Raw genomic sequence first — 55864 nt, 5'->3', positions numbered from 1 at the left:
AGTGTGTGCGATGTTCAAACGGTTGCGAAAACGTGGCGTTCAGCTTTCCCGGCCCGCGCGGTACTGCCCCCACTTGAGGTTCATGTTCACCCCCAGCGACAGGAACGGTTCGGGCGGATTGCCGTTGGGCCCCGGGGCTTCGAGCAGGAAATCGATCAAGGGGTCGCGCGCGCCGGCCAGCCAGTCGGCCAGCAACTGGCCGGTGACGGTGCCGCGGGTGACGCCCAGGCCGTTGCAGCCCAGCGCGCCGTAGACGTTGGGCGCCAGCTCGCCGAAAAAGCCGTTGTGGTTCCGCGACATGGCCAGCGCCCCGCCCCAGGTGTACTCGAACGTGACGTCCGGCAGCATCGGGAAGCGCTGGTCGAACGAGGCCTTGTGGCGGCGCACGAAGCGTTCGTTGTACTTGCGGTTGCTGCGCCCGTCGGGGTTGAAGCTGAAGCTGTTGCGGATCAGCAGGCGGTTGTCCGGGGTGCGCCGCACGGTGGTGCCGAACGGGTCGGCCGGGATCGCGCCCCAGTAGGGTTTGCCGCCCAGCCGCGCCTGCTCGTCGGCGGTCAGGGGCCGGGTGATGCTGGCGTAGGTGTAGATCGGCAGCATGCGGCCCTGCAGAAAACCGAAACGCATGCCGAACGAGTTGTTGGCCAGGATCAGCTTGTCGGCGGTGAGGCTGCCGTAGGCGTGCCGGAGCACGGTCTTGGCGCCGTACTCCACTTCCAGGATCGGCGTGCGCTCGTACAGGGTGACGTTCGCCGGCAGGCTGTCCGCCAGCCCTTTCACCAGCGCCGACGGTTGCAGCAGCACCGCCCCTGGCGTGTACAGCGCCCGGCGGTAGAACCGCGTGCCCAGGTGCTCGGGCAATTCGTCCTCATCGATCATCTGGTAAGGCTGGCCGAGCTTGTCCAGGCCCAGGCGATAGGCATCCAGCACCGCGATGCCGCGGTCCTCCACGGCGGCCTGGTACTTGCCGCAGGCCTTCATCTGGCACTCGATGCCGAACTGGTCCACCAGCTCGCGCAGGATCGACTGCCCGGCCAGGTTGAGCTTGAGGCTGGTGCGGGCCAGGCCGATGTCGCCGATGTAGTCCTCGGCGCCGATGTCGTGGGGCAGGTCGATGGCGAACCCGGCGTTGCGGCCCGACGGCCCCAGCCCCACTTCCTGGGCCTCGACCAGCACCACGCTGTCGTCGGGGAAATTCAGCGCCAGCCGCCGGGCCGCCGCGAGCCCGGTGAAACCGGCGCCCACCACCACCCAACGGGCGCTGGTGTGCCCCCGGTGGCCGGGCTCGGGGCTGCGCGGGCGGCTTAAATGGAACCAGCCGCAGCTGTCATCATCGGCGGGCAACGAACTGACTTTCATAGTGTTGAACCGTTTAGTGTCGAAAGGGCAAACCGCACCCGGCACGCGGCGAACGCGCACAGTGGCGTTTGATGAGAACAACTGTCGAACGGAGCGCCGGTGGAGGCGCTTCAGTCAGAAGCCGGCGGCGACGGCGTAGCGCCCGCCCTGGTGCTCATGCACATGGTGGTAGTCCCTGAAGGTCATCGGCGGCAGCCCGAACAGGTCCTTGAACCGCTTGTAGAAGTGCGGATAGCTGACGAACCCCGTGGCCAGCGCCACGTCCGTCAGTGAGCGGTCGCTCTGCACGATCAGTTGCCGCGCCCGGGTCAGGCGCAGTTCCAGGTAATAGCGGTTGGGCGCCGCCTTCAGGTACTGGGCAAACCGTCGCTCCAATTGCCGGCGGGACACACCGACGTGGCTGGCGATCTCGTCGATCTCCAGCGGCTCCTCGATGTGCCGTTCCATCAGCGAGAGCGCGGCGTCCAGCGGCTTGGGGATCAGCGCCGGGCGAACCTCGGCGCCGCGCGGCGGAACCTGCGACCGGGGTTGGTGAACCCGTTTGATTTCGCCCACCCGCGACGCATCGCTGCCCGCCCCCAGTTCCTCCATGATCGCCAGCACCATGTCCAGGGCCGAGGGCGCCGTGGCGCAGGTGGCCCGACGCTGCCCGAAGGCGACGTCGCAGCCGCTGTCGCTCAAGTGCGGGAAGTACTCGCCGAGCAACGCGCGGCTGTCGCTGTGGCAGGCGAAGTCCTGGCCGTCGAGCAGGCCCGCGTCGGCCAGGAAGAACGCCGCGTTCCAGCACCCCGCCACTACGCCTTTGCCGGCGGCCGTGCGTTTCAGCACCCGGCGCAGCAGCGGCTGGGGCGACAGCCGCACGCGCTGGCCGCCGACCACGATCACCGCGTCATGGCTGAAGCCTTCGGCCACCAACCGGCCAGACGACAGCGGCACGCCCACGTCGCTGTCCACCGGGCCGCCCTGCAACGACCAGGTGGAGACCTTGTAGAACGTGTCGCCGTTGATCAGGTTGGCCGTGGCCAGGGCGTCCATGGCGGTGGACAGGCTGGTCAGCGAGAAATGGTCGAGCAGGATGAACGCCACGCGCACGGTGCGCTCATGCCCCGCCGAATGCGCGGATGGCCGGAACCCGATGTTCTGCAGTTTCAATGTGCTCTGGAAAGTGTCCATCTCGCGCCTCCCCTTGACCTTCGTTGAACCGGCCGTTGCCCGGCCGCCTGTCTGCCGCCCGGGCTCACTTGCCCGCAGCGGCCCGCGCATCGCTGAGCCAGCCGTCGTAGGCGGCCTGGTGGGCCTTGATCCACTCGGCGGCATGGCGTTTGATGTCGGCCAGGGACTTCTCGCCGTTCTGCATCCGCAGGTTCTGCGCGCTCTCGTCGGCGGTGCTGATGCTGACCTCCGACAGGAACTTGCGGGCCACCGGGTTCTTCGCGGCGAAGTCCTTGTTCATCACGGCGTTGATCGTGTCCACCGGGAAGCCCAGGTTCTTGCCTTCGTAGAAGGTGTCCTGGCTTTCCTTGCCCTCGGGCAGGTCGGTGTAAGGCACCGGCAGCCAGACCACGTCGCGGCCCTCGACCAGCACGCTGGAGATCCACTGCGGCACCCAGGTGAAGAACAGCACCGGCTTGCCTTGCTGGTAGCGGGCGATGGTGTCCGCCATCAGGGCGAAGTACGAGCCGCGGTTGTCGACCACCGTCGGCCCCAGGCCGTAGGCCTTCATGTGGTGCTCGACCATGACTTCGCAGCCCCAGCCGGGGTTGCAGCCGGTGAGGTCGGCCTTGCCGTCGCCGTTGCTGTCGAACAGCTTGGCGATCTCCGGCTTCTTCAGGTCCGAGAGGTCCTTGATGTGGTAGGCCTCGGCGGTCTTCTTGTCGATCAGGTAGCCCTGCAGCACGCCCTTCATGATCTGCCCGACCTTGACCATCACGTCGTCGCCGCCGGCCTTCTCGTAGAACGATTCGTGCAGGTGCTCCCACTCGTGCACGGTGAAATCCGCATCGCCGTAGGACAGCGCCAGGAACATCGCCGGGTAGTCGGTCTCCTTCGGCGGCTTGACGTCGTAGCCCAGTTCCTTGAGGCCGGCGATCACCACCTCGCCGCGAAAGCGCTCTTCGGCGATGGTCGGGAAAATCGGGGTGATCGACACGCCGGCGCCGGGCTTGGCGGCGTCGGCCGCGAAAGCCGCCGCGCTCAGAAAGGTGCCCAGGACAGACGCCGCCACGGTCGCCACGACGCTTTGCTTAAGGTTTGCCAATTTCATGTTTCACCACGCTTAGGAGTGTTGTTCGGTGAGCAGAAAGGATCAATTTATGACCGCGCGGGCCACGTTCTTCTTTTTCTTCAGTTTCATGACCAGGCCGACCGGACCGGTCTGATACCAGCGCTGGCCGGTCGCCAAGTCGCTGCTGCGCTCGCCCATGGCCTGGGTCAGGCGGTCGAGGAACACCGCCAGCAGCACCAGTCCGGCGCCGCCGACGCTGGCCAGGCCCATGTCGAGGCGGCCGATGCCGCTGAGCACCATCAGGCCCAGGCCGCCGACCGAGATCATCGACGCGACGACCACCATCGACAGCGACAGCATCAGGGTCTGGTTCAGCCCGGCCATCATCGTCGGCGCGGCCAGCGGCAGTTGCACCTTCATCAGCATCTGCGTCGGCGTGCAGCCGAACGCCCGCGCCGCCTCGACCTTGTCCGCCGGCACCTGGCGGATGCCGAGGTTGGTCAGGCGCACCAGCGGCGCGACGGAGAAGATGATCGTGACGATCACCCCAGGCACGTTGCCGATGCCGAACAGCATCACCACCGGCACCAGGTACACGAACGCGGGCAGCGTCTGCATGGCGTCGAGCACCGGGCGGATGACCATTTCGGTGCGGTCGCTGCGAGCGCAGAGGATGCCCAGCGGGATGCCGATCACCGCGCAGAACAGCAGCGAGGTCAGCACCAGCGCCAGGGTGACCATGGCGTCGTTCCACACGCCGATCAGGCCGAGCCCGGTCAGCGTCGCCACGCTGAAGATCGCGATGCGCTTGCCGCCGATCTGCCAGCTGATCAGGCCGGCGATGAGGATGAACACCGTCGGCGGCACCGACAGCAGGCTCCACTGGACGCCGTCGAGCACTTGGTCGACCGGCCAGCGAATGGAACGGAACACGTCCCGGAAGTTATGAACCAGATATTTAAGGACGGTCTCGACCCAAGTTCCCAAAGGAATGTTCAAACTTTGGAAAGGATCCATAAAGTTAAAGTCCGACATGATGCTACCTCGCCTTCATCTACCGCTTGGCATTTCGAAAGAACAACTGTTCAGTTATTGCAGAGGCAACTAAGCAGATGCCCCTGGGAGATCGAACCTTTATAAAGGCCCACTTCATCCACCACCGGAATGGGCGCGGCCGACGCGGCGACAAGATGGAATATTTCCTTCAATGAGGCCTCGGCGCGGATGGGCGTCTGCTGGCCCGGCGTATAGGTGATGGCCGCGTCCTGCTGCGCGATGTCGCCGGCCTTGAGGATCCGGCTGGTGTCGAAGCCGTTGAAGAAGTCCCGCACGTATTGGTTGACCGGATTGCACAGCAGCTCGCGCGGCGTGCCGATCTGCACCACGCGCCCGCCTTCCATGATCGCGATGCGGTGGCCGATGCGCACGGCTTCTTCGATGTCGTGGGAGATGAAAATGATGGTGCGGTCCTGTTCGGCCTGGAGCTTGATCAGCTCGCCCTGCATTTCGCTGCGGATCATCGGGTCGAGGGCGGAGAACGCCTCGTCCATCAGCAGGATCGCCGGGTCGTTGGCCAGGGCTCGGGCCAGGCCGACACGCTGTTGCATGCCGCCGGACAGTTGATGGGGAAAGCTGAATTCCTGGCCGGCCAGGCCGACCTGTTCCAGGGCGCCCATGGCCCGGCAGTAGCGTTCCTTTTCGCCGACGCCGCTGATCTCAAGGCCAAAGCTGACGTTGTCGATGACGCTCATGTGGGGCATCAGGGCGAACGACTGGAACACCATGCCCATGTCCTTGCGCCGCACCTGCAACAGGTCCTTGTCGCCCAGGCCGGTGATTTCCTTGCCGTTGAGGAAGATGCTGCCGCTGGTGGGCTCGATCAGGCGGTTGAACAGCCTGACCATGGTGGACTTGCCCGAACCGGACAGCCCCATGATGACGAAGATCTCGCCGCGCCGAACCGAGAAGTTGGCGTCGAACACGCCGATGGCCTGGCCGGTCTTCTTGAACACTTCGGCTTTCGAGGCGCCCTCTTCGATCAACTTCATCGCCAGTTCCGGATAAGTGCCGAACACTTTATAGACGTTCTTTACGCAAATGATGTCGTCGCAGCGATTCATACCTTGCCTCCTTCGCATTGTGCATATGGCTTACTTGGCGATATGCATTGGGGCGAACTTGTTGTTGAGCGGCAGCGGTCATGCTTATAGGTCGTCACGACGGGTTTCCTTTTATTGTTTTTGGGGCCCCAGGAAAGAGGGACGATTCAAATCTATTAGCATCCCTGTTTACATTCCAACGACATTTACAGGCACCAGTTGATAACGTCGGGTTATCGATTGCGCAGGCCGTTGCCGGAGCAGGCGAAGAACGTCCGCCAGCGACCGGGGCTATCCTTGCTGCGACACCGGCATATCCCCGCGCGCAGGCATCCGATACCCTCGTCGCGCTTCAATGCACAGCGCAGGCGTACCGTGAGGAGGCTGTACCGATGACCAAGCATGTGGATCCAGACACCGTCCTTTTGAAAATGCCGTCGCTGCGGGCGGTGAAGGCGTTCGTCGCGGCCGCCAAGTACCTGAGCTTCACCCGGGCGGCCGAAGCGCTGTGCGTGTCCCAGGCCGCCATCAGCCGGCAGATCCGCGAGTTGGAAAGCTACCTGGGCGCGCAGCTGTTCACCCGGGTGGGCCGCGCCGTCGAACTGACTTCGGCGGGCGCGCTGTTCTTCGATGCCGCGCAGCTGTCGTTCGTCAACATCGCCCAGGCCGCCGAGCGCATCCGCAGCAGCCAGTCGGGCAAGAAAGTCCTGACCGTCTGCTGTTCGCCGGCGTTCTCCGCCCTGTGGCTGTCGAACCATTTGCCGGAGTTCTTCGCCCAAAGCGAGGGCATCGAGCTGAACCTGATCACCACGCAGAACTTCCTGACCATGGAGCCGGGCGTCCAGCCCGACATCTTCATCACCAAGATCGCGCGCATCCGCGAGGGGTACAGGAATTACCCGCTGTGCCACGACATCATCTACCCGGTGTGCACGCCGCAGTTCCTGGAGAAGCACCCGGAGATCTCGACCATCGAAGGCGTGCGCGACTCGCCCCTGCTGAACCTCAGCCCCTACGGCCGCTCGCAGGTGGCCGAACACGTCGACTGGGGCGTGTGGCTGGCGTTCCAGGCCATCGACATCGACGACCGGCCGGCCACCAGCCCGCAGATCTTCAACGCCAACGACTACAACCTGCTGATCAGCATGGTGCTGACCCACCAGGGCATCGCGCTGGGCTGGAACCACCTGGTGGCGCCGCTGCTGCAGCAAGGCTTGCTGGTGCGCCCCATCGAGCAGGAAGTCCAGTTGCGCAACAGCTGGCACTACCTCAGCTGCCGGGACGGCGCGGACAACGAAGACGCCCTGCGGCGCTTTCGCGAGTGGATCCTCTCCAAGTTCCCCCGCCGCTGAGCCAGGGTGCTGTGCATTCGGTCCGGTTATCGATTGCACGGCGAAAATGTCGTTGGAGCCTCACCGCCTTCCTGACCCATTGTTGAGCCGCGCCGGCCAGGCACTGGTTCGGCTCTCTCACAGGAAGGAATTGCTGAATGTCACTCTACGAATTCTGCCGCGGTTTCGATTTCCTCGACGCGCCGCCCCGCACCCGGGAGATCCTGCAGGACAGCCTGCTGGACATCGTCGGCGTGATGGCGGGCGCCGCGTCCAACGACACGAGTACGATGCTGCGCCGCTTCGCCCGGTCGCACTACCCCGCCGCGGCCTTCACCAGCCGCCTGCCTTTCGACGGCCATCCGGTCAACGTGCTCGGGGCCGGTTGGGCCGGTGGCTTCTGCGCCGACAGCCTCGACGCCCATGAAGGCCATTTCCGTTCCAAGGGCCATGCCGGCGCCACCGTGGTGCCGGCGCTGCTCGCCCTGGCGGATGCGTTGCACCGGCAAGGCAAGGCCATCAGCGGCCATGAACTGCTGACCGCGCTGTGCATCGGCTATGAAACCGCCCTGCGCGCCGGCACCGCGCTGATGGCGACCTCGCCCACCTACCACGCCTCCGGCGGGTTCTCGGCCATCGGCGTGGTCTGCGCCGGTGCCCGCTTGCTGGACTTCGACGCAGCGACCTTCCGCCATGCCTTGGGCATCGCCGAATACTTCAGCGCCCGTTGCCCGATGATGCGCGTGGTGCTGGCGCCGACCATGCTGCGCGACGCCCACGGCGCCGGGGCGTTCACCGGGCTGAATGCGCTGCTGATGGCCATGGAGGGCGTGACCGGCGCGCCGGCGGAAACGGTCGAGGATGCCTCGGTGGCCGAACACTGGAGCGACCTTGGCCAGCGCTGGGAAATCGACAGCCAGTACTTCAAGCCCTGGCCGGTCTGCCGCTGGGCGCAGCCGGCGCTGACGGCGATGCTGGAACTGCAGCGCATCGATCCCGGCCTCACCGCCGACGCCATCGAAACGATCCGCGTGGAGACCTTCTACGAGTCGATGTGCCTGCAAGGCCACACGCCGCATGACGCCGACCAGGCCCAGTACGCCCTCGCCTTCCCGCTGGCGGCGCTGATCGTCAGGGGCCGGCTGGGGCCTGACGAAGTCACCGGCGCGGCCATCCACGCCGCCGACATCCTGGCCCTGAGCCGGCGCATCGAGGTCGTCGAGGCCGCCGATCTCTCGGCGCGGTTCCCCGGCGAAATCCTTTCGCGGCTCACCGTCACCCGCATAGACGGCAGCCAGGTCGTCAGCCCCATCACCGCCGCCCGTGGCGACCCCGCCACGGCACTCACGGCGCTGGAGCTCGAACACAAGTTCGATCTGTTCGCTGCCCGCCTCGGCCAGGAACACGCCCAGGCCGTGAAACAGGCCGTGCGGCAACTGGCCCGGGCGCCGTCCGCCATCGTGGCGCTGGAGCCGCTGTTCCAGGCGTCCGACCGCTCCGTTCCATAACCTCAACGCATCGATTGCCCGCAGCAAATGTCGTTTGTGACGGTTTTCCTCCCGGGGATAGGCTGCTGTCAGTCATCCCCGGCGGGAAACCGGCCCCAACGCTCATGGCGAGGAAAACAATGAACAACAAAGACACCGTGCTTGACCTGATCAAACAGCGCAAACCCTGGCATTCGTTGCCGGGCGCCCTCTACAAGGACGAAGAGGTCTACCGGCAGGACCTGGAGCACCTCTGGCACAAGGACTGGATCTTCGCCGGGCACACCTTCGAGATCCCCAAGCCGGGCCAGTACTTCACTTTGCAGGTCGGCGATTACCCGGTCGCGGTGGTGCGCGGCAAGGACGGCGAAGTGCGCGCCTTCCACAACGCCTGCCGCCACCGCGGCGCGAAGATCTGCGAAGCCGATCACGGCAAGGTGGCGAAGATGGTCTGCCCCTACCACAAGTGGACGTACGAGCTGGACGGCAACCTGCTGTTCGCCGGCAACATGGGCCAGGACTTCGACAAGACGCAATACAACCTCAAGCCCGTGCACTGCGAGATCGTGCACAGCTACATCTATGTCTGCGTCGCGGCCAAGGCGCCGGACTTCGAGGGTTTCCGCAAGGCGGTCAGCCCGTTCCTCGCCCCGCACTTCCTCGACGACTGCAAAGTGGCGTTCGAGTCGAACATCGTCGAAAAGGGCAACTGGAAACTGGTGTTCGAGAACAACCGCGAGTGCTACCACTGCGACGGTTCGCACCCTGAGCTGCTGAAGTCGTTCGTCGATAACCTGTCGGTGGGCGGCACCAGCGGCGAGGACGACCCCGTGCTGTCGGCCTACTGGAACACCTGCGAGAGCGCCGGGCTGCCGAGCCGCCTGGTGATGGACATCAACGGCCAGTTCCGCATGACCCGCATCCCGCTGTCGTCCGGCGCGGTGAGCTACACCCTGGACGGCAAGCCGGCGGTGGCCGGCAGGCTCGACAAGACCGGCGAACCGGACATCGGCGCGCTGCTGTACTTCCACTACCCGTCCACCTGGAACCACTTCCTGGGCGACCATGCGCTGAGTTTCCGGGTGCTGCCGATCAGCGCCACCGAGACGCTGGTGACCACCAAGTGGCTGGTGCACGGTTCGGCGGTGGAAGGCGTGGACTACGACATCGAGCGGCTGACCAAGGTCTGGCTCGCCACCAACGACCAGGACCGCACGCTGGTGGAAGGCACGCAGCGCGGCGTGACGTCGCCGTCCTACGAGCCGGGGCCCTACTCGGAAACGGCGGAGACCGGCGTGTGCCAGTTCGACGACTGGTACTGCGCCACCCTGACGGAGCGGCTCCAGGGGCCGATCCCGCTGAAGTCCGTGGGCTGAGCCTGCGGCCGGCGCGACGCGGAGGCGCGCGCCGGCACCCGGTCAGTGCGGGGCGCGGGGGATGGTCTTGAGCAGGTCTTCGGGGCTGATGTGGCCGACCACGCTGCCCGGCTGCGGCAGGTCGAGGATGTGGCCTTTCATCTTGCCGATCACGTGCATCTCGCACGGCTTGCAGTCGAACTTGAGTGTCAGTACCTCGTCGCCGTGGATCAGCTGCATCGGCGCCACCTTGGTGCGCACGCCGGTCACGCCCTTGGCCTGTTTCGGGCACAGGTTGAAGGAGAACCGCAGGCAGTGCTTGGTGATCATCACCGGCACTTCGCCCGGTTCTTCGTGGGCCTCGTAGGCCGCGTCGATCAGCTTGACCCCGTGACGGTGGTAGAAGTCCCGGGCCTTCTGGTTGTAGACGTTGGCCAGGAACGACAGGTGCGACTCCGGGTACACCGGCGGCGGCGTGGTCTCGGCCTTGCGCCCGCCACGCGGGTGGGCGGCGATCCGCGCCTCGGTCAGCGCGTCGATCACTTCGCGGCGCAGGGCCTTGAGCTGCGAGTTCGGTATGAAGAACGCCTGCGGCGCGTCCAGCTCGACGGCGGTGGCGTGGTACTGGGTGGTGCCCAGTTGGCCGAGCAGGTCGTGCAGTTGCTCCAACGCCTGCTCCGGCTTGTTGGCCAGGCCGAACGGGCCGTCCAGGGCCACGCTGGCGCTGACGCCCTCCTCGCTGGTGACGGTCAGTTCCAGACGCTCTTCGCGCAGGCGCGCCGCCCACGACACGCCGACCCGGCGTTCGGCGGAGGTCTTGAGCAAGGCCTGCTGCCAGTTGTGGTCGAGGTTGCGGTTGAGCGGATGGTTCGGCCGCAGCTTGTACATGCCTTCCGGCATTTCGTTGGGCTCGACGCGGTAGCGGTAGCGCTTTTCGCCGTCTTCGTCGAACTCGCCCTTGGGCTCGGCGATGTTGGCGCGGAAACCCACCACTTCGCGCTTGATCAGCACGTTGAGTCCGTCGCCGTTGGACAGCGGCTCGTGGGTGACCACTTGCAGGTCACGCTTGCCGACTTTCTCCACGGTGCCCACGGCCAGGCCGGTGAAGGTCGGCGAGTCGAACGCGCCGATGTCGATCTTGCGCTCGCTGACGAAGTAGTCGGTGCTGCCGCGGTGGAAGGTCTTTTCCGGATCCGGCACGAAGAAGTGCGCGGTGCGGCCGCTGGAGGCGCGGGCCAGATCCGGGCGGTCTTCGAGCACGGCGTCCAGGCGCTGGCGGTAGTAGGCGGTGATGTTCTTCACGTAGCCCATGTCCTTGTAGCGCCCTTCGATCTTGAACGAACGCACGCCAGCCTCGACCAGGGCGCGGATGTTGGCGCTCTGGTTGTTGTCCTTCATCGACAGCAGGTGCTTTTCGTAGGCGATCACGCCGCCCTTCTCATCCTTGAGGGTGTACGGCAGGCGGCAGGCCTGGGAGCAGTCGCCGCGGTTGGCGCTGCGGCCGGTCTGCGCGTGGGAGATGTTGCACTGCCCGGAGAACGCCACGCACAGCGCGCCGTGGATGAAGAATTCGATGGCCGCGTCGGTCTCGTCGGCGATGGCGCGGATTTCCTTGAGGTTCAGCTCACGGGCCAGCACCAGCTGGGAGAAACCGGCCTGATCGAGGAACTTGGCCCGTGCCAAGGTGCGGATGTCGGTCTGGGTGCTGGCGTGCAGCTCGATCGGCGGGATGTCCAGCTCCATCACCCCCAGGTCCTGGACGATCAGCGCATCGACGCCGGCGTCGTACAACTGATGGATCAGCTTACGCGCCGGCTCCAGTTCGTTGTCGTGCAGGATGGTGTTGATGGTGGTGAAGATCCGCGCGTGGTAGCGGCGGGCGAACTTCACCAGCTCAGCGATCTCGCTCACCTCGTTGCAGGCGTTGTGGCGCGCACCGAAGCTCGGGCCGCCGATGTAGACGGCATCGGCGCCGTGCAGGATGGCCTCGCGGGCGATGGCCACATCGCGGGCAGGGCTGAGCAGTTCCAGGTGATGCTTGGGCAAGGACATAGTTTTTTTAATCAGGCTGACACGGTTGAGGCGCGCATTGTAGCTGCGAAACGGCCGGGCGGCACGCGTGCCCTGCCCGATGGCGGTGGGTCAGGCACCACAGATGTCGGCAGGACTGCCCTCTTCGCTGGCAAGTCGAATCGTCGCACCGCAGCTCCCACAGGGTTTGGTGGTGTACAGCGATTGCGAACACCTGGGATCACTGTGGGAGCTGGCTTGCCAGCGATGAGGCCGGCATTGCCGACATCATCATTGGCTGACCCGCTCGCTCCCGCCAAGGGATCGGGATCAGGCCTTGGCGGCCATGGCGGTGACTTCCACGCGCATGCCGTCCACGGCCAGGGAGGCCACGCCGACGGCGGCGCGCACTGGCCAAGGCTTGGCGAAGAAGCGCTTGTAGACTTCGTTGAACGCCGCGCGGTCGGCCATGTCGGTGAGGTAGATGGTCAGGTGCAGCACCCGGTCCATCGAGCTGCCGGCCTTCTCCAGCGCCACTTTCAGCGCTTGCAGGGTGCATTCGCTTTGCAGGGTGATGTCGCCCAGCTCAAGGCTGCCGTCGGCGCGGGTCGGGATCTGGGTGGAGACCAGCAGGCCGCCGAAGCCGGCGACGTCGGAGGAAATGGAGTCCGCATCGGGATCGGGGATGAAGGTGATGTCCGCGTTGGCCATGGCTATCTCTTGTCGGTGAATGGAAAAACGGCGGCCAGTGTAAGCCAGATGTCCGCCGTTGCCGACCCCGCGAACACCCGGCAGGCCACCTGCTCACCGCCCCCGCCGAAGCGCCTCAACGATACGGCAACACGTCGAACGCCACGCCGCTGTTGCCCCAGCCGGCCGGCGGTGTCGTCGTCAGGCCGTAGCCATAGGCGGTCTGCGGCTTGCCGTGCTTGTCGGTGAACGGCTTGATGTACTGGTACAGCGGTGCACTGTCCGGCTGCCCGGCGACGAGCCCGAAGAACGGCGCCTGCTCGCGGGTGCCGAACGGGAAGTCGCTGTCCAGGGTGTAGCAGTAGCGCTCAGGATCGTGCGCCTGGTACTGGTAGACCGGCACGTTGCCGGCAGCGGCCACCGTCGGCGCGTAGAACAGCGGAACGGGAAACTGCCAGCCCCCCGAGGGCGGGCACATCCCCAGGCAATCGCCGATGCCGCCTGCCGACGCGTAGTTGTAGCGACGGATCAGCACCTGGTCGTTCAGCCCGAGGATCACCCCGCACAGCCAAGGGTCGATGAAGTCGAGGTAAACGATGTTCGGGCGCCGCCCGTACCTGAGCGTCTTGTCGGCAAGCACCTGGGGCAACCACGGGTTGGCCATGCCGGCCAGCACCTCGATATCGCGCACCTGCGTGTCCCCGGTCAACGTCCACGACAGCAAGAACAGATAACTGTCCCCCCAACCGCCGTATTTGCCGAGCTTGGCCGTCTGGTCGCCGGCCATGGTCGGGGAATCGGTCTGGTCGGCGTAATGGTCGTAGACCGTCAGATCTCGCCCGATGACCGACGACGGGTTTTCCGTCGTGTCGAAGTACGGCCAGATCCCCTGCGCCTGGTCCCACTCCCCCTCGAACTCGCTGTCGAACACCATGACGATCTTGCCTTTCATCATGCTCAACGGCGTCTGCGCGAGATTGGTTCCCGAGCCCTGTTTCGGGAGCATCAGCCGCATCGACTGGGTCTTCACCACGTCGATGATGCTGTCGATCGTGTCCGTGTAGGTGTGGGAGAACTTGAGGATGACCACTTCCTCATTGCCGCTGGGGCCGGTAAGAAAGGCCTGCACATCCGTGAGAATGTCGCTCAGCAGCGCCCCGTAGGCGCCGTAGCCGGTGTCCCCGTGATAGGTCGACAGGTGGCCGTCGCGCCAGCAGATCCGCAGATCGAAATAGCGCGAACCGGCCTGAAGCTGCTGCAGGGTGGTCAGGCTCTGGGTCTTGGCCCACTCGCCGCCGCCCCCCAACGGATAGTCGTGGGTCACGTACATGCCCGCGTCGTGGCTGCCGGGCATCGTCACGTCGTTGAGCAGGATGCCGGGCTTGCGCTTCTGCAGCGCCCCCATCCAGCCGGAATGGTCGGGCACCGCCACCGTCCGGATGTAGAGGCCGTTGGTGCCGTGGGAGCTGTCGCCCACATCGCCCCCGGTGCTGCGCCACACCTCCAGGCCCTGCGCCGTGCCGGTGTGGGGGATCACGCCGATGTGCCGGGTCTGCGCGCTTTGCTGGTCGTCCGTGAAGCTCAGGGTGGTGCCGTCGGCGAAGGTCAGCCCGACGGTGAAGTTCGCCGGGGCGGCAATCAGCTCGACGTAACCTGTGACCGAATCCTGGTTGGGCAAAGGGCCGTGGATGAACCCCGACGGGTCATTGCCCTTTTCGAAGCCGCTGGCGCCGCTGACCTGCATGGCCGCGATGGCCTGCCCGCTCACGTTCACGAGACACAAGGTTGTTCGTTGGCTCATGGCATCCGTTCCTGTCGGCTGATTGACGATGAAGGATCAACGCTAGCAGCCCTTGGCGAAAACGCACTGGGCCGGCACCGAAGCAGCATCGGCGCTAGACATTCGGTTGGCCTCCGGCACCGCGATCAGGTAAACAGGCATCTGTTTTTGGGAGGGCGAACCCGATCATGGAGAGGCATGGATGAGCGAAGAGATCTTGAAATCGAAACTGGCCAACTTTCTGGTGGCCGATGCCGAAATGGACGACGAAGTCGCCGAGTTCTATGACGACGTCGGCGAAGGCCATGTCGATGTCCTGGCCAGTGTGCTGGACGCATTCAAGGAGGCGTACGGCGGCCTGTGGGTCGGCGGCAAGGTGGAGGTCACCCAGCACGCCGTGCGCTTGAGCGCCAACGCCATGAACCGCGCGGTGCAGACCGGCACGATGGACATCGAAGTGCCGATGGCCGCGATCCGCAAGGTCACCGTCGAGGGCGGGTTCGTGACCAAGATCGTGCGCCTCGACACCCCGGCCGGCAGCGTCAAGTTCCGCTGCTTCGGCGCCAAGGAAATCGCCGCGCTGATCGGCAAGATGTCCCTCGCCCTGGCGTTGCGACGCGCCCCTTGATCCGCAAGGCGCCCGCCCTCACGGCGCGGTCGCCTGCCGGTACTGACGGGGCGTGAAGCCGGTCGAGGCCTTGAATTGCCGGGTGAATGCGCTGTGGTCGGTGTAGCCGCACTGCAGCGCGACCTCGGTGATCGGCAGGTCGGTGTGCAGCAGCCGGTGCGCATGCTCAAGGCGCACTTTCTGGATCATCTGCCGGGGCGTGAGGTGGAACACCCGCTTGCAGTAGCGCTCCAACTGCGCCACTGAAATGCCGGCGATGCGGGTCAGCTCGCCCAGGGTGACACGCCGGTTGAAATGGGCGCGGATGTGTTCGTCCACCGCCGCCAGCCGCTGGAACGCCGGGTGGGTTTCGCTGGCCGACTGCAGGTCCACGGAAATCCCCGCCAGGCCGATGATCGCACCGTCGCGGTCGTACAGCGGCCGCTTGTGGGTCAGGCACCAGCCCGGCTCGCGGCTGCCGTACAGGTGCAACTCAAGCTGGTCCTCCAGCACCCACCCTTCCTCCAGCACCCGCCGGTCCTGCTCGGTGTAGCCCGGCCCCAGCTGCGCCGGAAACACCTGCGCGCTGGTCTTGCCCAGCAGCGGCTTGAGGTCCTTCAACCCGCAGCGCTGCACCAGCGTGCGGTTGGCCAGGACGTACCGCGCCTCCACGTCCTTGATGAAGATCGCCGCGTTGGGGATCGCATCCAGCATCGGCAACAGCAGCCCCACCCCCGCCAGCAGTTCTTGGAGCGTGCGGGGCCGGTGCGCGTCATCGCCCTGGCACAGGATCGCGAATGCGTCGTGCATGGTGAGTCTCTCCCTCCGGCGGATGGTCCGGCCCGATGCGGTCCAGATGCAATGCGGTTCGGGTGCAATGCGATCCGGGTGCACTGCAGTCCGGGTGCAATGCAGTCCGGGTGCACTGCAGTCCGGGTGCAGAGTGCAGCAACGCCGACGGCGTGTCGAGGGCTGGTGCGCGGAACCGCGACTGTGCCGATTTCGTCATCGGTGCCTGCACAAAACATCAATCGCGCCGCAGCCGATGGGTTCATTGTTTGGCCGTTCCAATGACGTCACGACTGCCTATCCAATAACTCACAAGAAGGCGATGCCATGTCAGGCCAAGGCAAGTTCAAGAAACAACTCTCATTGATCGACCTCACCTTCATCGGGCTCGGCGCGATCTTCGGTTCGGGCTGGCTGTTCGCGGCCAGCCACGTGTCCGCCATCGCCGGGCCGGCGGGGATCTTCTCCTGGCTGCTGGGCGGGTTCGCCGTGTTGCTGCTGGGCATCGTCTACTGCGAACTGGGCGCGGCCCTGCCCCGGGCCGGCGGCGTGGTGCGTTACCCGGTGTATTCCCACGGGCCGCTGCTCGGTTACCTGATGGGCTTCATCACCCTGATCGCCTTCTCCAGCCTGGTGGCGATCGAAGTGGTGGCGTCGCGGCAATACGCGGCGGCGTGGTTCCCCGGCCTGACCAACACCGGCAGCAGCGACCCGACGCTGCTGGGCTGGCTGGTGCAGTTCGGCCTGCTCTGCGTGTTCTTCCTGCTCAACTACCGCAGCGTGAAGACCTTCGCCAAGGCCAACAACCTGGTGAGCGTGTTCAAGTTCATCGTGCCGCTGCTGGTGATCGGCGTGCTGTTCACCTTCTTCAAGCCAGAGAACTTCCAGGTCCAGGGCTTCGCGCCGTTCGGCCTGTCCGGTGTGGAAATGGCGGTCTCCGCCGGCGGGATCATCTTCGCCTACCTCGGCCTGACCCCGATCATTTCGGTGGCCAGCGAGGTGAAGAACCCGCAGCGCACCATTCCGATCGCGCTGATCCTGTCGGTGCTGCTGTCCACCGCCATCTACGTGCTGCTGCAACTGGCGTTCCTGGGCGGCGTGCCCACCGAAATGCTCGCCAACGGCTGGGCCGGCGTGACCAAGGAATTCGCCCTGCCCTACCGCGACATCGCCCTGGCGCTGGGCGTGGGCTGGCTGGCCTATCTGGTGGTGGCCGACGCGGTGATCTCCCCCAGCGGCTGCGGCAACATCTACATGAACGCCACCCCTCGGGTGATCTACGGCTGGGCGCAGACCGGCACCTTCTTCAAGGTCTTCACCCGCATCGACGCCCAGTCCGGGATTCCGCGCCCGGCGCTGTGGCTGACCTTCGGCCTGTCGGTGTTCTGGACGCTGCCGTTCCCGTCGTGGGAAGCGCTGATCAACGTGGTGTCCGCCGCCCTGGTGCTCAGCTATGCCGTGGCGCCGGTGTCCGTGGCGGCGCTGCGCCGCAACGCGCCCGACCTGCCGCGCCCGTTCCGGGTCAAGCGCATGGGCGTGCTGGGGCCGGTGTCGTTCATCATCGCCGCGCTGATCGTCTACTGGTCGGGCTGGAGCACCGTGTCCTGGCTGCTCGGCCTGCAGATCCTGATGTTCGTCGTGTACCTGCTGTGCGGCCGGTTCGTGCCCACCGCCCACCTGAGCCTGGCGCGGCAAGTGCGCTCCTCGGCCTGGCTGATCGCGTTCTACGCCGTGACCCTGGTGCTGTCGAAACTCGGCACCTTCGGCGGCCTGGGCTTGCTCGCCCACCCGTTCGACACCCTCGTCGTAGCCGCCTGCGCCACCGGCATCTACTACTGGGGCGCGGCGACCGGCGTGCCGGCGCACCTGCTGCAGCTGGAATCCGAGGACGACGAAAGCGAAGCCGCCGCCTCCGACCACGCCACCGCCAAGCCGCGCACCGCCGGCGCCTACTGAAACCACTCAACGGGACACGTCCATGAAACGAGTACACGTCATCGATTCGCACACCGGCGGCGAACCCACGCGCCTAGTGATGAAAGGCTTCCCCGACCTGCCCGGCCGCACCATGGCCGAAAAACGCGACGCCCTGCGCCAGCACCACGACCAATGGCGCCGCGCCTGCCTGCTGGAGCCCCGCGGCAACGACGTGCTGGTCGGCGCCCTGTACTGCGAACCGGTGTCGCCGGAGGCCACCTGCGGCGTGATCTTCTTCAACAACGCCGGTTACCTGGGCATGTGCGGCCACGGCACCATCGGCCTGGTCGCGTCGCTTGCGCATCTGGGCCTGATCGCGCCCGGCGTGCACAAGATCGACACGCCGGTGGGCCCGGTCAGTGCGGTCCTGCACGAGGACGGCGCGGTGACCCTGTACAACGTGCCCGCCTACCGCCACCGCAAACAGGTGCCGGTAGACGTGCCGGGCCATGGCCGCTTCCTCGGCGACATCGCCTGGGGCGGCAACTGGTTCTTCCTTGTCTCCGAGCACGGGCAGACGCTGACCCTGGACAACGCCGAAGCCCTCACCGAGTTCACCTGGGCGATGCTCAAGGCCCTCGAAGCCCAAGGCATCCACGGTGAGGACGGCGCACTGATCGACCATGTCGAACTGTTCGCCGCCGACGCCCAGGCCGACAGCCGCAACTTCGTCATGTGCCCCGGCAAGGCCTACGACCGCTCGCCCTGCGGCACCGGCACCAGCGCCAAGCTCGCGTGCCTGGCCGCCGACGGCAAGCTTGCGCCCGGCCAGCGCTGGGTGCAGGCGAGCGTCACCGGCAGCCGCTTCGAGGGCCGCTACGAATGGGAAGGCGAACGCATCCGCCCCGCCATCACCGGCCGCGCCCACATGACCGCCGACAGCACCCTGCTGATCGACGAGACCGATCCGTTCGCGTGGGGCATCTGAGCCGCCGCGCCGCTTTTCAACCCGATCAATCACTGAACCCTGGAGAACGACCATGAGCGACAACATTTTCACCGGCTGCATGCCCGCCCTGATGACCCCGTGCACCCCACAGCGCAAACCGGACTTCGACGCGCTGGTGGCCAAGGGGCGCGAGCTGATCGACATCGGCATGAGCGCAGTCGTGTACTGCGGCTCCATGGGCGACTGGCCGCTGCTGACCGAAGCCGAGCGCCAGGAAGGCGTGGCGCGCCTGGTGGCCGCCGGTATCCCGACCATCGTCGGCACCGGTGCGGTCAACACCCGCGAGGCCGTGTCCCATGCCGCCCATGCGGCCAAGGTCGGCGCCCAGGGCCTGATGGTGATTCCCCGCGTGCTGTCCCGGGGCGCCTCGGCGACCGCGCAGAAGGCCCACTTCGCCGCCATCCTCAACGCCGCGCCGAAGCTGCCGGCGGTGATCTACAACAGCCCCTACTACGGCTTCGCCACCCGCGCCGACCTGTTCTTCGAACTGCGCCGCGAGCACCCGAACCTGATCGGCTTCAAGGAGTTCGGCGGCGCCGCCGACCTGCGCTACGCCGCCGAACACATCACCTCCAAAGATGACGACGTGACCCTCATGGTCGGTGTCGACACCCAGGTGGTGCACGGCTTCGTCAACTGCAACGCCACCGGCGCCATCACCGGCATCGGCAACGCCCTGCCCCGGGAAGTGCTGCGACTGGTGGCCCTGAGCAAGCAGGCGGCCAAGGGCGACGCCAAGGCCCGTCGCCAGGCCCGTGAGCTGGAGTCGGCGCTGGCAGTGCTGTCGTCCTTCGACGAAGGCACCGACCTGGTGCTGTATTACAAGCACCTGATGGTGCTCAACGGCGACAAGGAATACACCCTGCACTTCAACGAGACCGACGCGCTCACCGACGCCCAGCGCCGCTACGCGGAAAACCAGTACGCGCTGTTCCGCCACTGGTACGAAAACTGGTCGGCGGAACAGAACCTCGCCTGACCTGCGCTGCGCGCCCACCCGCCGCAGGCACCTGCGGCGGGCCTCATTCTCTTGACCAGGAACACGCCATGACCCTGACGGGCAAACTGCTGATCGGCCAACACGCCGTCACCGGCCACCGCGAGGCGATCCGAGGGATCGACCCGACCACCGACACCGCGCTGGAGCCGGCCTACCTCGGCGGCGACGCCGAGCAGGTCGCACAGGCCTGCGCCTTGGCCGAGGCCGCTTTCGATCCGTACCGCGAAACGCCCGTTGAACGGCGCGCCGAATTCCTCGACACCATCGCCCTGGAAATCGAAGCGCTCGGCGACGCGCTGATCGACCGCGCCATGGCCGAAACCGGCCTGCCGCGCCCGCGCCTGCTGGGCGAACGCGGCCGCACCTGCCAGCAACTGCGCCTGTTCGCCCGCACGGTGCGGGCCGGCGAATGGCTGGACGTGCGCATCGACCGCGCCCAACCGCAACGCCAGCCCCTGCCCCGCGCCGACCTGCGTCAGCGTCAGGTGCCGGTGGGCCCGGTGGCGGTGTTCGGTGCGAGCAATTTCCCGTTGGCGTTCTCCGTGGCCGGTGGGGACACCGCGTCGGCGCTGGCGGCGGGCTGCCCGGTGGTCGTCAAGGCCCACGGCGCCCATCCCGGCACCAGCGAACTGGTGGGCCGCGCCGTGGCCCGTGCGGTGAAGGCCTGCGGATTGCCGGAGGGGGTGTTTTCGCTGCTCTACGGCTCAGGTCCTGAGGTCGGCATCGCGCTGGTCAGCGACCCGCGCATCAAAGCCGTCGGCTTCACCGGCTCGCGCAGCGGCGGGCTCGCCCTGTGCCAGGCCGCCCAGGCGCGCCCGGAGCCGATCCCGGTGTACGCGGAAATGAGCTCGATCAACCCGGTGCTGCTGTTTCCGGCGGCACTGCGCAACCGGGGCGAGGCCCTGGCCCAAGGCTTCGTGGCGTCGCTGACCCTGGGCGCCGGCCAGTTCTGCACCAACCCCGGCCTGGTGATCGCCCTCAAGGGGCCGGCGCTGGACGCCTTCGTCGCCAGCGCCGCCGAGCACCTTCAACGCAGCGCCGCCCAGACCATGCTCACGCCGGGCATCTTCAGTGCATTCGAGGCCAGCGTGAACGCCTTGGCCGAACACCCGCACGCGCGCATCGCCGCCGTCGGCCAACGCGCCACCGGGCCGAACCAGGGCCAGGCGCACCTGTTCGTGACCGACGCCGCCGATTTCCTCGCCGACCGCCGCTTGCAGGCCGAAGCGTTCGGCGCCGCTTCGCTGGTCGTGCAGTGCGAGGACTTCGACGAGATCCGCCGGGTCACCGAGCACCTGGAAGGTCAACTCACCGCCACCCTACACCTGGACGACGACGATCTGGATCAGGCCCGCGCCCTGCTGCCGACCCTGGAGCGCAAGGCCGGACGCTTGCTGGTCAACGGCTGGCCCACCGGCGTCGAAGTCTGCGACGCGATGGTGCACGGCGGCCCGTTCCCGGCCACCTCCGACCCACGCAGCACTTCCGTCGGCACGGCGGCGATCCAGCGTTTCCTGCGCCCGGTCTGCTACCAGGACTTCCCGGACGCGCTGTTGCCGCAAGCGCTGCGCCAGGCCAATCCGCTGGGCCTGCGCCGGCTGCTCGACGGCCAAAGGGAAGCCTAGGCCATGACCGACGACACGCACGACATCGCCGTGGTCGGCGCCGGCATCATCGGCGTGGCCTGTGCGCTGCGCCTGGCGCGGCAAGGCCTGCGGGTGGTGGTGATCGACCGGCAGGCGCCCGGCCACGGCGCCTCGTTCGGCAACGCCGGGCACCTGGCGACCGAGCAGGTGTTCCCGATCGCCGACCTGTCGATCCTCAAGCGCCTGCCGGCCATGCTCATGGACCCCATGGGCCCGCTGCGCCTGGACTGGAAATACCTGCCCCGGGCCCTGCCCTGGTTCACCCGCCTGCTGCTGAACCTGCGCCCGGCGCCGTTTCGCCACACCGTTGCGGCTTTGCGGGCGCTCAATGAACATTCGCTCGACGCCTGGCACCGGTTGCTCGGTGACATCCAGCGCCCCGACCTGCTGAAGGTGGACGGCTCGCTGTTGGTGTTCGAACGGCCCGAGTCCCGTGCGGCCATCGAAGCGCTTCAGGCACGCCTGCGCCAGCAACAGGTGCCAGTGGACCTTTGGCAGGCCGGTGCGGTGCAAGACGTCGCGCCGCAGCTCAGCCCGCACATTCAGGGCGGGCTGTTCTTTCCCGCCACCGGGCATTTCCTCGACCCTTACCGGGTCGTGCGCGAACTGGTCGACGCCGCGAAATCCAGCGGCGTGCAGTTCCTGACGCGGCAAGTACAGGGCGGCCGGCTGAGCGGCCAAGGCGTCGCGCTGACGACCGACGCCGGCGCGCTGCACGCCCGCCGCGTGCTGATCGCCTGCGGCGCCCACTCGGCAGCGCTCACCACTGCGTTGACCGGCCAACGGGTGCCGCTGGACACCGAACGCGGCTATCACCTGATGCTGCCCCAGGAACACGCACGCCTGCCCTTCCCGGTGACCTCCCTGGAACGCAAGTTCATCATGACGCCGATGGCCGAAGGCTTGCGGCTGGCCGGCACCGTCGAGTTCGCAGGCCTTGAGCGCCCGCCGACCATGGCCCGCGCCTGGCAGCTGCACCGCTTGAGCGACGGCCTGTTCCGCACCCCGCTGAACGCCGACGCCGCCACCCCCTGGATGGGCTTTCGCCCCTCGCTGCCGGACTCCCTGCCGATCATCGACCAGGCCTGCGACGGCAAGGTGCTGCTCGCGTTCGGCCACCAGCACCTGGGGCTCACCCAGGCGGCGGTGACGGCGGAACTGGTGGTGCGAATGGCGTCTGCGCTGACGACCCAGAGCGGGCAACTGCCGGATCTGGCGCCGTATCGGTTGAGCCGGTTCTGAAACGACAAAAGGCCTGCTTTCACAAGCAGGCCTTTTGTTTCAGTGGTCGGGTTCGATCAACCCTGACGCGCCGACAGCGCCGCGTAGCTGTTCATCAGGTTGCGGTAGTTCGGGATGCGTTGGGACAGCAGGTTGCCCAGCCCTTCGATGTCGTTGCGCCAGTCGCGGTGCAGTTCGCAAGCCACCGAGAACCAGTTCATCAGTTGCGCGCCGGCCGCCGACATGCGGGCCCAGGCCGCTTGCTGCACCGTGGTGTTGAAGGTGCCGGAGGCATCGGTCACCACGAACACTTCAAAGCCTTCGGCCAGCGCCGACAGGGTCGGGAACGCCACGCACACATCGGTCACGACGCCGGCGATGATGATCTGCTTGCGGCCGGTGGCCTTGATCGCCTTGACGAAGTCTTCGTTGTCCCAGGCGTTGATCTGGCCCGGACGGGCGATGTACGGCGCGTCGGGGAACATCTCTTTGAGTTCCGGCACCAGCGGGCCGTTGGGGCCTTGCTCGAAGCTGGTGGTGAGCACGGTCGGCAGGTCGAAGAACTTGGCGAGGTCGGCCAGGGCCAGCACGTTGTTCTTGAACTCGTTCGGCGAGAAGTCCTGCACCAGCGAAATCAGGCCGGTCTGGTGATCCACCAGCAGTACGATGGCGTCGTCTTTGTTGAGGCGGTTGTAGGTGTAAGCGGTCATGGGTGGAGCTCCTTTTTCATTGTTGAAGTGCGTTGCGTTCAAGATGTGCACAGATTAATGAGTCACCCTCAGGTGATAAATCGGCTGAAACGCGTTTCACCGTCAACTCAAAAAGGACAATCCAATGACAACCTCAAGACCGGCCCGACCTTGGCGCCGATCCTTGTCATAATGGCCCCCTGCAATACGTCCAGAATGCCCCAAGGAGATGTTGATGCTCGGACGCAACCGGCCAGAGCTGACAACAGACCACGCCGCACCGCCCCCTTCCCGCCACGCCAAAGCCGGATCGACCCTGCGCCTGACCGTCAGCTTCATGTTGGTGGTGGTCATCGCTTTTGTGGCGGTCGAGAGCTGGCGCACCTGGCGCGACTACCGGGCGGCGTTCGCCTCTGCCCGCGATTCGGTCACCAACCTGGCCCGCGCCACCGCGCAGCACGCCGAAGACACCATCCGCCAAGTCGACGTGCTCACCGCCGGGCTGTGCGAGCGGGTCGAGGGCGACGGCCTGCAGAACATGGATGTGAAGCGCATCCACAACCTGTTGGTGCAACAATCGAAAATCATGCCGCAGCTGCATGGCCTGTTCATCTACGGCCCCGACGGGCAATGGATCGTGACCGACAAGGAGGTCACGCCGGAGATGGCCAACAACGCAGACCGCGACTACTTCCAGTACCACCGCACCCACGAGGACCGGCAGGTGCGCATCGGCCTGGTGGTGGAAAGCCGCTCCACCCATGACCTGATCATTCCCATCTCGCGCCGCCTGAACAATCCCGACGGCTCGTTCGCCGGCGTGCTGCTGGGGACGGTGAAGGTCAGCTATTTCGTCGACTACTACGGCGACTTCAGGATCGACGACAAGGGCGCGCTGGTGCTGGCCCTGCGCGACGGCACCATCCTCGTGCGGCGCCCGTTCATCGCCCAGGTGGTGGGCAAGAGCCTGGCCGGCAGCGAGATTTTCAGGACCTACCTGCCCAGCGCCAACACCGGCACCGCGCAGATCAAGGCCGTGGTCGACGACACCGAACGCCTCTACGGCTACCGCGCCCTGACCACCTATCCGCTGGTGGTGGAGGCCGGCCTGTCCCGGGATTCGATCATCGCGCCTTGGCGCCGGGATCTGTTGAAGAACGGCCTGGTGCTGGTGTTCCTGATCGGGGTGCTGTCCACGTTCGGACTCATCGTGCTGAACCAGTTGCGCCAGCGCATGGCCATGGAGCGTGAGATCCGCCAGGCCCACCAGACCATGCGCGACATGGCGCTGACCGACAGCCTCACGGGCCTGGGCAACCGCCGCCGGCTGGACGCGGCGCTGGCCGACGAGATCCGCCTGGCCCGCCGCCAGGGTTCGGCGCTGTCGCTGATCATGCTCGATGTCGATCACTTCAAACGCTACAACGACCGATACGGCCACGCCGCCGGCGACGACTGCCTGCACGCCGTCGGCCAGGCGATCCGGCTGGCGGTCAAACGCCCCGGCGACCTGGCCGTGCGCTACGGCGGCGAAGAGTTCACCGTGCTGCTGCCCAACACCGACGGCGCCGGGGCCATCGAGGTGGCCGGGCAGATCCTGCAGGCCATCCGCGCCTTGCGGCTTGAGCACAGCGGGCATCCGCTGGGTTACGTCACCGCCAGTGCCGGGATCGCCACCGGCCATCCGGTGACCGACGACGTCACGCCGGCCAGCTTGCTCAAGGCGGCGGACACCTGCCTGTATCAGGCCAAGCAACAGGGCCGCAACCGCTGGTGTTGTGCGCCCCCGGCATGATCGGCCGGCAGCCCGAGCGCTGGCTAAGGGAGCCGAATCAGGCCTGACCCACCTGTCAACTCTGACAGTTATGCGCTGTTGGTTTCGTTGCTACGTTACGGACTCACGGATCACCCCGTGAGCCTCTACAGGGAGCCAGCCATGAACAACAGCATGAAAGCTTTGATCAGCTACTACCAAGAGACCTTCGTCGGCCAAGACGATTTCGAGATTCGCCGGGTCGGCAACCGCTATGTCGTGCAGGCAAGTCAGGCCTTGCCGAACGGTGAAAAGCACTCCATTGCCTTCTGGGTTCCCGTGGACATTCCGGGCGACGGTTCGTCTGTGACGCTGTCCTTGGTGCCCGACCCCATGCAGCTTGGTCAAGCCCGTGGCGAGTACATAAGGTATTCATCAGGAAACGGTCTCGTCCTGGCTTCCCGTTCCGGAACGCTGACCTTGAAGCTGGACATGCAAACGCAACGGATGGAGGGCGATTTCCAGTTCGAGGCCCGGCTCGGCGACACCACCGTCCATATCAGTGCAGGCAGCTTCGACATCACAGGCATCACCGGTGGCGTCGTAGACACAACCGGCAGCGGCACGTTCACGGCCTCCAGTGAATGGGGCGATTTCCGTGCCGATCAGCTGAGCGTTCAGCTGACGCCAGAGGGCTCAACGCTCCGTGTATGGGAAGTCATCGGCCGCATGACCGTGGAGGACGGGGTGCCGCCGAAAAAAGCTCAGATCGGCGTTTTCTTCAAGGACGACACGAACCTCGGCACCCACGACCTGAGGAACAACCCAAATGTCTGGATACACTACTCCAGACCGTACGAAGGTGCTTTTTTCGCGGAGGCCGGCACTCTCACCCTTACCGCCCTTCCTGTAACGGGGCACACCAAGGGAACATTCGCAGCGGATTTCCTTGAGAATGGCAAGAGCGTAAAAGTGACCGGCCAATTCGATATCCTGAGTGCGGTCGGGAAGAACCACCGTCATCACCGGTGAGTCTGAAGCGGCCGCTCCAGGCGCGTCCCCCACAACGAAGCACCCCTAGGTGCCTCGTTGTGGTCGCGATCAGCGGGCCACGCCCGCCACCGCCGCCCGCGCCGCATGCAGCTTCTTGTAGCTTTCGATCAGCCGCAGGTGCCGGTCGAGCCCTTCGAGCTTCATGCTGGTCGGCGTCAGGCCGTAGAAGCGCACGCTGCCGTCCACCGAACCGATCACCGCGTCCATCCGCTCGTTGCCGAACATCCGGCGCAGGTTGGTCTCGTAGTCGGCCAGTTCCAGCTCGTCGTCCAGGTGCACTTCCAGCACCGCGTTCAGCGCCTGGTAGAACAGCCCGCGCTCGACCGTGTTGTCGTTGTACTGCAGGAAGGCTTCCACCAGCTCCTTGGCCTGTTCGAAGCGCTGCAGTGCCAGGTGGATCAGCAGCTTGAGCTCCAGGATCGTCAACTGGCCCCACACCGTGTTGTCGTCGAACTCGATGCCGATCAGGGTGGTGATGTCGGTGTAGTCGTCCAGTTCGCTGTTGTCCAGACGCTTGCCCAGCACCCGCAGGCTGCGGTTGTCGAGGCTGTGCAGGTTAAGGATGTCTTCGCGGAACAGCAGGGCCTTGTTGGTGTTGTCCCAGATCAGGTCCTCCACCGGGTAGATCTCCGAGTAGTCCGGCACCAGGATCCGGCAGGCCTGCGCGCCGAGGTGGTCGTACACCGCCATGTACACCTCTTTGCCCAGGTCTTCGAGGATGCCGAACAGGGTCGCGGCCTCCTGGGCGTTGGAGTCCTCGCCGTGGCCGGAGAAGTCCCACTCGACGAATTCGTGATCGGCCTTGGCGCTGAAGAAGCGCCACGACACCACGCCGCTGGAGTCGATGAAGTGCTCGACGAAGTTGTTCGGCTCGGTCAGCGCATGGCTCTCGAAGGTCGGCGCCGGCAGGTCGTTCAGGCCTTCGAAGCTGCGGCCCTGCAACAGCTCGGTGAGGCTGCGCTCAAGCGCCACTTCGAAGCTCGGGTGGGCACCGAACGAGGCGAACACGCCACCGGTGCGCGGGTTCATCAGGGTGACGCACATCACCGGGAACTCGCCGCCCAGCGACGCGTCCTTGACCAGCACCGGGAAGCCCTGGGCCTCCAGGCCTTCGATGCCGGCAACGATGCCGGGGTATTTGGCCAGCACCTCCTGCGGCACGTCCGGCAGCGCCAGTTCGTTTTCCAGGATCTCGCGCTTCACCGCCCGCTCGAAGATCTCCGACAGGCACTGCACCTGCGCCTCGACCAGGGTGTTGCCGGCGCTCATGCCGTTGCTCAGGTACAGGTTCTCGATCAGGTTGGACGGGAAGTACACCGTCTCGCCGTCGGACTGGCGCACGAACGGCAGCGAGCAGATGCCGCGCTGGGTGTTGCCGGAGTTGGTGTCGTACAGGTGCGAGCCGCGCAGCTCGCCGTCCGGGTTGTAGATCTCCAGGCAGTATTCGTCGAGGATCTCGCTCGGCAACTCGTCTTTCGGGCCCGGCTTGAACCAGCGCTCGTCCGGGTAATGCACGAACGGCGCGTTGGCGATCTCTTCGCCCCAGAACTGGTCGTTGTAGAAGAAGTTGCAGTTGAGCCGCTCGATGAACTCGCCCAGCGCCGAGGCCAGCGCGCTTTCCTTGGTCGCGCCCTTGCCGTTGGTGAAGCACATCGGCGACTGCGCGTCGCGGATGTGCAGCGACCACACGTTGGGCACGATGTTGCGCCACGAAGCGATCTCGATCTTCATGCCGAGGTCGGCCAGGATGCCGGACATGTTGGCGATGGTCTGCTCCAGCGGCAGGTCCTTGCCCATGATGTACGTGCCCTCGCCCGAGCCCGCACTCGGCATCAGCAGCGCCTGGGCGTCGGCGTCGAGGTTTTCCACTTCCTCGATCACGAACTCGGGGCCGGTCTGCACCACCTTCTTCACGGTGCAGCGGTCGATGGAGCGCAGGATGCCCTGGCGGTCCTTGGCGCTGATGTCCGCCGGCAGCTCGACCTGGATCTTGAAGATCTGGTTGTAGCGGTTCTCCGGATCAACGATGTTGTTCTGCGACAGACGGATGTTTTCGGTGGGAATATTGCGGGTCTCGCAATACAGCTTCACGAAGTAGGCCGCGCACAACGCCGACGACGCCAGGAAATAGTCGAACGGCCCCGGGGCCGAACCGTCGCCCTTGTAGCGGATGGGCTGATCGGCGATCACCGTGAAGTCGTCGAACTTGGCTTCAAGCCGAAGGTTGTCGAGAAAGTTGACCTTGATTTCCATGCGGGGTTACCAGAATAGCGGGCTGTACGAATTGGCCGCCATTATCCGGCTTTTGCGCCGGAAGTCTTGTGCGAATGTCATTCGGTCGCCGGACGGAACCCCGCGTTGAGCAAACGCGGCTAGGCGCGGGCCTGCCGCCCTCACCGATGCTATGGCCGACCGCAACCCAGGAGCCTTGCCCGTGGCAGACACGCCGACCCGAACCGCCTACGCCAAACGCTTCAACGCCGTGCTCGCCTACATCGACGCCAACCTCGAAGGCGACTTGTCGGTGAAGGCGCTGAGCCGGGTGGCGAACTTCTCCGAGTTCCACTTCCACCGGCAGTTCTCGGCGTTCACCGGTGTGCCCGTCTCGCGCTATGTGCAGCTGATGCGCCTGCGTCGGGCGGCGCACAACCTGACCGCCCGCCCCGGCCACACAGTGCTGGAGGCGGCGTTCGACGCCGGGTTCGAAAGCCCCGAAGCGTTTTCCAGGGCGTTCCGGCGGGCGTTCGGCAACTCGCCCGCCGCCTTCGCCAAGGCGCCGGACTGGAAGCACTGGCACGCGGTCTTTGCCATCCCTCACTTCTCAAGGAACATCGCCATGCAAGTCAACATCGTCGAATGCCCCCCGATCCGCGTCGCCGCCCTCGAACACCGCGGCGCACCGGGCCGGCTCAACGCCAGCGTGCAACGCTTCATCCAGTGGCGCCAGCAGAGCGGCCAGTCGCCTGTCGCATCCAGCCGCACCTTCGGCATCCCCTATGGCAACCCCGACACCATTGCGCCGGAAGATTTCCGCTTCGACATCTGCGGCGAAATCCACGAAGCCGTGGCGCCGAACGACGCCGGCGTGCGCGACCTCGTCATCCCCGCCGGCCGCTGCGCGGTGGTGCGGCACGTGGGCTCGACCGATCACGTGGGCGAAACCATTTACCCGGTCTACCGCGACTGGCTGCCGGGCAGCGGTGAGGAACTGCGTGATGCGCCGTTGTTCTTCGAGTACCTGAGCGTGGGGACGGACGTGCCGCAGGCGCAGTGGCAGACGGATGTGTATGTGCCGCTGAAGTGAAAACGAGGCGCACGCTCGGCCTGCCCCCGACACCTGACCCGACGGAGCCCGCCGGTCAGTGCTCCGCCAGAAAACGTGACATCGACTGCGCCAACGCATCGAACACCAGCGCGATGCGGCGCACCCGCCGCAGGTCGTGGTGCATGGCCATCCAGATGTCCACCCGGAAATCCACTTGCTGCGGCAGCACCCGCACCAGCCCGTGTCGCCGCGCCAACTGGCTGGAGCAGACGCCGATGCCGAGCCCGGCCCTGAGCGCGGCAAACTGGGCCAGGTGATTGTCCGTGCGCAACACCGTGCGGGCCGTGGCGCAGAGAAAACCCTGCTGCTGCAGAAACGCCACTTCCGTCAGGTTGCGGTCGGGGCCGATCAACGGGTACTCGCTCAACTCGTCCACACTGCGAGGCGCGCCCTTCTGCCCGAGCAGATCCGCCGTGGCGTACAGACCGATACGCAAGTCCCCCACATGGCGGGCGACGACGGCCGCCTCCGTCGGGCGCCGGATGCGTACCGCCACATCGGCCTCCTGCAGGGCCAGGTCTTCCAGGCGGTTCGACACGCTGAGCTCGACCGTCAACTGCGGCTGGGCCGTGCGGATTTCGCGCAGCATGGGCGGCAACACTTCCACGCCAAGCAACTGGCTGCTGGTGACACGCACCGTCCCGCCCGGCACGCTGGCCTGCGCGGACGCGGCGCGGGTAAAGGCCTCGGCCGCCATCGCCATGGATTCGGCATGGCCGATCAGTTCCCGGGCGGTGTCGGTGGGCATCAGCCCCGCCGGCGAACGCACGAACAGGCTCATCCCCACGCTCTGCTCAAGCGCATCGATGCGCCGCCGCGCGGTGGCCTGAGCGATGCCCAGCGCACGGGCGGCGGCGGACAGGCTGCCGGTGCGCAGGACGGCCAGGAAGACGCGCTGGGTTTCCCATTGGAGCTGAGGGGCGTTCATACATTTCCTATGAGCGGCTGGGCAAGTTTGATCAATTCTAATCAATCCGAAACGCGCGCATGCTGTACCCAACCCATCAAATCGCACTGACACGAGACCTGATCCATGACACTTGCCGGTGGATGCCGCTGCGGCGCCGTCACTTACCGCTCCACGACCGACCTGCCGCTCGCGGTCTACGCCTGCCATTGCCAGCATTGCCAGGCCTGGAGCGGCAGCAGCTTCGCGCTGCACGCCTTGCTGCCCGCCGACGCCTTCACCGTCGACGGCCCCACCCGCGAATACGCCTACGAAGACCAAGGCGTAATCTCACACCATCACCTGTGCGCGACCTGCCACACGCGGATCTACAACACCACCTCCGCCGCACCGGGCCTTTGGGTGCTGCGCGCCGGCACCCTCCATGAACGCACCGCCCTGAGCCCCGTGGCGCACATCTGGGTCAAGCACAAACAGCCGTGGCTGAACCTGCCCGCCGGCATCCCGACCTGGCCCGAAAGCCCCACTCCCGAAGCGTTCGCCGCCGCGTTGAGCGCTTCCGGCCAACCGTCCTCCAACCCCTGAAAGGAGCATTGCCCATGACCGATCCCACCCCCTGCGCCACCGGCAGCTGCCGTTGCGGGCAAGTGACCTTCCAGGCGTCAGGCCGGCCGGTCATGACCAGCGCCTGCCACTGCACCGGCTGCCAGAAAATGTCCGCCAGCGCGTTCTCCCTCACCGCCCTGTTCCCCGCCGAACGCTTTGCCGTCACCCAAGGCACCCCGGTCATCGGCGGCCTCCACGGCCCGACCCGCCACTACTTCTGCCCGCACTGCCTGACCTGGCTGTTCACCCGCCCTGCGCAGAACGAGGCCTTTGTCGGCGTGCGCAGCAGCCTGCTGAACCGGCCGCAGGACTATGCGCCGTTCATGGAGACCTGGGTGTCGGAGAAGCTGCCGTGGGCGGGTACGGGGGCGTCCGTCAGCTTTGAGGGGTTTCCGGAGGTGGGGGAATATGCGGGGTTGATGGAGCGGTTTTTGCGGGGGTGATGTTGGGTTCGGGGAGGTGTCGGCCTGCGATTGATTGCGTGCAGCACCCCGAGGGCATCAGTTCCCCCTTCGCCGTGCTCTGTCATGGTCCTCTCTGGGCAGACAACAAAGCTTCATCGTTGAAATAGAATAGAGATGCCGGCAGGACAATCGAGAAGGCAGCATGACGAGCAACACTTACAACCCTAGCATTGAGGATCAAATCGCTTACCTAAGAGAAGCGTTAGAACTCGGTGTCCTTGAGGTATCCGACATCGTGCAATGGGCGGATAACCAGATCATGGCACAGGAAGATCCTGCCTATGAGCTGATAGAGCTAGCACTGATGAGCAGCTCGAATCGGTACGATGTTGCAAGTCAGTTACTTCGAGTCGCGACACCCTCCTTGAGCAGCGCAGAGGTGTTGCCCTATGTGCTAGCCAAGGCACATGAACAACTCCTCATGAATCCCGATTTTGGAATGGTCTTGGCGCAAGGACTGTACCGATCTTGGTCTCGATCTAACTACGACTTTCCTGACGCTCTTGGCCTGTGCGGCTATTTCGAAGATGCCTATTCATTGGCTGAGGGCGGGACAGTTGGAACAGTTGACCAGATCAACCGGGAGTTGCTTGAGTTCACCGCCCGGTTTCGGGATCGCAATGGATTCGAGAGCGTGCTTAGCCGACAGCGTTCCAGTCTGGAGGCTGGCTCTGTGATGGCGCATGGGCTCAGGGAGTACCCGTCTTGAAAAAGGGGACAGATCTATAGTTACCGATGGATCTGTCCACTTTCTGTTATCCCCCACTTGGAGTCTGTGCCGAGCCAAGCCCAAAGAGGAGCCCGCCATGACCGCCGTCGATTGCCTCAAGTACTTACGCATCGTGCTGGTGTTGGCAGGCCTCGCGTGCCTTGCCCTCTACCCGCTCATGGTGTTCTGGCCGTCCGGTTGGGCCTGGCACACCGGTCACTCGGACTACCCGATGATGATCGTCGGCCTCTACGCCACGCTTGGCGTGTTCCTGATCCTGGCCGCGCGTGACCCGTTGGCCCACTTGAGCCTGATCGGGTTCACCGTGTGGTCCAGCGCCGTGCACGCAGGCATCATGACCGTCCAGGCGCTTACCCAGTCTGGGCAAATGGGGCACCTGGCAGGTGACGTGCCGGCACTGTTCATCGTGGCGGTGGCCTTGGCCGTTTTGACACGGCGCGCGCGGTCGGTCGCTCGGCCCAGGACAGGCAACGGGGCCTGAGAGCAGGATCAAACCAGGAGCGGTGTGGCTGCCGTCACCCGATTCTTATAGATATGCAGATCAAGCCCCACGGATGCCCACCCACGGCTCAGATACCCGCCCGACAGGTACGTGGCAGAGTCCCGGATATAGCCATTGGGATCCATCAACTGGGTATCGCTGATGTGCACGACGAAGTGGCCATTGTAGAAATCGAAGCTGAAGAAAGGCACCGTCCACGATTTGCTGATCAGGCTGATGATCAGATAGTCATCGCCCAGCACGCCGCCCGGCATCGCGCAGGTGCAGCCGCACGACCAGTTGACGCTGCTGCACGTCTGCAGCCCCATGCGCAGCCCGGCGTACCAGGGGCGCACGGACCAATTGGTGATGATCTCCGTCGGTGCATAAATGCTGACGGTGGGCTCATGCGTTTTCAGGTAGGTGGCAATGTTGGCGGGGGTGCTGCCCAGGAAGTTAGTGCAATCGACCGTGCGGGTATAGGTCATTGCGTGCGTGACTTCCGCGTCCACATCGGCGCTGACCCCGTCCGCCACCCCTTCCGTCAAACCCAAATCCCTCAGCCAATGCAGCACATACACGGCACAGGCAGCCCCGCAAAACGGGCCGTTGCCTTGATCAATCGGGTCGGTCATAACGAATGGCATGACTCGAATCTCTCCCTGAAAAATGCTGGCGGATCCCGCCTCTATTCCCTGAAAAACGCACAACGACACCCGGCGTCCCAGACACTCTAGTGCAAGGGTACTTAGCGGATTTTGGACTTTTTAGACCGAGTCAACATGAGCAACCCGGTGGTTATAGCCATTGTGGATTCCCGGTCTTCAACTCCACTTCCAGACCCTGCACAATCCCCGGGCTCTGTGCGACAGGACGTCCTCATGCAATGGACTGCGATCTCAGTGATCCGGCAGTAAACGTGACAGCGACTGCGCCAACGCATCCCCATCACTACCGACAGATGAAAATGAAAAAAACGCTCATCGCGCTGCTGGCAAGTTCGATACTCCCCCAAACAACGCCCGCTTTCGCCGACACCCTCAACGGCAAGAACCTCTATGCCCAGCGATGCGCCGTGTGCCACGGGCCGGACATCAAAGGCACCGGGCCGCTGGCCAAGCGAAGCAACCCTCCGACACCGGATCTGACGACACCTGCCTTCAAGAAGCGGCTCAACGAGTACCCGGGCGTTATCGTGTCTTCGGTCATTCTTCGCCCCAACGGCGACTTGATTCCAAGGATCCTGCGGGAGAACGGCGTAAGGATTCCGCCCCATGCCTGGAGCGTGAATGACTTTCGCGATTTGCATGAATACATGACTGGCGTCATTTCAAAGGCGAAGTAGCCTGGGACTTTGCAATCCCAGCGTCCATAGGAAGGGAAATGGGCCTTTGTGCTGGCCCATTCCCTGTTGCGTTACAGCGCCCGCACCGGAATGCAGATGTCGCAGCTGAATTCACCGGTCTGGACATCAAATGCGGTGGCTGCTTTAAACCTCTCAAAGCAAGGCCGATCGTCGCATTGCAGTCCGCTGGACGGCATCCACTCGCGCGTCAGCCATGTCCAGGCGTTCGCCAATCCCTCGGTTTTCCCTTTGAACCCCGCCACGGCATAACGGCCACCCGGCAGGACTTGAATGTCCGCCTGGCCGCCGGCCACGAAATGCGCGGGCACTTCGACGCAAGCGTCATAGCGGCACTTGTCGGCCGGCGTGATCGAGGGGTCGTCATAACCGATGCCGTAGCACGTTTGGTCACTGAGGCCATTGGAGTGCATCCACGGCGCAATGGCCGCTCGCCAAAATTCGCCGATGGCCGGACCGTACGGGCCGATAAAACGTTGATACGCGACTCGCGCTTTTGGTAGATCAATGATGCGTACTTCCATGGCGATGGCTTCCAGTGGCCGATAAGAGCCGCCAGATTCACCGAACGCGCCCTCGCCTGCCTGATGGCGATTGCCGAAGACCTGATCAGGATTGCTCTCTTGGCCGCCGGCTGGCTGCCCGATCGCCGCCGCCTGAGCCTTCAGCCGCTGAGGCGTCGCGTCGCGCCAAGCCGATGGCGTGCAACCGAACTTGAGCTTGAACGCCCGCGCAAACGCCTCGCCCGACTGGAAGCCGGTGGCCAACGCGGTTTCAAGCACGGTCTCATGGCTGCCGCAGGCCAACCGTAACGCCGCCTTCTCGAGCCGTCGCCGCTGCGCATAACTGCCAAGCGTCTCTCCCATCCAGGCGGCGAAAATCCGATGGAAATGGAAACGCGAGAAATTGGCGATGTCGGCCAAATGCGCGCCATCCAGAGGTTGATCGATGTGGGCATCGATGTAGTTGAGCACGCGGTTAATCCGTCGCGCGTACTCAGCGCGGGAGGCTTGGGCGGAGGGTTTGGTGGTCATGTTGGGTAGTCTGAAGGTTACCGTTCATGGGGGTGTTGAGCTGTTGAGGTTCTGCGACAACCGTAGCTCGTTTTATCGACGTAGGATTGAGTATTCGCGACTGGCGAGTTTTGCTTGTTGCCGCCGTCAGCTGTGGGTCGAAGGCGGCCTCATTTTCCATGGCGGCTATCGGCCAATAGCAGTCGTTCGCGGCCGGCTGCTTACGACCCATAGCTGCCGGTCAGCATCGGCGGAAATTGGCTGAATTTTGATATCTAGACGAGGCTATTGTGTCCGCTTTCGGTTTTTTTCATGGTTGTATTAATTGCGCTCTACACAGACCTGCTGAAACCACGCCGAAAAATTCGGCCACCTTTCATTCGTCGCGCCATTGTAAGACCAAAAACTTACCTCACCGTTTTTGTGAGACGCAGAAGTAGTCGCCATTGCCCTCAACGAAAGGGAGCCAGTCCTTTGGTACACCGCTATGGTTCCATGCTGACTCGGCAATTTTAAATATGTCGACATCGCTGCTCCCAGGAAGAATAACAGCGGGTTCAAAATAGGCATTCGCCACGTTACTTCCCCCCTTTAAAAACTCGACATAGGCGGGAGGAAAATGGAAGTAAGGTTACGTTCTGCTTCTGCGATATCTGCGTCTTCAAGGACACGGAACGGATCGCTAATCACAAACGAGTCACCTTACGCTAGGATTAATGAGCAAACTGTTTGGTTCCGTCAGCGGAACCTGGCTATCGAAGGATTAAAAACTTATACCCCAGCGAGGCCGGGACACGGAGTTATCAGGAGGGGCGCAGTCCCAATAATCAAGTCTGGTCGCGGCCTGCTGCATGGCTAGAATTGTCTAGGTGAGTTCACCTTACGTATACCACTGGACAGCTCTGCTACCACTCGGCCGACGGACAAATCTGTGTAATAATAGCTCTGCGCGGGTGATCGCATGCGGATGGACGATATGCTTCTTAGAATATTGATATGAGATCAAGATTTGAATCCGGAATATATACACCCACCCCCTAAATTCAGTGCTGCTGCGTGGGTCTATTGAACAGACGCATTACAAACCAGTTGGAGTTGTAAAAAATGACAGAAGAGTTCAAGGAGAAAGATATTTTTCTTTATCGCCCCATGCGAGATAACGAATATAATTCATGGGAAATTCTGTCTGTAGATGATTATGCTCAGGATTTAATGGCTAGCCATCTCTACAGTCAAACCAAAGCGAGATCAGAGGCTTTCAGAACCTATAGAGTCGCATTGCCGCAAGGAATGAACACGAAGAACAACCATTTTCGAGTTTACGAAACTGGGGGGCAGGTGGCTGGATACATTTGGTTCAGTGTTGATAATGACTCAGCGTTTCTGTCAGATATAATTTTACTTCCTGAGTTTCAGGGCAAAGGTATAGGGAAGAGTTTTATTTGTGAGCTTGTAAATGAACTAGGCGCTCTAAAAATCAGTGAGCTAGAGCTCAGAGTGTCTCCTGACAATCATCGTGCTATGAATTTATACAGAAAGTTAGGTTTTCGAATCACTGGCTTTGACATGAGTCTCTTATTGGATACAGAAGCACCGTGTGGATAATTAGCTAACTTTCAATTAGCTGATGATTGGTAAGTGGATAGGCAACATGCCTTGCACAAGACAGGCAAGCGTCCCCTGATGCGGTAGCAAGTACCCGATCTCACTGGCCCGCTGTGTCGGCAGTCGTGTCAGCACATCTTTGAGATAGGCATACGGATCATGCCTATTCATGCGCGCCGATTGGATCAGCGCCTCGACCATCTACAGCGCCATTGCAAATCCGGCGGCACAATCGCTGGCACCCCACAGACCGTGGGCACTGTCGGTCTAATGGATGCGCGCCAGGCGTAGAAGATGGCTGCCGTGAGTCCAGCTGGCCGGGAGATGGTGGACCAACACGGGTCGGCGTGATTGCCGGGCGAGCAAGAAAAGGCTCCCGCACAGGAGCCAGGTGTGGGAGCAGATTGAGCATAGGGCGGAAGTCAATGTAACGGTGGTGAAAGACCGTAATCGGCCAGTAGTATCAAGCTTTAAAAGCTTCCTGCACGCTGTCTGATTCGAGAATGCTCAAGAGGTGGTGTCGATCAAGCCTCTTGTCGAATCACCGGCGGCTCAGTCAGCATCCTCGTTCATGAATGATTGGGCTATGGACGATACGTCCTGGTCGCCATGCCCCATTGATTGCGCGTGCTGAGCTACTTGGCACACAGCGTCGAAGACCGGGGTACGGCGATCACACGCAGCGGAGAACGAAGCGGCAAGGGGCCTGTGCTTCGAGACTTAGGTATCCACGCGGCTTTGAAAATGGCGGTGAATGTCTGCTCTTGGCTGTGGATTCAACCGGCCGACGCAACCGCCGGCACGATCAGTACCCTGCGTGACAGCCAGGAAGCGATTGATGTCTGCCGCCGTCAACAGTCAGGCAACCCGTCCCCCGCCCCTATCAACATCTGCACCAGATTCTCCGGCCACACCGTTTCCTGCGTAGTGTTCAACGCCTGAACCGACCACCAACGATGCTCAGCCATGACCTTCTTCTCATGCTCGGTCCATTCCGCACGGCAGAGGCCGTTGTCCGGAACATGCACGACAAAATACTGCTCGACCGCCAACACAGGTTCTCCGCTCGGCAGCCGCAGCGACACTCTGCGCTCCGCCACGGGGCCGGCCACTTCGTTGACGTGAATGCCTGTTTCCTCACGCAGCTCACGGATGGCCGCGGCGTGAAACGTTTCGCCTTCCTCCAGGCCGCCGCCCGGCGTCGCCCAGTGGCTGGTGCCGGCCAAGGCATCGTCGTGGTGGCAGAACTTGAACAGCAGGACTTCCAGAGAAGGGTTGATGACCAATAGCCGGGCTGCCTTGCGCTCTCGCATCTGTTCGTTCCCTGAGTGAAAAGGCGCGCAGGTTAAGGGTGACTCCGGGCAACGGCAAGGCACAAACTTCACCCGTCGCGCCAGTGCCGGCAACCGACCCCGTGCGCTCGCTGGACAGGTGCGCTTGCGGCCGATAGCCTCCCCGCCTGATACCTCGCCTCACGGACCGACTGCGGAGAATGCAAAACATGATGTTGAGACTGGATCAGCCGTTCTCCGAACAAGAGCTTGCGCAAGCCGATGAGCTGCAGCTTTACAACGTTTCAGACAAAACATGGCCCATCGTGCTGTCCAACTGCAACGCGGTCGAACTTCAACTCCGCCTCCTGAAGCTGACATCACTTGAGGGAATCGCCGGGTTAACGAACACGCGGCGATTGAAGTTGGAACGGGCGAAGAAAATTGAAACGCTGGCGCCTGTCTTCCAAATGAAAGGCCTGACGCACCTCACCGTCGAAGAGTGCGTGGGACTGCATCGGCTCGACGGGATCGAAGCCTTGAGCGAACTGACTGAACTGCGCCTGACCGGCACCTTGTGGGGCGGCTCGACACCGCTGCGCCTAAACACCCTCGAACCGCTGTTACGCCTTCCCAGGCTCAACAAGCTGTCGCTGGCGAACCTGAAGCTGGGCGACGACGATATCACTGGCCTTGCCCGCTGCACCCACCTTCGCCATTTGAGTTTGACCAATCAGTTTGATCGCGCTCAGGTCGCCTTTCTCGCCAGCCGGCTGAACGGGCAACTTCTCGAACCTTTGAAGGCCTACGTCACAACCCATATCGGTTGCGCGACGTGCAATGGCCCGACGGCCATGTTCACGGGGCGGAGAATGCCTTTCCTTTGCTCGGCCTGCGATGCTCCGAGGTTTCAGAAGCTGACCCGTCAGTTCGAACAGATGGTGATCGATGCATCGCTCCCGGCGATGTCGCAATCTGTATAGGGCAAGATCTTTTGGGGCTGCACCCGACAGAACCGGCCCGCCAACGGCAAGCCTTTGCGGCGACCGGACGCAAACGCATTTGAAGGTTACCGGGCGATTTGATGAAATGGCCGCGCGGTTGTGCGAAGCAGCCGTCGTCTGATGAGAGTGGAAAAATGAACCGTCGCAAAAAGATCAATCAACTGCTCAAGGCCCACGCGAAAAAGGCCAGCGCCAAACTGGCGCCCAAGAGCAAGCCCAAGTACATCTGCAAGGCGGACCGGTTGAAGATGGCGGCCGAGGCCAGTCAGGCGTCGGCCGAGGCTGCGCAGGACGCCGCGCCGGTTTGACCGTTTGGGGCGGTTCGCTGCGCTAGCGCTGCTGCAAGGCGATCTTGACCCCCAGCCCGACAAACAGCGTCCCGATGATTTTCCCTTCCCAGCGCCGCAGCTTCGAAAGGCCTTTGATGCACCGGCTCAACGGGCGGATGCTGACGGAGATCAGGCTGGTGTAGATCGCGCTGAGCCCTGAGAAGATCAGCCCCAGCACGGCGAACTGGCTCAACGACGAGCCCGATTCCGGATGAATGAACTGCGGCAGGAACGCCAGGAAGAAAATCGCGGTTTTCGGGTTCAGCACTTCGGCGCCGACGGCCTGGAAATAGGCTTGGCCCGGGGTCACGGCGGGAAGTTTGGCCTGTGCGGCAGCACCCGGCTTGGCCAGAAAGGCGCACACGCCCAGGTAGATCAGGTAACAGGCGCCGACGATCTTCACCACGTTGAAGGCCAGCGCCGACGTCATGAGAATGGCCGACAGCCCCAGCGCCGCGCTCAGCGTATGAACCAGGTCGCCGGAGGCGACGCCCAGCCCGGTGGCGATCCCCACTTTGCGTCCGCCCTGCAGGGTGCGCGTGATGACCAACAGCACGGCGGGGCCGGGAATCAAGAACAGGCCGATCACCACGGCCACGTACGTCACGATAGATGCCGGATCGAACATCGCGTATCCCCCTCAAGGCAGTTCAGCGCCACAGTTATCCTGATCTGGCCGCCGAAAGCAACCGGGGGCCTTTCTCCCCGTGCGCGCCGACGTGAAAACAGGCTTAATGCCCAGGCAACTGAATGGCACCCGCATCGGGTTTCGACCACGGACGAAGGCAGGCGCACCCAACGGCGGCCCCGGTTGTTCGTGCTCTTTTCTGCTCAAGGACGATAACGACATTGAAAACAGCTTTCGGCGCCCTGCTCCTGACCTGCGTGACAACCCTCGCACTGGCTGACGAGACCCCGGTCGGCTTCCATGCTTCGACACTGCCGGACACGGGCAACGGGCGTGCCGTGGAAATGGTCGTCTGGTATCCCGGCGCGACGGCCGCCGCAACGCAACTGATCGGCGATGACGTGGTGTTCATCGGCGCACCCGCCGTGCGCGACGCGCCGCCCGCTGCCGGCGAGCATCCCTTGGTCGTGCTGTCCCACGGGTTCAGGGGCAACTGGAACAACCAGACTTGGCTGGCCAGTGCCTTGGCCCACCGAGGTTACATCGTCGCCGCCGTCAACCACCCCGGCACCACCACCCACGACCGCAGCCCTGAGGCCGCGGCGCAGTTGTGGCAACGTCCGGTCGACATCAGCCGGGCCATCGAGGCCGTCAGCGCCCAGCCTGAGAGGTTCGGAGCGGTGGCCGAGCGCCGGATCGCGGTCATGGGCCACTCGCTGGGCGGCTGGACTGCGCTCGAGATCGCCGGTGCCCGATTCGATCCGGAGCGTTTCGCCGATGACTGCAAAGCCCACCCGAAGTTGGCCAGTTGCACCGTTTACCGGCAGATGAACCCCGCAAGCACCGCAGAATCCAGAACCGCCCAGGGCGCCGACTGGCGCGATAAACGCGTCACGGCGGTGGTCACCTTGGACCTGGGCCTGGCACGGGGGCTGACCGATGCGAGCCTTGCCGCGCTGCCGGTGCCCACGTTGGTGATCGCCGCCGGCGTGCCGTCGCCGGAGCTGCCCGCACAGCTGGAGTCCGCCCACTTGGCCAAGCGTTTGCCCCCGGCCTCAAGCGCTTACGTCGAAATCAGCGACGCCAGTCACTTCAGCTTCCTTTCGCGGTGCAAACCCGGCGCGCAGGCGTTGCTCGAAGAAGACTCGCCCGGCGACGGCATCATTTGCCGGGATGGCGACAACGGCCGCCCGCGTGAGGCGATCCAGCAGCAGGTGACTACGCTGATCACCGAGTTTCTGGCCCAGACGCTCTCTGGCCGATGACCGGCGCAATCCACCGTCGCAAGCCCCGCCCAGCATCACCAGTTGCGCGATGCCGACGGCGGTCTTGCGGTGAGATGGATGACCTCTAGAGAGACCTGAAACGATGAACCGCCGGAAAAAGATCAATCAACTGCTGAAGGCTCACGCCAAAAAGGCCAGCGAACAGCCTTCGAGACAATGACGATGTCCCGCTTATCGCTCGTGAAAATTGACTTGAGTGAAGTCAGAAGTTCCGCCGAACTGCATGCCATCCTGAGAGATGCACTTCAGTTCCCTGGCTGGTACGGCTGCAACTGGGACGCTTTCTGGGATGCCATTACAGGGCTCGTTGAAATGCCCCGGCACTTGCATCTTTTAGGGTGGAACATTCTGTCGGGGCGCTTGCCGGAAGAGGCAAGGCTCCTGCAGAAATGCCTCGCACACATGAAAACCGAATACCCGGAATTCGCGCCGGATGTTGAGTTCCTGTAGTTGGTTTTCCGGCCGACACTCAACAACCGGCCTGCAAATACTCACTCTGCGGCCAGCCCTCATCGGCCCGCCGCAGAGGTTTTGCCCTTACGTCCCTTACGTCTTGGGCTCGACGTTATCCAGCGCCTGATTCACCGCCACCTCCCCCAGCATCACCAGTTGCGCGATGCCGACGGCGGTCTTGCGGTGGATGGGCTCCAGCACGGCGGCGAAGTTGTTGAGCATGGCGCCGGCCGAGCCCAGGGATTCGCTGGCGTTGGCCAGCAGGGATTCGGTGTCGTAGACCGGGTTGGCCAGGTACATCGGTTCGGGCGCCTGACGGTGGCCCAACAGGGGGGACGGAGGGTTGAGGTAGTGGTCGAGGGCGCGTTCGGCGGCTTCGTTGAGTTTTCGCGAATCGGCGGATTCGTACGGGGATGCCGGATCGGTGACGGGTGGATTCGGTGTTGGCTTGAACATAGATGAATCTCCAGAGTGAAAAATGGAGCCATCAGCTTCGCTACCAAACGAAGGGTGGTGGCCATACGCAGGTTGGTAGACCGGTCACCTGGATACCCGGCGCGTCCGAAAACGCCCTACGCATGGCCACCATAAAACAGAGGACGAAAAGTCCCTGCATACGGCTTTTGCGATGCGACAGGTAAGCCGGGCTACCAAACCCGATCACTGTTCTTCAGTGACCCGAAAACGATAAGACCCGCCCCCCAGACGCACAAGCCGGCGGATTCTGGCGCAGGCGTAGGCAACGGCGCAAGGCGTCGTAGCCTTGGGGAAGTAACCGTGGGTGTCTTTAAACACCACGACTTAAACACCACTGGCGTCGGCCCTCTCCCCTGCCCTGCGCGTCGGCCGGGCCGAACCTGCACGGGCCGCGCTCAGTCCTCCCACGAGGCGGGCTTGACCACGACCAGGCTGCACGGCGCACGGTTCAGCACGCTTTCGGCGGTGCGGCCGAGCAAGCGCCCCACGATCCCGCGATACGCCGAACCCAACACCAACATGTCGAAGGCGCCTTGGCGGGCGAACCGGACGATGACCTCGTCGGGAATGCCCGTCAGCAGGTGCCGACACGCCGGGGCGATGCCGTAACGCTCGGCCAGGGTCGCGAACGCCTCTTCCTGGGCGTCGTTGATCGCCTCGCTCAGGCGCGGGTCGAGGCAAGCGGTCGGCCTGCTCAAGGGAGCGCCGTCCGTCACCGCCCAGCGCGTCACGTTCAGCACGTGCAGCGAGGCGCCGCAGCGCTCGGCGAGCGTCGCGGCCACGTCCAGTATCCGGTCGTTCAGGCCTTGGGTGAGTTCTTCGAGGTGGGACAGGTCGACCGCCGCCAGAATCTTCTGCGGCGCGGGGTGGACGGCGTCGGTGACCAGGTGCAGGGGCGCCGGGCACTCGCGCATCAGTTGCCAGTCCGCCGGGCGATGGAAGGCCCGGCCCAGCGCCGCGACATAGCGGGCGTCCTTGATCACCAGGTCGGGATGGAAATCGTTCACGTAGTCCAGCAGGTACGCCGGGCTCGCCTTGGACCAGACCACTTCGGTGGTCACCTGCAGGCCCGCGCACTGCTGGAACCGCGCCTGCTGTTCCAGCCAGTGGCGGTGCACCTGCAGATAGCCTTCCCGCGCCTGGGCCATGGCTTCGTGATCCAGCAGGCCGGCCACGGCCAGCACCCGGACGTAATCGAACGCGACAATGTGCAGCAGCGCGCCGCTTGCGCAGGCCAGGGCCCGCGCCCGTTCGAAGGCCGGGGTGCGCACCGTTTCGCGGGGCGCGATCAACAGAATCCGCTTGAGCTTGACCATCGCACGCTCCCGAAGGGCCGTGGCCGGCGCTGCGTGTTCACACCGCCAAGACGCAGCAAGGCACCTGGTAGAGGATGTGCTCGGTGGTGCTGCCCAGCAGTTTGCTCAGGCCGCGGGACTGCACCCTGCCCATCACGATGACGTCGACGTGGCGCTCTTCGGCGAACTGGCTCAGCACGTTGACCGGCTGCCCGTCGATGAAGTGATGGCACTCGGACGGCACGCCGAAACGGCTGGCCAGGTGCAGAAAGGCCTTTTGCATGTCGTCGCGCATGGCCCGCGTGAGGTCGGCCAGGGGGAAGCCGCCCATGTCCGCCAGGTAGGCCGCCGACAGGTCGCAGGCGCTCACCAGGTGCAGCTCCGCGTCGCACTGGATGGCCAGGGCGTTGGCCTGGCGGATGATCCGTTCGTTCAGTTCGCTGTCGGCGGACTCGCTGTCCGAGACCTCGACCGCCGCCACCACTTTGCGCGGCAGCACGTAGCCGTTGCCGCCCACCAGGTAGATCGGCACGGGGCAATGGCGCAGCAGGTGCCAGTCCAGCGGGGTGAAGAACGCGCGCTTGAGGGACGAGACCTGCTCGATTTCCTTGATCAGCAAATCGGGCCGGTACTCGGCGACGTGCTGGAGGATGTCGCGCTCGATGTCCTGCGCCCAGACCACCTGCGACGTCACCTCGATCCGGCGGCTGCGCAGGTTGTCCACCTGAGCGTCGAGCATCTGCCGGTGCTCCTGCAGGAAGCTCTCCCGCGCCTGCGCGCGGTTGCCCTCTTCGAGCAGCGACAGCCCCTTGAGCGACGGCATCAGCGCCAGGATGTGCAGGCCGGCGCCGCTGGCCTTGGCCAGCGCTGCGGCATGGTTCAGCGCCGACGACTGGCGCAGGAGCGGGTTAGTGATCAATAGCAACCGTTGATACTGGCTCATGCCAATCTCCCTTCAGGTGGGTGAAACCCACGTCTGTCCCCTCAATCGGCAATGCCGGCGGCATCGCCCGTTCGTGTCTCACCCGCGGCATGCCCCACCGCCAGCAGGCTGCCCGGCACCGAGTAGAGCGCCCGTTCGGTGTTGCTGCCCAGCCACCGGTCAAGGCCGGTGCGGTGCACGGTGCCCATCACCACCACATCGGCCAGGTACTGTTCGACGAACTCGCTGATGACCGGCACCGGCAGGCCCATCACGAAATGCCGGCGTTCGGGCGGCACGCCATGGCGCTCCGCCAGGTCAATGAAGGCCCGGTGCATGGATTCGCGAAGGGACTCGACGAAGTCCGCCCCCCAGCCGCTGACCAACGGCGCATCGCCGTTGAACGCCGGCGTCAGGTCGTAGGCATACAGCAGGTGCAGCGGCGCGTCGCATTGGATCGCCAAGGCGCTGGCGGAGCGGATGATGGTGTCGTTCAGGCCGCTGGCCATGCCGGCGGGGTCGAACGGGTCGACCGCCGCCACGACACGGTGCGGCAGGCTGTAGCGGATCTGGTTGACCAGGTGCACGGGCACCGGGCATTCGCGCAGCAGGTGGCAGTCCAGCGGCGTGACGAACACCCGCTTGAGCAACGGCTCCAGGGTCACGTCCTTGATCAGCAGGTCGGGCTGCAGATCCTGCACGCAGCGCAGGATGTCCAATTGCGGGTGGGTGGTGAACACCACCTCCACCGTCACGTCCAGGCCCAGCCCCGACAGTTGCTCCAACTGATCGGCGACCCAGCGGCGGTGATGGCGCAGGTAGCGCTGGTATTCGGCCTCGTCGATCTTGTCTTCCCACAGGTGAACGACCGGTGCGGGCTCCGCGAACACCCGCACGTCCAACGCGGCCCCGCTCGCCCCCGCCAATGCCACGGCACGTGACATGGCCGGGGACGGATGCAGGGTCCGGTCAGCGATCAGCAGCAAACGCCGGTATCGTTCCATTTCACGCCTCCGCAAGACAATTTCAGGCCTTCAGCTTGGCCTCGGGGGCTGCGCACCCGTTTGATTTACGTCAACCGGGCGCCATGCGCGGCCCGCCCTCGTCGGGCTTGCGTCTGCAGCATGGGCCTGTGCGCCGGGCGCGCGTTGATCTTTGTCAGCCCTTGGGCGAATCGCCGCTCAATGCACCAGCAGACCGGCCCACATGGCCAGAGTCAGCAGGAGCTGTCCGGGGATGACATACGCGGCGTACCGCCGCCCGCCGCTGACCCAGGCCACCAGGCATTTGCTCAGGGCGTTGCTGGTCAGGGCCAGCAGCACCGGCGTCGCGACGGCGCTGTAGGCCAGCAGCCCGCCCTTGGCCAGCGAGGCGATGGAGGCTGTCGATGAATGGGCATCGGCGAACCCGCCGAGCAGCGCCGTCACCCTCACGCCCGCCTCGCCGAAGCGGTCAAGCATCAGCGACGACAGGAACGTCACCCCGGCCATGGTCAAGGCGACCGCCAGCGCGAGCTTGAGGTTGAACGCCCCGCCGACCTTGACCGGCTGCCCGGCGTTGGCCGCCGGCCGCAGGAACAGCAAACCGAGACTGAACAGCAACGCGGCGCCGAACCCGGCCAGCAGCGGGTTGCGCAGGTACGGCAGCAGCGCCGTGTCGACCGTGCCGAGGATCAGCGCGACCTGGGTCACCGTCGCCAGGTTCGACACGATGGCGGCTGCGCTCAACACTTTGAGGTTGTCCGGCTCCTGGCGGGCGATGTGCCCCATGGCGGCGACGGTCATGGTGCCGGAGGCGAAACCGGACGCGATGGCGCTGACGACGTAGCCGTAGCGCACCCCCAGCGTGCGCACGGCGATGTGCCCGACGGCGCCGACGCCCATCAGCAGCACGGTCAACGTGCACAGCGTGCGCAGGTTGAGCGCCGAGTACGGGCCGAGGTAGCGGTCGGGCGTGAGGGGCAGCACCACCAGTGCGGCGATCAGCAGCACCAGGCCGTCGCGCATCTCCGCGTCGCTCAACTGGCTGCGGGCGAAGTGGTGCAGCCGGCGCCGGTAAGCCAACAGCCCGGCCATCACCACGCCGATGGCGACCGCCAGTTCCGGCGCGGTGCCGCACAGCGCGCCCAGCAGGGCCACGGTGATCAAGGCCACTTCGCTGGTCACGCCGGGATCGCGGCTCAGGCTGCGCCAATAGGCCACGCTGACCAGCACGGCCAGGCAGCCGCCGACGACGCCCACCAGCGGCGGGCCGCCCACCTGCATCGCGACGTAACCGAGCAACGCGGCGATGGCGAACGTGCGCAGCCCGGCGCAGGCGCGGCTGTCGCCCCGCCCCTTGTGCCGCTCGCGCTCCAGGCCGATGAGCAATCCGATCCCCAGCGCGGCGGCGGCGCCCGCCAGTTCCAGCGCGGCATTCATGAGCCTGTCCCCCGAGCGTCTCGCACCCCGCCCAGACTGCGCCGCCGGGCCTTGGCGGCACTTGATAATGATCAACAATCCATGACGCGGGCCACGTCCGACCGCCCGTCGGCGGCACGCGGGCCCGTCGCCGGTTGTTGATAAAGGTCAAGCCCCCCGCCACCGCCGGTCGCACCCTGTGGGCATTGATCCCAAACGCCTCGCCACAGGAGTTTCGTCATGTCCGAGCCCTCGCGTTTCATGCTGGTCGCCTCACCGTTGATGGAAAACAGCCCCGCGTTCGACCGCGCCGCGGCGTTGGCCAAGGCGTCGGACGCGGCCCTGCACATCGTGGCCTTCGATTATCTGGAGGGGCTGGCCACCGCCGGGATGGTCAATGAACAGGCGCTGGAACAGATGCGCATCGGCTACACCGAGCGCCATCGCCAGTGGCTCGAAGAGCAGGCGCGGCCCCTGCGCAAGATCGGGGTGCCGGTCACCACCGAAGTGGTGTGGGTGGAGCGGCCGCTGCAGGAAATCCTCATCCACCTCAGGGAGCAGCCCATGGCGGCGCTGATCAAGGCCCTGGAGCCGGAATCGTTCCTGTCGCGCCTGATGTTCACCCCGCTGGACATCCACCTGCTGCGCGAATGCCCGGTGCCGCTGCATTTCGTCAGCCACGTCGGGCACGCCCTGCCGCGCAGGATCCTGGCGGCGGTGGATCCGTTCCACCGTGAGGGCCAGTACGCCGACCTCAACGACAGCATCCTGCGCGAGGCCGTGAAGCTGGCGAGCATCTGCAACGCCGAGCTCGATGTGATCTACGCCCATGACCTGTCGTCGATCAGCGCCGATGAGTTCGGCTTCGACAATGCCTCGGCGTTCTTCTCCTCCAGCGCCGCCAAATCGCTGTTCGACGCCCAGGCCGACGCCTTCCGCGACATGGCCGAACGCAACGGCATCGCGCCGGAACGCCGGCACATGGTGATGGGCAACCCGGCCAAGGTGCTGTGCAGCTACGCGGCCGGGTATGACATCGACATGATCGTCATGGGCCGGGTCGGCCACCATGGCGCGGGCCGGTTGGTCGGCAGCACCGTGGAACACCTGCTGTACAAGATACCGTGCAGCGTCTGGGTGATCGCACCGCAGACGCTCTGAGCCCGGCGCGCTGCGTCAGCTGCGGTCACGCCCGCCGAGCATGCGGTCGAGGGTGTCGTCGCCCACCCAATAGTGGTGGAACAGCCCGGCGGCCGCATGCAGGCCGATCAGCCAGTAGCCGGCGCTGCCCAGCAGTTCGTGCCAATGCTTGAGCTGCTTGGCCAGGTCCGGATCCACGGCCACCGGTGCCGGCAGGTGAAAGCCGAAATAGGGGAACGGCTTGTCGCCGGCGGCGAGCATCAGCCACGCCAGCATCGGGGTGGCGATCATCAGCACGTACAGCGCCAGGTGCATGAGGTGCGACACGCCGGTCTGCCAGGCCGGCGGCGCGGGGGTGATCGGCGGGCGCGGGGTCAGGCGCCCGAACAGGCGCAGCCACACCAGCACGAAGATGCTGGCGCCGAACACGCCGTGCAGGCCCATCAGCAAGCCCCGCGCTTCGCTGCCGCGGGGCATGAAGCCTTTGAGTTCGACGCAGGCGTACACCCCGACGAACAGCGCCAGCATGAGCCAGTGCAAGGTGATCGACAGTTTTCCGTAACGGTTGACGCCAGTGTCGCGGGCCATGGGGGGAACCTCCTGATTGTGTGGGCGACTCGATCCGGTTGCCGGCGAACCGACGGCGACACCCTGCCCGCGAAGTCTTAAGCCAATCTGAAGATGGCCGCCCGGCCCTCGCTTTTCTCACCTTCAGACTTCGTTAAGAAATGGCTCGGATACTGTCCCCGAACCCATTGAGGGAGGCGCCCGCCCCATGCCCGGCTCCGACTGGAATATCCCCCTGCCCCTGCACTTCGGTCAGGCCGAGACACCGCAGATGCGCCTGTCGGGCGCCCTGCCCGACGAGCCTTTGCGCGAGACGTTCGAAGCGTTCATCCAACAGCGTTTCCGAAAGGCCCACGGCGCCGACATCCGCCATTTCATGCCGCAGCTGTTCGGCATGCACGACGGCGCCGGTGAGCTGTGCGCAGTGGCCGGCGTGCGCCGCGCCCATCTTGAACCGCTGTTCCTGGAGCGTTACCTGGACGAACCGATCGAGCCGCTGATCAGCGCCGCAGCCGACCGCACGGTGATGCGCACCGCCATCGTCGAAGTCGGCAACCTCGCCGCCAGCGACACCGGCAGCGCCCGCATGAGCATCATCGCCATCACCTACCTGCTGGCCATGGGCGGCCTGGAATGGGTGACCTTCACCGGCAACGTCGGCCTGGTCAACAGCTTCCACCGCCTCGGGCTCAAACCGGTGACGCTGTGCGCCGCCGACCCGCAACGCCTGGGCGACGACCGTCACCAGTGGGGCAGCTACTACGAAAGCAAGCCTTGGGTGCACGTCGGCAATATCCGCGCCGGCTTCATCCATTTGCGCAACATCGGACTGTTCAGCCGGCTGGGATTGCCGACCTCCCTCGAAGGAGCCTGCCATGTCGCTTGAACGGCAACGATTCCAGGAAACCCTGCGCGAACACGCCGGGCGCAACGACAACGCCCTGGCGCTGTGGGGCGACACCCTGAAAATCAACTACACGACGCTGTACGCCGAGGTGATGTACCGCCAGCAACGTCTGCGCGATGAGCAGGTGAAGGTGGTCGCCCTGGCCCTGGACAACGGGGTCGAGGCGATGCTCTGGGACTTGGCGGTGCTGTTCGAAGGCCTGGCCTGCGTGACCCTGCCGCCGTTCTTCAGCCCGGCGCAAAGGGCCCACTGCCTGGCGCAAAGCCAGGCCGAACGGGTGATCGCCGAGCCGGAACTGGCCGCGGAACTGCTCGCCGCCGGCTACACCCCAAACGGTGAGTTCTGGTGCCGTTCGTTCGACGGCCCCGGCCGCCTGCCCGCCGGCACCGCCAAGCTGACCTTTACCTCCGGCACGTCCGGCACCCCCAAAGGTGTGTGCCTGAGCGCCGACAGCCTGCTGCGGGTGGCGCGGGAACTGGAACAAGCCAGCGCCCCCACGGCGCCGCGCCATCACCTGACCCTGCTGCCGCTGGCGATCCTGCTGGAAAACCTCGGCAGCTACGCCGCGCTGTACGCCGGCGCGACGCTGAGCCTGCCGAGCCAGCAGACCTTGGGCATCCGCGGCGCCAGCGGCGTCGACCTGCCGGCGCTGCTCGGCTGCCTGGCCGGCCGGGCGCCCGAGAGCCTGATCCTGGTGCCGCAGTTGCTGTTGCTGCTGGTCAGCGCCGCCGAACAGAAAGCCTTCAATCCGCAATCGCTGCGCTTTGCCGCCGTCGGCGGCGCGCGGGTCTCTCAGGACCTGCTGTACCGGGCGCAACGGGTCGGCCTGCCGGTCTACGAAGGCTACGGCCTGTCCGAATGCGCCTCGGTGGTCTGCCTCAACCGGCCCGGCGCACGGCGGCCGGGCAGCGTCGGCCAGCCCCTGCCCCACGTCGAGGTGCGGCTGGCCGAGGACGGCGAGGTGCTGATCAAGGGCTCGACCCTGCTCGGCTACCTGGGCGAACCGCCGCACAGCGGCGAGTGGTGGCCCAGCGGCGACCTCGGCGAGTTCGACCCGGAAGGCTTTCTCTACCTCAAGGGCCGCAAGAAGCATCAGTTCATCACCAGTTTCGGCCGCAACGTCAATCCGGAGTGGGTCGAGTCGGAGCTGACCCAACGCCAGCACATCGCCCAGGCCTTCGTGTACGGCGAGGCCTTGGCGCACAACCATGCCCTGCTCTGGCCGCACCGCCCGGACTGCACCGACGAACAACTGGCGGCCGCCGTCGCCGCCGCCAACGAGGCGTTGCCCGACTACGCCCAAGTGCACCGCTGGACGCGCCTGACACAACCCTTCACACCGGCCAACGGCCTGCTCACCGCCAACGGCCGCCCGCGCCGCGACGCGATCGTCGCGCAGTACCACGGCCTGCTCACCGAACCTGCCCTTTCCGAGGACTCCGCATCATGAGTTTTTTCGACACCCTGCAAGAAGCCACGCAGCAGGAACGCCACGCGCTGTTCAACCTGCCGGTCATCGTCGACGCGCTGCAAGGCCAGGTCACCCTGGAGAGCTACCGGGCGTTCCTCGCCCAGGCCTACTACCACGTCCGCCACACTGTGCCGCTGATGATGGCGTGCGGCGCGCGCCTGCCGGCACGCCTGGAATGGCTGCGCAAGGCGGTGTGCGAATACATCGAAGACGAGTACGGCCACGAGCAATGGGTGCTCGATGACATTGCCGCGTGCGGCGGCGACCGCGATGCGGTGCGCGACGGGCAGCCGTCGCTGCCCATCGAGCTGATGGTCAGCTTCCTCTACGACCTGATCGCCCGGGGCAACCCGGTGGGCCTGTTCGGCATGGTCAACGTGCTGGAAGGCACCAGCATCGCCCTGGCGACCCATGCGGCGGGCAGCATCCGCGAACGCCTGGCGCTGCCGGAGACGGCGTTCAGCTACCTCAGCTCCCACGGCTCGCTCGACGTCGAGCACATGCAGACCTACCGTCGACTGATGAACCGGCTGGACGATCCGGCCGACCAGGCAGCGGTGATCCACGCCTCGAAAGTCGTCTACCGGCTCTACGCCGACATGTTCCGCGGCTTGCCCCGCGGCGGGGAGGCCGATCATGCAGCTGCGTGATGCCCGCGTGGTGCTGACCGGCGCCAGCGGCGGCATCGGCCTGGCCATCACCGACGCCCTGTGCCGGGCCGGGGCCCGGGTGCTGGCCGTCGCCCGCCACCACGAGGCCCTGGCGCCCTTGCTCCAGCGCTACCCCGATACGCTGTCCTGGGTCGCCGCCGACCTGACGTTCCTGAGCGACCGCCGCAAGGTGCTGGTCGCCGCCGAAGCCATCGGCGGCGTCAACCTGCTGATCAACGCCGCCGGGGTCAATCACTTCGCCATGCTGGAGCAGCTCGACGACAGCGAGATCCACACGATGATGGCGGTGAACATCACGGCGCCGATCTGCCTGACCAAACTGTTGGTGCCGCTGCTCAAGCAGGCCGACAGCGCCATGGTGGTCAACGTCGGTTCGACCTACGGCTCGATCGGCTACCCCGGCTACGCCAGCTACTGCGCCACCAAATTCGCGTTGCGCGGCTTTTCCGAGGCGTTGCGCCGCGAGCTGGCCGACACCCGGATCAACGTCCTCTATGTCGCGCCCCGCGCCACCCGGACGGCAATGAACAGCCCCGCCGCCCAAGCCTTGAACGATGCGCTCAAGGCCAGCGTCGACGCGCCCCAGGCCGTCGCGTCGGCCGTGCTCCACGCCATCGCCGGCGACCGCCGCGACCTGTATCTGGGCTGGCCCGAGCGCTTCTTCGTGCGCCTGAACAGCCTGCTGCCCAACCTGGTGGACCGCGGCCTGCGCAAGCAATTGCCGCTGATCCGTCACCTGAGCGAAAAAACCGAGAACGAGACGCCAAAACCATGAAAAGACTCTTCGCGTGCCTGCTATTGACCGTACTCGGCCAGAGCGCCTGGGCGCTGGACGCCGCCGATCAGCAACGCCTGAGCGCCATCCAGCAGGGCTGGGCGCACATCCAATACGAGACGCCGGAAAAGCAACGCGCCGCCGCCTTCGAACAGCTGGCCGCCCAAGCGACGGCCTTCACCGCCGAACGCCCCGCCGTCGCCGAGGCCTGGATCTGGAAAGGCATCGTCACCAGCAGCTGGGCCGGCGCCCAGGGCGGGCTCGGCGCCTTGGGCAAGGCCAAGGACGCCAAGGCCGACCTGGAAAAATCCCTGACCCTGGATCCCAAGGCGCTGCAAGGCTCGGCCTACACCAGCCTCGCCGCGCTGTACGACCGGGTGCCGGGCTGGCCGATCGGCTTCGGCGACAGCGACAAGGCCGAGCAACTGCTCAAGCAGGCCCTGCAGCTCAACCCCGACGGCATCGACAGCCTGTACTTTTGGGGCGATCACCTCTACCGTCAGAAACGCTACGCTGAAGCCAGGGCCGCGCTGCTGAAGGCCCAGCAGGCGGCGCCCCGTCCGGGCCGTGAAAGCGCGGACAGCGGCCGCCGCAAGGAAATCGCCGCGCTGCTGGCGGACGTCAACAAGAAACTCGACTGAGGAACCGGTGTGCGCCTACTGCTGATCGAAGACGACGAGGCCCTCGGCGAGGGCATCCACCAGGCGCTGAGCCGCGAAGGCTATACGGTCGACTGGATCAAGGACGGCAGCAGCGCCTTGCACGCCTTGCTCACCGAGACCTTCGACCTGGCGGTGCTGGACCTGGGCCTGCCGCGCATGGACGGCCTGGAGGTGCTGCGCCGCCTGCGCGGCGGCGGCTCGAACCTGCCGGTGCTCATCCTCACCGCCCGCGACGCCACCGAAGACCGGATCGCCGGGCTGGACGCCGGCGCCGACGACTATCTGATCAAGCCCTTCGACCTGGCCGAGCTCAAGGCCCGCCTGCGCGCCCTGCTGCGGCGCAGCGCCGGCCGGGCGCAGATGCTGATCGAGCATGCCGGCATCAGCCTCAACCCCGGCACCCAGCAAGTCACTTATCTGGGCGAACCGGTGGTGCTCACGCCCAAGGAATACCAACTGCTGCACGAACTGCTGTCGCCGCCGGGCCGGGTCATGACCCGCGACCACCTCACGCAACTGCTCTACGGCTGGAACGAGGAAGCCGAAAGCAACACCCTGGAAGTGCACATCCACCACCTGCGCAAGAAGTTCTCCACCGACCTGATCCGCACTATCCGCGGCGTCGGCTATCTGGTGGAGGAGCGCCGTTGACCTCGATCCGACGCCGCACCCTGACCCTCATCATCGGCCTGATGCTGTTCGGGCTGACGGTGCTCAGCGTGTTCAACCTGCACGACAGCAACCACGAGATCGCCGAGATCTACGACGCGCAACTGGCGCAGAACGCCCGCCTGCTGCAAGGGGTGATGCGCATGCCGCTGGCGGAGCGGGAGCAGACCGACCTCTACCGCGCCTTCAACACGGCGCTGGCCGAGGCGGTGCCCCGGGGCGACGGCCACCCCTACGAACGCAAGTTGGCCTTTCAGGTGTGGAACAGCAAAGGCGAGGTGCTGGTGCACACCGCCAGCGCACCGTCGTTCACCGCGCCGCCGAGCGATCCCGGCTTCAGCGATGTGGTGGATCTGAAGGAACACCGCTGGCGGGCCTTCATCCTGGAGGATAAGCAGAACGGTCTGCGCATCTGGGTGGGCGAGCGCGGCGACGTGCGCGCCGACCTGGTCGACCGCATCGTCCGCCACACCCTGGGGCCGAACGTGATCGGCAGCCTGATCCTGGCCGCGATGATCTGGCTGGCCATCGGCTGGGGCCTCAAGCCGCTGGCGAACATGGCCGCCACCCTGCGCGCCCGCGACAGCGGCTCCTTCGAACCGCTGCAACTGACGCCGTTGCCCAGCGAGCTGGAACCGATGCAAGCCGCCCTGAACCGGATGCTCGCGCAACTCCAGGAAGTGCTGGGCCGGGAGCGGCGGTTCATCGCCGACGCCGCCCATGAGATGCGCACGCCGTTGGCGGTGCTGCGCGTGCATGCGCAAAACCTGCTGGAGGCCGGCACCGAACAGGAGCGGCGCGAGTCCCTGGCGTTCCTGATCGCCGGCGTGGACCGCACCAGCCGTCTGGTCAACCAACTGCTGACCATGGCCCGCGTCGACCCCAAGGCCAACGCGCCGGCCCTGCAGCGCATCGACCTCAGCGAAACCGTGCGCAGCACTCTGGTGCAGCTCACCCCCTGGTTGCTGAGCAAGCACCTGGAACTGGCCTTCGACGCCGACGACCGGCCCTTGCGGGTGCGGGCCGACGCGGCCGCCATCGACATCGCCCTGAACAACCTGATCACCAACGCGGCCAACTTCTCGCCGGAAAACGGCGTGATCAGCGTGCGGCTGGCCCTGTCCGACGGCTTCTGCCACTTGAGCGTCGAGGACCAGGGGCCGGGAATCGACGAAGCGGACCGCGAGCGTCTGTTCGAACGGTTCTACAGCCGCGGCAACGCCCAAGGCGCCGGATTGGGCCTGACCATCGTCAACGCCATCGCCACGCGCCTGGGCGGGCGCATCGAGCTGGCCAACCTGCCTGGACGCGGCCTGCGGGCGACGCTGTCCATCCCGGTGCGCGAATGAACGGCGGCCCTTGCGCGGTTATTAGCTAATAGCCCCTTCATTAAACCGTCTCTGAATCGTTGTATTAGGATAGGATCCAATCTCCGACGCGCAGCCATTAGCCACGGAGTTGGCATCCGGTGTGTCGGAAACGAGTACCCCATAGCCACTCATGGATGAACCATATGAACTCACATCTGTTCCCCCACATCGGCAAGGTCATTGCCAGCACCGGCAGCCGCCACTTTCCGCGGATGCTGCATGACCTGATCCGCACGCAACTGGCGGTGGATGCCATGCACATCCGGCAGATGCGCGTTGAGCCGGTGGGCCGTTCGGCGGCCCGCAACGAGCCAGAAGCGGTGAAGAACCCCGCCCTGCTGGCCGAGACGGTGTTCTCCGAGCTGAGCACGGTCGCCCCGGCCGACCGGGCGGCCGAATGCGGGCCCGCCACCATCTCCGACGCGTCGCAGTTGCACCTGACCCGGCGCAAGGACGGCTACCGTTACGTGATCTCGGTGTACCGCTGCCCGTCGCAGCGTTTTTCCGCCCAGGAGCGCAGCCTGTTGCAGGACATCTCGCCGGTGCTGCTGCCGATGGTGGAGAAACACATCACCGCCCTGCAGCCGCCCGCCGAACACCTGCACCCTTCGCCCGAGATCGTGCAGCAAGGCCTGGACACCCTGCGCCAACGCTTCCACGACCGCGTGCGGCTTCAGGGCCTGCGCCTGTCCAACCGGGAAACGGAGGTGTGCGTCGGCCTGCTCGCCGGGCGCACGGCGCCGGAATTGGCCGAGCAACTGCAACTGAAGGTCAACACCGTGGAGAGCTACCTCAAACGTGCGGCGATCAAGCTGGGCATCAGCGGCCGGCACTCGCTGATGCGCTGGATGTACTCGCCGGAGGAGCGCGCCATCGACGCCGCGTGAGCGGCACGACCGCCGGGGAGCCAGGATGCGCTCCCCGGCGGTCGTGCTCATGCCGGCGCCTCGGCTTGAGCCGCCAATTCCGCTTCGCGCTGGACGATGGCGGCTGCAAGCGCCGGGGAGCGTTGGGCCCATTGCTCGGGGGGCAGGGGTTTTGACCATTCGAGGATGTCG

At 65.0% G+C, this 55864-nt stretch carries 54 protein-coding genes and 2 pseudogenes; 32 read left to right on the top strand and 24 right to left on the bottom strand.

The features are described from left to right. Positions 1-39: 39 nt before the first annotated feature. The 5 genes from CAG31_RS23230 to CAG31_RS23210 all read right to left on the bottom strand — a co-directional run bounded on the left by CAG31_RS23230 (position 40) and on the right by CAG31_RS23210 (position 5700). Positions 40-1356 carry an FAD-binding oxidoreductase gene (locus CAG31_RS23230; protein ID WP_085585607.1) on the bottom strand — a complete coding sequence of 439 codons (1317 nt, stop codon included), beginning with the start codon at positions 1354-1356 and terminating at the stop codon, positions 40-42. 114 nt (positions 1357-1470) lie between these two features. Continuing rightward, the gene (locus tag CAG31_RS23225; protein WP_085585605.1) at positions 1471-2529 is read right to left on the bottom strand and encodes a GlxA family transcriptional regulator; all 1059 of its coding nucleotides are present in this window, start codon (positions 2527-2529) and stop codon (positions 1471-1473) included. 64 nt (positions 2530-2593) lie between these two features. Continuing rightward, on the bottom strand, positions 2594-3619 hold the full coding sequence (proX, locus tag CAG31_RS23220; protein WP_085585603.1) for a glycine betaine/L-proline ABC transporter substrate-binding protein ProX: 1026 nt from the start codon (positions 3617-3619) through the stop codon (positions 2594-2596). 42 nt (positions 3620-3661) lie between these two features. Next, positions 3662-4615: a glycine betaine/L-proline ABC transporter permease ProW gene (gene proW / locus CAG31_RS23215; protein WP_085585600.1), complete on the bottom strand. Its 954-nt coding sequence runs from the start codon at positions 4613-4615 to the stop codon at positions 3662-3664. Between the two features lie 50 nt (positions 4616-4665). Beyond that, positions 4666-5700, bottom strand: coding sequence for a glycine betaine/L-proline ABC transporter ATP-binding protein (locus CAG31_RS23210; protein ID WP_085585598.1), 1035 nt, complete (start codon positions 5698-5700; stop codon positions 4666-4668). A gap of 371 nt (positions 5701-6071) precedes the next feature. On the opposite strand from CAG31_RS23210, the gene CAG31_RS23205 reads away from it, so the two are divergent. From CAG31_RS23205 to CAG31_RS23195, 3 genes are all read left to right on the top strand, one after another. Then, positions 6072-7031, top strand: coding sequence for a LysR family transcriptional regulator (locus tag CAG31_RS23205; protein WP_085585596.1), 960 nt, complete (start codon positions 6072-6074; stop codon positions 7029-7031). Between the two features lie 137 nt (positions 7032-7168). Next, positions 7169-8518, top strand: a complete 1350-nt coding sequence (locus CAG31_RS23200) for an MmgE/PrpD family protein (protein ID WP_085585594.1) — start codon at positions 7169-7171, stop codon at positions 8516-8518. A 119-nt stretch (positions 8519-8637) separates the two neighbouring features. Beyond that, entirely contained in the window at positions 8638-9873 is a 1236-nt protein-coding gene (locus CAG31_RS23195; RefSeq protein ID WP_085585592.1) for an aromatic ring-hydroxylating dioxygenase subunit alpha, read from the top strand. Between the two features lie 42 nt (positions 9874-9915). Here the strand turns inward: CAG31_RS23195 and CAG31_RS23190 are convergent, their stop codons facing one another. The 3 genes from CAG31_RS23190 to CAG31_RS23180 all read right to left on the bottom strand — a co-directional run bounded on the left by CAG31_RS23190 (position 9916) and on the right by CAG31_RS23180 (position 14353). Beyond that, on the bottom strand, positions 9916-11904 hold the full coding sequence (locus CAG31_RS23190) for a U32 family peptidase (protein ID WP_085585590.1): 1989 nt from the start codon (positions 11902-11904) through the stop codon (positions 9916-9918). Between the two features lie 288 nt (positions 11905-12192). Further along, positions 12193-12573, bottom strand: coding sequence for a RidA family protein (locus CAG31_RS23185; RefSeq protein ID WP_085585588.1), 381 nt, complete (start codon positions 12571-12573; stop codon positions 12193-12195). A 115-nt stretch (positions 12574-12688) separates the two neighbouring features. Beyond that, the gene (locus tag CAG31_RS23180) at positions 12689-14353 is read right to left on the bottom strand and encodes a hypothetical protein (protein WP_139831380.1); all 1665 of its coding nucleotides are present in this window, start codon (positions 14351-14353) and stop codon (positions 12689-12691) included. 181 nt (positions 14354-14534) lie between these two features. Between CAG31_RS23180 and CAG31_RS23175 the strand changes: the two genes are divergently transcribed. Beyond that, positions 14535-14960: a hypothetical protein gene (locus tag CAG31_RS23175; RefSeq protein WP_085585584.1), complete on the top strand. Its 426-nt coding sequence runs from the start codon at positions 14535-14537 to the stop codon at positions 14958-14960. Between the two features lie 18 nt (positions 14961-14978). Here CAG31_RS23175 and CAG31_RS23170 read toward each other — a convergent pair whose 3' ends face one another. Next, on the bottom strand, positions 14979-15749 hold the full coding sequence (locus tag CAG31_RS23170) for an AraC family transcriptional regulator (protein WP_085585582.1): 771 nt from the start codon (positions 15747-15749) through the stop codon (positions 14979-14981). Positions 15750-16055: 306 nt separating this feature from the next. Here CAG31_RS23170 and CAG31_RS23165 point away from each other — a divergent pair, with 306 nt between their 5' ends. The 5 genes from CAG31_RS23165 to CAG31_RS23145 all read left to right on the top strand — a co-directional run bounded on the left by CAG31_RS23165 (position 16056) and on the right by CAG31_RS23145 (position 22542). Continuing rightward, positions 16056-17684: an APC family permease gene (locus CAG31_RS23165; protein WP_085585580.1), complete on the top strand. Its 1629-nt coding sequence runs from the start codon at positions 16056-16058 to the stop codon at positions 17682-17684. Between the two features lie 22 nt (positions 17685-17706). After that, a complete protein-coding gene (locus CAG31_RS23160; protein ID WP_085585578.1) occupies positions 17707-18633 on the top strand; it encodes a 4-hydroxyproline epimerase in 927 nt (308 codons plus the stop codon). Between the two features lie 52 nt (positions 18634-18685). Beyond that, on the top strand, positions 18686-19633 hold the full coding sequence (locus tag CAG31_RS23155; protein WP_085585576.1) for a dihydrodipicolinate synthase family protein: 948 nt from the start codon (positions 18686-18688) through the stop codon (positions 19631-19633). Between the two features lie 68 nt (positions 19634-19701). Beyond that, entirely contained in the window at positions 19702-21279 is a 1578-nt protein-coding gene (locus CAG31_RS23150) for an aldehyde dehydrogenase (NADP(+)) (protein WP_085585574.1), read from the top strand. A gap of 3 nt (positions 21280-21282) precedes the next feature. Continuing rightward, complete coding sequence (locus CAG31_RS23145; protein WP_085585572.1) at positions 21283-22542, top strand: FAD-binding oxidoreductase; 1260 nt, start codon at positions 21283-21285, stop codon at positions 22540-22542. A 56-nt stretch (positions 22543-22598) separates the two neighbouring features. Here CAG31_RS23145 and ycaC read toward each other — a convergent pair whose 3' ends face one another. Beyond that, the gene (ycaC, locus tag CAG31_RS23140) at positions 22599-23231 is read right to left on the bottom strand and encodes an isochorismate family cysteine hydrolase YcaC (RefSeq protein WP_085585570.1); all 633 of its coding nucleotides are present in this window, start codon (positions 23229-23231) and stop codon (positions 22599-22601) included. 214 nt (positions 23232-23445) lie between these two features. Here ycaC and CAG31_RS23135 point away from each other — a divergent pair, with 214 nt between their 5' ends. Together CAG31_RS23135 and CAG31_RS23130 are read left to right on the top strand one after the other, a co-directional pair. Then, on the top strand, positions 23446-25005 hold the full coding sequence (locus CAG31_RS23135; RefSeq protein ID WP_085585568.1) for a sensor domain-containing diguanylate cyclase: 1560 nt from the start codon (positions 23446-23448) through the stop codon (positions 25003-25005). A 141-nt stretch (positions 25006-25146) separates the two neighbouring features. Next, complete coding sequence (locus CAG31_RS23130) at positions 25147-25995, top strand: hypothetical protein (protein ID WP_085585566.1); 849 nt, start codon at positions 25147-25149, stop codon at positions 25993-25995. A gap of 69 nt (positions 25996-26064) precedes the next feature. Here the strand turns inward: CAG31_RS23130 and CAG31_RS23125 are convergent, their stop codons facing one another. After that, positions 26065-28269 carry an OsmC domain/YcaO domain-containing protein gene (locus CAG31_RS23125; protein WP_085585564.1) on the bottom strand — a complete coding sequence of 735 codons (2205 nt, stop codon included), beginning with the start codon at positions 28267-28269 and terminating at the stop codon, positions 26065-26067. Positions 28270-28420: 151 nt separating this feature from the next. On the opposite strand from CAG31_RS23125, the gene CAG31_RS23120 reads away from it, so the two are divergent. After that, positions 28421-29320 (top strand): GyrI-like domain-containing protein, encoded by a 900-nt coding sequence (locus CAG31_RS23120; protein WP_371856125.1) that lies wholly within the window; start codon positions 28421-28423, stop codon positions 29318-29320. Between the two features lie 55 nt (positions 29321-29375). Here CAG31_RS23120 and CAG31_RS23115 read toward each other — a convergent pair whose 3' ends face one another. Next, positions 29376-30269: a LysR family transcriptional regulator gene (locus tag CAG31_RS23115; protein WP_085585560.1), complete on the bottom strand. Its 894-nt coding sequence runs from the start codon at positions 30267-30269 to the stop codon at positions 29376-29378. 105 nt (positions 30270-30374) lie between these two features. On the opposite strand from CAG31_RS23115, the gene CAG31_RS23110 reads away from it, so the two are divergent. From CAG31_RS23110 to CAG31_RS23095, 4 genes are all read left to right on the top strand, one after another. Next, on the top strand, positions 30375-30833 hold the full coding sequence (locus CAG31_RS23110; protein WP_085585558.1) for a GFA family protein: 459 nt from the start codon (positions 30375-30377) through the stop codon (positions 30831-30833). 14 nt (positions 30834-30847) lie between these two features. Continuing rightward, complete coding sequence (locus CAG31_RS23105) at positions 30848-31297, top strand: GFA family protein (RefSeq protein ID WP_085585556.1); 450 nt, start codon at positions 30848-30850, stop codon at positions 31295-31297. A 163-nt stretch (positions 31298-31460) separates the two neighbouring features. Continuing rightward, complete coding sequence (locus CAG31_RS23100) at positions 31461-32027, top strand: hypothetical protein (protein ID WP_256575569.1); 567 nt, start codon at positions 31461-31463, stop codon at positions 32025-32027. Positions 32028-32124: 97 nt separating this feature from the next. Beyond that, on the top strand, positions 32125-32529 hold the full coding sequence (locus CAG31_RS23095) for a DUF6632 domain-containing protein (protein ID WP_085585554.1): 405 nt from the start codon (positions 32125-32127) through the stop codon (positions 32527-32529). Between the two features lie 8 nt (positions 32530-32537). On the opposite strand, the gene CAG31_RS23090 is transcribed toward CAG31_RS23095, so the two are convergent. Next, entirely contained in the window at positions 32538-33164 is a 627-nt protein-coding gene (locus CAG31_RS23090) for a hypothetical protein (RefSeq protein ID WP_139831381.1), read from the bottom strand. 326 nt (positions 33165-33490) lie between these two features. Between CAG31_RS23090 and CAG31_RS23085 the strand changes: the two genes are divergently transcribed. Next, positions 33491-33874 (top strand): c-type cytochrome, encoded by a 384-nt coding sequence (locus tag CAG31_RS23085; protein WP_371856126.1) that lies wholly within the window; start codon positions 33491-33493, stop codon positions 33872-33874. A 71-nt stretch (positions 33875-33945) separates the two neighbouring features. On the opposite strand, the gene CAG31_RS23080 is transcribed toward CAG31_RS23085, so the two are convergent. Beyond that, entirely contained in the window at positions 33946-34866 is a 921-nt protein-coding gene (locus CAG31_RS23080; RefSeq protein ID WP_256575568.1) for a GyrI-like domain-containing protein, read from the bottom strand. 360 nt (positions 34867-35226) lie between these two features. Then, positions 35227-35595, bottom strand: a pseudogene (locus CAG31_RS29100) (SMI1/KNR4 family protein). Between the two features lie 414 nt (positions 35596-36009). Here CAG31_RS29100 and CAG31_RS23070 point away from each other — a divergent pair. Beyond that, positions 36010-36510 carry an N-acetyltransferase gene (locus CAG31_RS23070; protein WP_085585546.1) on the top strand — a complete coding sequence of 167 codons (501 nt, stop codon included), beginning with the start codon at positions 36010-36012 and terminating at the stop codon, positions 36508-36510. 15 nt (positions 36511-36525) lie between these two features. Here CAG31_RS23070 and CAG31_RS23065 read toward each other — a convergent pair. Both CAG31_RS23065 and CAG31_RS23060 read right to left on the bottom strand, forming a co-directional pair. After that, positions 36526-36708, bottom strand: a pseudogene (locus tag CAG31_RS23065) (transposase domain-containing protein); the annotation flags it as partial. 653 nt (positions 36709-37361) lie between these two features. Then, a complete protein-coding gene (locus tag CAG31_RS23060) occupies positions 37362-37823 on the bottom strand; it encodes an NUDIX hydrolase (RefSeq protein ID WP_085585544.1) in 462 nt (153 codons plus the stop codon). Positions 37824-38002: 179 nt separating this feature from the next. On the opposite strand from CAG31_RS23060, the gene CAG31_RS23055 reads away from it, so the two are divergent. Together CAG31_RS23055 and CAG31_RS23050 are read left to right on the top strand one after the other, a co-directional pair. Beyond that, positions 38003-38764 (top strand): leucine-rich repeat domain-containing protein, encoded by a 762-nt coding sequence (locus CAG31_RS23055; RefSeq protein WP_256575566.1) that lies wholly within the window; start codon positions 38003-38005, stop codon positions 38762-38764. A 155-nt stretch (positions 38765-38919) separates the two neighbouring features. After that, positions 38920-39093: a DUF2986 domain-containing protein gene (locus CAG31_RS23050; protein WP_085585542.1), complete on the top strand. Its 174-nt coding sequence runs from the start codon at positions 38920-38922 to the stop codon at positions 39091-39093. A 22-nt stretch (positions 39094-39115) separates the two neighbouring features. On the opposite strand, the gene CAG31_RS23045 is transcribed toward CAG31_RS23050, so the two are convergent. Continuing rightward, positions 39116-39742, bottom strand: a complete 627-nt coding sequence (locus CAG31_RS23045) for a LysE family translocator (protein WP_085585540.1) — start codon at positions 39740-39742, stop codon at positions 39116-39118. A gap of 221 nt (positions 39743-39963) precedes the next feature. Here CAG31_RS23045 and CAG31_RS23040 point away from each other — a divergent pair, with 221 nt between their 5' ends. The 3 genes from CAG31_RS23040 (at position 39964) to CAG31_RS23035 (ending at position 41478) form a co-directional block, all read left to right on the top strand. Beyond that, complete coding sequence (locus CAG31_RS23040) at positions 39964-41007, top strand: alpha/beta fold hydrolase (RefSeq protein ID WP_085585538.1); 1044 nt, start codon at positions 39964-39966, stop codon at positions 41005-41007. A 103-nt stretch (positions 41008-41110) separates the two neighbouring features. After that, positions 41111-41188 carry a DUF2986 domain-containing protein gene (locus tag CAG31_RS29095; protein ID WP_139831384.1) on the top strand — a complete coding sequence of 26 codons (78 nt, stop codon included), beginning with the start codon at positions 41111-41113 and terminating at the stop codon, positions 41186-41188. A 2-nt stretch (positions 41189-41190) separates the two neighbouring features. Next, a complete protein-coding gene (locus tag CAG31_RS23035) occupies positions 41191-41478 on the top strand; it encodes a barstar family protein (RefSeq protein ID WP_085585536.1) in 288 nt (95 codons plus the stop codon). A gap of 96 nt (positions 41479-41574) precedes the next feature. Here the strand turns inward: CAG31_RS23035 and CAG31_RS23030 are convergent, their stop codons facing one another. The 5 genes from CAG31_RS23030 to CAG31_RS23010 form a co-directional block, all read right to left on the bottom strand. Beyond that, positions 41575-41937: a DUF6124 family protein gene (locus tag CAG31_RS23030; protein ID WP_085585534.1), complete on the bottom strand. Its 363-nt coding sequence runs from the start codon at positions 41935-41937 to the stop codon at positions 41575-41577. Between the two features lie 416 nt (positions 41938-42353). Next, on the bottom strand, positions 42354-43274 hold the full coding sequence (locus tag CAG31_RS23025; RefSeq protein WP_085585532.1) for a universal stress protein: 921 nt from the start codon (positions 43272-43274) through the stop codon (positions 42354-42356). A gap of 37 nt (positions 43275-43311) precedes the next feature. After that, entirely contained in the window at positions 43312-44196 is an 885-nt protein-coding gene (locus CAG31_RS23020; protein ID WP_085585530.1) for a universal stress protein, read from the bottom strand. A gap of 41 nt (positions 44197-44237) precedes the next feature. Further along, on the bottom strand, positions 44238-45179 hold the full coding sequence (locus tag CAG31_RS23015; protein WP_085585528.1) for a universal stress protein: 942 nt from the start codon (positions 45177-45179) through the stop codon (positions 44238-44240). A 177-nt stretch (positions 45180-45356) separates the two neighbouring features. Then, positions 45357-46595: a DUF4010 domain-containing protein gene (locus CAG31_RS23010; protein WP_085585526.1), complete on the bottom strand. Its 1239-nt coding sequence runs from the start codon at positions 46593-46595 to the stop codon at positions 45357-45359. Positions 46596-46814: 219 nt separating this feature from the next. Between CAG31_RS23010 and CAG31_RS23005 the strand changes: the two genes are divergently transcribed. Beyond that, on the top strand, positions 46815-47735 hold the full coding sequence (locus tag CAG31_RS23005) for a universal stress protein (protein ID WP_085585524.1): 921 nt from the start codon (positions 46815-46817) through the stop codon (positions 47733-47735). A gap of 15 nt (positions 47736-47750) precedes the next feature. On the opposite strand, the gene CAG31_RS23000 is transcribed toward CAG31_RS23005, so the two are convergent. Continuing rightward, entirely contained in the window at positions 47751-48302 is a 552-nt protein-coding gene (locus CAG31_RS23000; protein ID WP_085585522.1) for a cytochrome b, read from the bottom strand. A gap of 187 nt (positions 48303-48489) precedes the next feature. On the opposite strand from CAG31_RS23000, the gene CAG31_RS22995 reads away from it, so the two are divergent. From CAG31_RS22995 to CAG31_RS22960, 8 genes are all read left to right on the top strand, one after another. After that, on the top strand, positions 48490-49167 hold the full coding sequence (locus CAG31_RS22995; RefSeq protein ID WP_085585520.1) for a thermostable hemolysin: 678 nt from the start codon (positions 48490-48492) through the stop codon (positions 49165-49167). Beyond that, positions 49157-50638: an AMP-binding protein gene (locus CAG31_RS22990; protein WP_085585518.1), complete on the top strand. Its 1482-nt coding sequence runs from the start codon at positions 49157-49159 to the stop codon at positions 50636-50638. The genes CAG31_RS22995 and CAG31_RS22990 overlap by 11 nt, the downstream gene beginning before the upstream one ends. Beyond that, positions 50635-51309, top strand: a complete 675-nt coding sequence (locus tag CAG31_RS22985; RefSeq protein WP_085585516.1) for a TenA family transcriptional regulator — start codon at positions 50635-50637, stop codon at positions 51307-51309. The genes CAG31_RS22990 and CAG31_RS22985 overlap by 4 nt, the downstream gene beginning before the upstream one ends. Next, positions 51296-52105 (top strand): SDR family oxidoreductase, encoded by an 810-nt coding sequence (locus tag CAG31_RS22980; protein ID WP_085585514.1) that lies wholly within the window; start codon positions 51296-51298, stop codon positions 52103-52105. Before CAG31_RS22985 ends, CAG31_RS22980 begins: the two co-directional genes overlap by 14 nt. Further along, on the top strand, positions 52102-52746 hold the full coding sequence (locus CAG31_RS22975; RefSeq protein ID WP_085585512.1) for a tetratricopeptide repeat protein: 645 nt from the start codon (positions 52102-52104) through the stop codon (positions 52744-52746). The genes CAG31_RS22980 and CAG31_RS22975 overlap by 4 nt, the downstream gene beginning before the upstream one ends. 9 nt (positions 52747-52755) lie before the next feature. Beyond that, complete coding sequence (locus tag CAG31_RS22970; protein WP_085585510.1) at positions 52756-53418, top strand: response regulator; 663 nt, start codon at positions 52756-52758, stop codon at positions 53416-53418. Beyond that, positions 53415-54785 carry an ATP-binding protein gene (locus CAG31_RS22965; RefSeq protein ID WP_085585508.1) on the top strand — a complete coding sequence of 457 codons (1371 nt, stop codon included), beginning with the start codon at positions 53415-53417 and terminating at the stop codon, positions 54783-54785. The genes CAG31_RS22970 and CAG31_RS22965 overlap by 4 nt, the downstream gene beginning before the upstream one ends. A gap of 164 nt (positions 54786-54949) precedes the next feature. Next, positions 54950-55693 carry a helix-turn-helix transcriptional regulator gene (locus CAG31_RS22960; protein WP_085585506.1) on the top strand — a complete coding sequence of 248 codons (744 nt, stop codon included), beginning with the start codon at positions 54950-54952 and terminating at the stop codon, positions 55691-55693. Positions 55694-55864 lie beyond the last annotated feature (171 nt).

It is taken from the genome of Pseudomonas sp. R25(2017), from assembly GCF_002112565.1.
GTDB classification, from domain to species: Bacteria; Pseudomonadota; Gammaproteobacteria; order Pseudomonadales; family Pseudomonadaceae; genus Aquipseudomonas; species Aquipseudomonas ekonensis.
Note: the sequence above shows the minus strand (reverse complement) of the source record. Positions and strands in the feature narration are given on the sequence as shown.

Coding starts and splice junctions, on each gene's coding strand:
- CAG31_RS23230 (WP_085585607.1), bottom strand. CDS start 1,356: ATGAAAGTCAGTTCGTTGCCCGCCGATGATGACAGCTGCGGCTGGTTC.
- CAG31_RS23225 (WP_085585605.1), bottom strand. CDS start 2,529: ATGGACACTTTCCAGAGCACATTGAAACTGCAGAACATCGGGTTCCGG.
- proX (WP_085585603.1), bottom strand. CDS start 3,619: ATGAAATTGGCAAACCTTAAGCAAAGCGTCGTGGCGACCGTGGCGGCG.
- proW (WP_085585600.1), bottom strand. CDS start 4,615: ATGTCGGACTTTAACTTTATGGATCCTTTCCAAAGTTTGAACATTCCT.
- CAG31_RS23210 (WP_085585598.1), bottom strand. CDS start 5,700: ATGAATCGCTGCGACGACATCATTTGCGTAAAGAACGTCTATAAAGTG.
- CAG31_RS23205 (WP_085585596.1), top strand. CDS start 6,072: ATGACCAAGCATGTGGATCCAGACACCGTCCTTTTGAAAATGCCGTCG.
- CAG31_RS23200 (WP_085585594.1), top strand. CDS start 7,169: ATGTCACTCTACGAATTCTGCCGCGGTTTCGATTTCCTCGACGCGCCG.
- CAG31_RS23195 (WP_085585592.1), top strand. CDS start 8,638: ATGAACAACAAAGACACCGTGCTTGACCTGATCAAACAGCGCAAACCC.
- CAG31_RS23190 (WP_085585590.1), bottom strand. CDS start 11,904: ATGTCCTTGCCCAAGCATCACCTGGAACTGCTCAGCCCTGCCCGCGAT.
- CAG31_RS23185 (WP_085585588.1), bottom strand. CDS start 12,573: ATGGCCAACGCGGACATCACCTTCATCCCCGATCCCGATGCGGACTCC.
- CAG31_RS23180 (WP_139831380.1), bottom strand. CDS start 14,353: ATGAGCCAACGAACAACCTTGTGTCTCGTGAACGTGAGCGGGCAGGCC.
- CAG31_RS23175 (WP_085585584.1), top strand. CDS start 14,535: ATGAGCGAAGAGATCTTGAAATCGAAACTGGCCAACTTTCTGGTGGCC.
- CAG31_RS23170 (WP_085585582.1), bottom strand. CDS start 15,749: ATGCACGACGCATTCGCGATCCTGTGCCAGGGCGATGACGCGCACCGG.
- CAG31_RS23165 (WP_085585580.1), top strand. CDS start 16,056: ATGTCAGGCCAAGGCAAGTTCAAGAAACAACTCTCATTGATCGACCTC.
- CAG31_RS23160 (WP_085585578.1), top strand. CDS start 17,707: ATGAAACGAGTACACGTCATCGATTCGCACACCGGCGGCGAACCCACG.
- CAG31_RS23155 (WP_085585576.1), top strand. CDS start 18,686: ATGAGCGACAACATTTTCACCGGCTGCATGCCCGCCCTGATGACCCCG.
- CAG31_RS23150 (WP_085585574.1), top strand. CDS start 19,702: ATGACCCTGACGGGCAAACTGCTGATCGGCCAACACGCCGTCACCGGC.
- CAG31_RS23145 (WP_085585572.1), top strand. CDS start 21,283: ATGACCGACGACACGCACGACATCGCCGTGGTCGGCGCCGGCATCATC.
- ycaC (WP_085585570.1), bottom strand. CDS start 23,231: ATGACCGCTTACACCTACAACCGCCTCAACAAAGACGACGCCATCGTA.
- CAG31_RS23135 (WP_085585568.1), top strand. CDS start 23,446: ATGCTCGGACGCAACCGGCCAGAGCTGACAACAGACCACGCCGCACCG.
- CAG31_RS23130 (WP_085585566.1), top strand. CDS start 25,147: ATGAACAACAGCATGAAAGCTTTGATCAGCTACTACCAAGAGACCTTC.
- CAG31_RS23125 (WP_085585564.1), bottom strand. CDS start 28,269: ATGGAAATCAAGGTCAACTTTCTCGACAACCTTCGGCTTGAAGCCAAG.
- CAG31_RS23120 (WP_371856125.1), top strand. CDS start 28,421: ATGGCCGACCGCAACCCAGGAGCCTTGCCCGTGGCAGACACGCCGACC.
- CAG31_RS23115 (WP_085585560.1), bottom strand. CDS start 30,269: ATGAACGCCCCTCAGCTCCAATGGGAAACCCAGCGCGTCTTCCTGGCC.
- CAG31_RS23110 (WP_085585558.1), top strand. CDS start 30,375: ATGACACTTGCCGGTGGATGCCGCTGCGGCGCCGTCACTTACCGCTCC.
- CAG31_RS23105 (WP_085585556.1), top strand. CDS start 30,848: ATGACCGATCCCACCCCCTGCGCCACCGGCAGCTGCCGTTGCGGGCAA.
- CAG31_RS23100 (WP_256575569.1), top strand. CDS start 31,461: ATGACGAGCAACACTTACAACCCTAGCATTGAGGATCAAATCGCTTAC.
- CAG31_RS23095 (WP_085585554.1), top strand. CDS start 32,125: ATGACCGCCGTCGATTGCCTCAAGTACTTACGCATCGTGCTGGTGTTG.
- CAG31_RS23090 (WP_139831381.1), bottom strand. CDS start 33,164: ATGACCGACCCGATTGATCAAGGCAACGGCCCGTTTTGCGGGGCTGCC.
- CAG31_RS23085 (WP_371856126.1), top strand. CDS start 33,491: ATGAAAATGAAAAAAACGCTCATCGCGCTGCTGGCAAGTTCGATACTC.
- CAG31_RS23070 (WP_085585546.1), top strand. CDS start 36,010: ATGACAGAAGAGTTCAAGGAGAAAGATATTTTTCTTTATCGCCCCATG.
- CAG31_RS23060 (WP_085585544.1), bottom strand. CDS start 37,823: ATGCGAGAGCGCAAGGCAGCCCGGCTATTGGTCATCAACCCTTCTCTG.
- CAG31_RS23055 (WP_256575566.1), top strand. CDS start 38,003: ATGCAAAACATGATGTTGAGACTGGATCAGCCGTTCTCCGAACAAGAG.
- CAG31_RS23050 (WP_085585542.1), top strand. CDS start 38,920: ATGAACCGTCGCAAAAAGATCAATCAACTGCTCAAGGCCCACGCGAAA.
- CAG31_RS23045 (WP_085585540.1), bottom strand. CDS start 39,742: ATGTTCGATCCGGCATCTATCGTGACGTACGTGGCCGTGGTGATCGGC.
- CAG31_RS29095 (WP_139831384.1), top strand. CDS start 41,111: ATGAACCGCCGGAAAAAGATCAATCAACTGCTGAAGGCTCACGCCAAA.
- CAG31_RS23035 (WP_085585536.1), top strand. CDS start 41,191: ATGTCCCGCTTATCGCTCGTGAAAATTGACTTGAGTGAAGTCAGAAGT.
- CAG31_RS23030 (WP_085585534.1), bottom strand. CDS start 41,937: ATGTTCAAGCCAACACCGAATCCACCCGTCACCGATCCGGCATCCCCG.
- CAG31_RS23025 (WP_085585532.1), bottom strand. CDS start 43,274: ATGGTCAAGCTCAAGCGGATTCTGTTGATCGCGCCCCGCGAAACGGTG.
- CAG31_RS23020 (WP_085585530.1), bottom strand. CDS start 44,196: ATGAGCCAGTATCAACGGTTGCTATTGATCACTAACCCGCTCCTGCGC.
- CAG31_RS23015 (WP_085585528.1), bottom strand. CDS start 45,179: ATGGAACGATACCGGCGTTTGCTGCTGATCGCTGACCGGACCCTGCAT.
- CAG31_RS23010 (WP_085585526.1), bottom strand. CDS start 46,595: ATGAATGCCGCGCTGGAACTGGCGGGCGCCGCCGCCGCGCTGGGGATC.
- CAG31_RS23005 (WP_085585524.1), top strand. CDS start 46,815: ATGTCCGAGCCCTCGCGTTTCATGCTGGTCGCCTCACCGTTGATGGAA.
- CAG31_RS23000 (WP_085585522.1), bottom strand. CDS start 48,302: ATGGCCCGCGACACTGGCGTCAACCGTTACGGAAAACTGTCGATCACC.
- CAG31_RS22995 (WP_085585520.1), top strand. CDS start 48,490: ATGCCCGGCTCCGACTGGAATATCCCCCTGCCCCTGCACTTCGGTCAG.
- CAG31_RS22990 (WP_085585518.1), top strand. CDS start 49,157: ATGTCGCTTGAACGGCAACGATTCCAGGAAACCCTGCGCGAACACGCC.
- CAG31_RS22985 (WP_085585516.1), top strand. CDS start 50,635: ATGAGTTTTTTCGACACCCTGCAAGAAGCCACGCAGCAGGAACGCCAC.
- CAG31_RS22980 (WP_085585514.1), top strand. CDS start 51,296: ATGCAGCTGCGTGATGCCCGCGTGGTGCTGACCGGCGCCAGCGGCGGC.
- CAG31_RS22975 (WP_085585512.1), top strand. CDS start 52,102: ATGAAAAGACTCTTCGCGTGCCTGCTATTGACCGTACTCGGCCAGAGC.
- CAG31_RS22960 (WP_085585506.1), top strand. CDS start 54,950: ATGAACTCACATCTGTTCCCCCACATCGGCAAGGTCATTGCCAGCACC.